Annotated in this window: 50 protein-coding genes, 1 tRNA gene and 1 pseudogene (2 of these 52 cut by a window edge); 20 read left to right on the forward strand and 32 right to left on the reverse strand. The window is 42.5% G+C overall.

All coding sequences use genetic code 11. The features are described 5' to 3' along the window. The 5 genes from SNR28_RS05225 to SNR28_RS05245 form a co-directional block, all read right to left on the reverse strand. Positions 1-26, reverse strand: partial view of an inovirus Gp2 family protein gene (locus tag SNR28_RS05225; RefSeq protein ID WP_375748158.1) — the 5' end (the start) only. Its footprint begins 679 nt before the window's first position; the window shows 26 of its 705 coding nt (coding positions 1-26); the start codon lies at positions 24-26; its stop codon lies off the left edge, out of view. A 298-nt stretch (positions 27-324) separates the two neighbouring features. Then, positions 325-1791: a YfjI family protein gene (locus SNR28_RS05230; RefSeq protein ID WP_375748159.1), complete on the reverse strand. Its 1467-nt coding sequence runs from the start codon at positions 1789-1791 to the stop codon at positions 325-327. Positions 1792-1838: 47 nt separating this feature from the next. Further along, positions 1839-2078, reverse strand: a complete 240-nt coding sequence (locus SNR28_RS05235; protein ID WP_375748160.1) for an AlpA family phage regulatory protein — start codon at positions 2076-2078, stop codon at positions 1839-1841. A 127-nt stretch (positions 2079-2205) separates the two neighbouring features. Beyond that, the gene (locus SNR28_RS05240) at positions 2206-3384 is read right to left on the reverse strand and encodes a hypothetical protein (RefSeq protein ID WP_375748161.1); all 1179 of its coding nucleotides are present in this window, start codon (positions 3382-3384) and stop codon (positions 2206-2208) included. Between the two features lie 810 nt (positions 3385-4194). Continuing rightward, the gene (locus tag SNR28_RS05245; RefSeq protein ID WP_375748162.1) at positions 4195-5058 is read right to left on the reverse strand and encodes a GyrI-like domain-containing protein; all 864 of its coding nucleotides are present in this window, start codon (positions 5056-5058) and stop codon (positions 4195-4197) included. A 268-nt stretch (positions 5059-5326) separates the two neighbouring features. Here SNR28_RS05245 and SNR28_RS05250 point away from each other — a divergent pair, with 268 nt between their 5' ends. The 3 genes from SNR28_RS05250 to SNR28_RS05260 all read left to right on the forward strand — a co-directional run bounded on the left by SNR28_RS05250 (position 5327) and on the right by SNR28_RS05260 (position 7044). Further along, on the forward strand, positions 5327-5983 hold the full coding sequence (locus tag SNR28_RS05250; protein WP_375748163.1) for a TetR/AcrR family transcriptional regulator: 657 nt from the start codon (positions 5327-5329) through the stop codon (positions 5981-5983). 42 nt (positions 5984-6025) lie between these two features. Continuing rightward, a complete protein-coding gene (locus tag SNR28_RS05255) occupies positions 6026-6646 on the forward strand; it encodes an NAD(P)-dependent oxidoreductase (RefSeq protein WP_375748164.1) in 621 nt (206 codons plus the stop codon). Positions 6647-6846: 200 nt separating this feature from the next. Then, the gene (locus SNR28_RS05260; protein ID WP_375749902.1) at positions 6847-7044 is read left to right on the forward strand and encodes a serine hydrolase; all 198 of its coding nucleotides are present in this window, start codon (positions 6847-6849) and stop codon (positions 7042-7044) included. A gap of 766 nt (positions 7045-7810) precedes the next feature. Here SNR28_RS05260 and SNR28_RS05265 read toward each other — a convergent pair. Beyond that, a complete protein-coding gene (locus SNR28_RS05265) occupies positions 7811-8281 on the reverse strand; it encodes a hypothetical protein (protein WP_375748165.1) in 471 nt (156 codons plus the stop codon). Between the two features lie 61 nt (positions 8282-8342). Further along, positions 8343-8780, reverse strand: coding sequence for a DUF2214 family protein (locus SNR28_RS05270; RefSeq protein ID WP_375748166.1), 438 nt, complete (start codon positions 8778-8780; stop codon positions 8343-8345). Between the two features lie 118 nt (positions 8781-8898). On the opposite strand from SNR28_RS05270, the gene SNR28_RS05275 reads away from it, so the two are divergent. After that, the gene (locus SNR28_RS05275; RefSeq protein WP_375748167.1) at positions 8899-9531 is read left to right on the forward strand and encodes a TetR/AcrR family transcriptional regulator; all 633 of its coding nucleotides are present in this window, start codon (positions 8899-8901) and stop codon (positions 9529-9531) included. Between the two features lie 152 nt (positions 9532-9683). On the opposite strand, the gene ileS is transcribed toward SNR28_RS05275, so the two are convergent. Next, positions 9684-12821, reverse strand: a complete 3138-nt coding sequence (gene ileS, locus SNR28_RS05280) for an isoleucine--tRNA ligase (RefSeq protein ID WP_375748168.1) — start codon at positions 12819-12821, stop codon at positions 9684-9686. A gap of 646 nt (positions 12822-13467) precedes the next feature. Beyond that, a pseudogene (locus tag SNR28_RS05285) lies at positions 13468-13637 on the reverse strand (AlpA family phage regulatory protein); the annotation flags it as partial. A gap of 205 nt (positions 13638-13842) precedes the next feature. Here SNR28_RS05285 and ylqF point away from each other — a divergent pair. Beyond that, a complete protein-coding gene (gene ylqF, locus SNR28_RS05290) occupies positions 13843-14787 on the forward strand; it encodes a ribosome biogenesis GTPase YlqF (protein ID WP_375748169.1) in 945 nt (314 codons plus the stop codon). 71 nt (positions 14788-14858) lie between these two features. Here ylqF and SNR28_RS05295 read toward each other — a convergent pair whose 3' ends face one another. After that, complete coding sequence (locus tag SNR28_RS05295) at positions 14859-15839, reverse strand: CobW family GTP-binding protein (protein ID WP_375748170.1); 981 nt, start codon at positions 15837-15839, stop codon at positions 14859-14861. 405 nt (positions 15840-16244) lie between these two features. Here SNR28_RS05295 and clcA point away from each other — a divergent pair, with 405 nt between their 5' ends. Next, on the forward strand, positions 16245-17588 hold the full coding sequence (gene clcA, locus SNR28_RS05300) for a H(+)/Cl(-) exchange transporter ClcA (RefSeq protein ID WP_375748171.1): 1344 nt from the start codon (positions 16245-16247) through the stop codon (positions 17586-17588). 15 nt (positions 17589-17603) lie between these two features. Here the strand turns inward: clcA and SNR28_RS05305 are convergent, their stop codons facing one another. From SNR28_RS05305 to SNR28_RS05320, 4 genes are all read right to left on the reverse strand, one after another. After that, entirely contained in the window at positions 17604-18125 is a 522-nt protein-coding gene (locus SNR28_RS05305; RefSeq protein ID WP_375748172.1) for a methylated-DNA--[protein]-cysteine S-methyltransferase, read from the reverse strand. Between the two features lie 138 nt (positions 18126-18263). Further along, entirely contained in the window at positions 18264-20201 is a 1938-nt protein-coding gene (locus SNR28_RS05310; protein ID WP_375748173.1) for an alpha-amylase family protein, read from the reverse strand. 299 nt (positions 20202-20500) lie between these two features. After that, a complete protein-coding gene (locus SNR28_RS05315; protein WP_375748174.1) occupies positions 20501-21688 on the reverse strand; it encodes an acetate/propionate family kinase in 1188 nt (395 codons plus the stop codon). A 304-nt stretch (positions 21689-21992) separates the two neighbouring features. Then, a complete protein-coding gene (locus SNR28_RS05320) occupies positions 21993-23870 on the reverse strand; it encodes a DEAD/DEAH box helicase (protein WP_375748175.1) in 1878 nt (625 codons plus the stop codon). Between the two features lie 381 nt (positions 23871-24251). Here SNR28_RS05320 and rnb point away from each other — a divergent pair, with 381 nt between their 5' ends. Both rnb and SNR28_RS05330 read left to right on the forward strand, forming a co-directional pair. Then, the gene (gene rnb, locus SNR28_RS05325) at positions 24252-26252 is read left to right on the forward strand and encodes an exoribonuclease II (protein WP_375748176.1); all 2001 of its coding nucleotides are present in this window, start codon (positions 24252-24254) and stop codon (positions 26250-26252) included. Between the two features lie 63 nt (positions 26253-26315). Then, the gene (locus SNR28_RS05330; RefSeq protein WP_375748177.1) at positions 26316-27116 is read left to right on the forward strand and encodes a helix-turn-helix transcriptional regulator; all 801 of its coding nucleotides are present in this window, start codon (positions 26316-26318) and stop codon (positions 27114-27116) included. A 20-nt stretch (positions 27117-27136) separates the two neighbouring features. Here SNR28_RS05330 and SNR28_RS05335 read toward each other — a convergent pair whose 3' ends face one another. Next, the gene (locus tag SNR28_RS05335) at positions 27137-27496 is read right to left on the reverse strand and encodes a DUF3024 domain-containing protein (protein ID WP_375748178.1); all 360 of its coding nucleotides are present in this window, start codon (positions 27494-27496) and stop codon (positions 27137-27139) included. A 180-nt stretch (positions 27497-27676) separates the two neighbouring features. On the opposite strand from SNR28_RS05335, the gene SNR28_RS05340 reads away from it, so the two are divergent. Continuing rightward, positions 27677-28495 carry a phosphate ABC transporter substrate-binding protein gene (locus SNR28_RS05340; RefSeq protein ID WP_375748179.1) on the forward strand — a complete coding sequence of 273 codons (819 nt, stop codon included), beginning with the start codon at positions 27677-27679 and terminating at the stop codon, positions 28493-28495. 88 nt (positions 28496-28583) lie between these two features. Here SNR28_RS05340 and SNR28_RS05345 read toward each other — a convergent pair whose 3' ends face one another. Beyond that, the gene (locus tag SNR28_RS05345) at positions 28584-29267 is read right to left on the reverse strand and encodes a MaoC family dehydratase (protein ID WP_375748180.1); all 684 of its coding nucleotides are present in this window, start codon (positions 29265-29267) and stop codon (positions 28584-28586) included. Positions 29268-29621: 354 nt separating this feature from the next. Between SNR28_RS05345 and SNR28_RS05350 the strand changes: the two genes are divergently transcribed. Beyond that, positions 29622-31226: a methyl-accepting chemotaxis protein gene (locus tag SNR28_RS05350; RefSeq protein ID WP_375748181.1), complete on the forward strand. Its 1605-nt coding sequence runs from the start codon at positions 29622-29624 to the stop codon at positions 31224-31226. Positions 31227-31237: 11 nt separating this feature from the next. Here SNR28_RS05350 and SNR28_RS05355 read toward each other — a convergent pair. The 3 genes from SNR28_RS05355 to SNR28_RS05365 all read right to left on the reverse strand — a co-directional run bounded on the left by SNR28_RS05355 (position 31238) and on the right by SNR28_RS05365 (position 34606). Next, positions 31238-31311: transfer RNA gene (locus tag SNR28_RS05355), tRNA-Cys, on the reverse strand. 175 nt (positions 31312-31486) lie between these two features. Further along, the gene (gene viaA / locus SNR28_RS05360; protein ID WP_375748182.1) at positions 31487-32932 is read right to left on the reverse strand and encodes an ATPase RavA stimulator ViaA; all 1446 of its coding nucleotides are present in this window, start codon (positions 32930-32932) and stop codon (positions 31487-31489) included. Between the two features lie 12 nt (positions 32933-32944). Next, positions 32945-34606, reverse strand: a complete 1662-nt coding sequence (locus tag SNR28_RS05365; protein WP_375748183.1) for an ATPase RavA domain-containing protein — start codon at positions 34604-34606, stop codon at positions 32945-32947. A gap of 193 nt (positions 34607-34799) precedes the next feature. Between SNR28_RS05365 and SNR28_RS05370 the strand changes: the two genes are divergently transcribed. Next, positions 34800-35315 carry an NUDIX hydrolase gene (locus SNR28_RS05370; protein ID WP_375748184.1) on the forward strand — a complete coding sequence of 172 codons (516 nt, stop codon included), beginning with the start codon at positions 34800-34802 and terminating at the stop codon, positions 35313-35315. Positions 35316-35498: 183 nt separating this feature from the next. On the opposite strand, the gene SNR28_RS05375 is transcribed toward SNR28_RS05370, so the two are convergent. Genes SNR28_RS05375 through SNR28_RS05385 form a run of 3 tightly spaced genes read right to left on the reverse strand, consistent with a single transcriptional unit; the run spans position 35499 to position 40710 of the window. Further along, positions 35499-38525 (reverse strand): efflux RND transporter permease subunit, encoded by a 3027-nt coding sequence (locus SNR28_RS05375; protein ID WP_375749903.1) that lies wholly within the window; start codon positions 38523-38525, stop codon positions 35499-35501. Positions 38526-38572: 47 nt separating this feature from the next. Continuing rightward, positions 38573-39640, reverse strand: coding sequence for an efflux RND transporter periplasmic adaptor subunit (locus SNR28_RS05380; protein ID WP_375748185.1), 1068 nt, complete (start codon positions 39638-39640; stop codon positions 38573-38575). After that, on the reverse strand, positions 39640-40710 hold the full coding sequence (locus tag SNR28_RS05385; protein WP_375748186.1) for an efflux RND transporter periplasmic adaptor subunit: 1071 nt from the start codon (positions 40708-40710) through the stop codon (positions 39640-39642). The genes SNR28_RS05380 and SNR28_RS05385 overlap by 1 nt, the downstream gene beginning before the upstream one ends. Positions 40711-40880: 170 nt before the next feature. Between SNR28_RS05385 and SNR28_RS05390 the strand changes: the two genes are divergently transcribed. Next, on the forward strand, positions 40881-41630 hold the full coding sequence (locus SNR28_RS05390; RefSeq protein ID WP_375748187.1) for a TetR/AcrR family transcriptional regulator: 750 nt from the start codon (positions 40881-40883) through the stop codon (positions 41628-41630). On the opposite strand, the gene SNR28_RS05395 is transcribed toward SNR28_RS05390, so the two are convergent. Both SNR28_RS05395 and SNR28_RS05400 read right to left on the reverse strand, forming a co-directional pair. Then, a complete protein-coding gene (locus tag SNR28_RS05395; RefSeq protein ID WP_375748188.1) occupies positions 41627-42913 on the reverse strand; it encodes a DEAD/DEAH box helicase in 1287 nt (428 codons plus the stop codon). The genes SNR28_RS05390 and SNR28_RS05395 overlap by 4 nt on opposite strands. Positions 42914-42993: 80 nt before the next feature. Then, entirely contained in the window at positions 42994-43578 is a 585-nt protein-coding gene (locus tag SNR28_RS05400; RefSeq protein WP_375748189.1) for an ACP phosphodiesterase, read from the reverse strand. Positions 43579-44127: 549 nt separating this feature from the next. Between SNR28_RS05400 and SNR28_RS05405 the strand changes: the two genes are divergently transcribed. From SNR28_RS05405 to SNR28_RS05420, 4 genes are all read left to right on the forward strand, one after another. After that, positions 44128-45573 carry a methyl-accepting chemotaxis protein gene (locus SNR28_RS05405; protein ID WP_375748190.1) on the forward strand — a complete coding sequence of 482 codons (1446 nt, stop codon included), beginning with the start codon at positions 44128-44130 and terminating at the stop codon, positions 45571-45573. Positions 45574-45690: 117 nt separating this feature from the next. Beyond that, on the forward strand, positions 45691-48045 hold the full coding sequence (locus SNR28_RS05410; protein ID WP_375748191.1) for a fatty acid cis/trans isomerase: 2355 nt from the start codon (positions 45691-45693) through the stop codon (positions 48043-48045). A 68-nt stretch (positions 48046-48113) separates the two neighbouring features. Next, positions 48114-48290, forward strand: coding sequence for a hypothetical protein (locus tag SNR28_RS05415; protein WP_375748192.1), 177 nt, complete (start codon positions 48114-48116; stop codon positions 48288-48290). Between the two features lie 270 nt (positions 48291-48560). Continuing rightward, on the forward strand, positions 48561-48818 hold the full coding sequence (locus tag SNR28_RS05420; protein WP_375748193.1) for a YgjV family protein: 258 nt from the start codon (positions 48561-48563) through the stop codon (positions 48816-48818). Between the two features lie 75 nt (positions 48819-48893). Here the strand turns inward: SNR28_RS05420 and SNR28_RS05425 are convergent, their stop codons facing one another. Further along, positions 48894-49361: a TetR/AcrR family transcriptional regulator gene (locus SNR28_RS05425; protein WP_375748194.1), complete on the reverse strand. Its 468-nt coding sequence runs from the start codon at positions 49359-49361 to the stop codon at positions 48894-48896. A gap of 419 nt (positions 49362-49780) precedes the next feature. Between SNR28_RS05425 and SNR28_RS05430 the strand changes: the two genes are divergently transcribed. The 4 genes from SNR28_RS05430 to SNR28_RS05445 all read left to right on the forward strand — a co-directional run bounded on the left by SNR28_RS05430 (position 49781) and on the right by SNR28_RS05445 (position 51653). Beyond that, complete coding sequence (locus tag SNR28_RS05430) at positions 49781-50095, forward strand: DUF406 family protein (protein WP_375748195.1); 315 nt, start codon at positions 49781-49783, stop codon at positions 50093-50095. A 124-nt stretch (positions 50096-50219) separates the two neighbouring features. After that, positions 50220-50819, forward strand: coding sequence for a hypothetical protein (locus SNR28_RS05435; RefSeq protein ID WP_375748196.1), 600 nt, complete (start codon positions 50220-50222; stop codon positions 50817-50819). Between the two features lie 162 nt (positions 50820-50981). After that, positions 50982-51242 carry a hypothetical protein gene (locus SNR28_RS05440; RefSeq protein ID WP_375748197.1) on the forward strand — a complete coding sequence of 87 codons (261 nt, stop codon included), beginning with the start codon at positions 50982-50984 and terminating at the stop codon, positions 51240-51242. Between the two features lie 135 nt (positions 51243-51377). Further along, on the forward strand, positions 51378-51653 hold the full coding sequence (locus tag SNR28_RS05445) for a hypothetical protein (protein ID WP_375748198.1): 276 nt from the start codon (positions 51378-51380) through the stop codon (positions 51651-51653). 71 nt (positions 51654-51724) lie between these two features. On the opposite strand, the gene SNR28_RS05450 is transcribed toward SNR28_RS05445, so the two are convergent. The 7 genes from SNR28_RS05450 to SNR28_RS05480 form a co-directional block, all read right to left on the reverse strand. Beyond that, the gene (locus SNR28_RS05450; protein WP_375748199.1) at positions 51725-52507 is read right to left on the reverse strand and encodes a DUF5718 family protein; all 783 of its coding nucleotides are present in this window, start codon (positions 52505-52507) and stop codon (positions 51725-51727) included. A 106-nt stretch (positions 52508-52613) separates the two neighbouring features. Continuing rightward, positions 52614-53552 (reverse strand): triphosphoribosyl-dephospho-CoA synthase CitG, encoded by a 939-nt coding sequence (gene citG, locus SNR28_RS05455; protein WP_375748200.1) that lies wholly within the window; start codon positions 53550-53552, stop codon positions 52614-52616. Then, positions 53539-54060: a citrate lyase holo-[acyl-carrier protein] synthase gene (gene citX, locus SNR28_RS05460; RefSeq protein WP_375748201.1), complete on the reverse strand. Its 522-nt coding sequence runs from the start codon at positions 54058-54060 to the stop codon at positions 53539-53541. Before citX ends, citG begins: the two co-directional genes overlap by 14 nt. A gap of 3 nt (positions 54061-54063) precedes the next feature. Next, a complete protein-coding gene (citF, locus tag SNR28_RS05465) occupies positions 54064-55533 on the reverse strand; it encodes a citrate lyase subunit alpha (protein WP_375749904.1) in 1470 nt (489 codons plus the stop codon). A 72-nt stretch (positions 55534-55605) separates the two neighbouring features. After that, positions 55606-56481 (reverse strand): citrate (pro-3S)-lyase subunit beta, encoded by an 876-nt coding sequence (gene citE, locus SNR28_RS05470; RefSeq protein WP_375748202.1) that lies wholly within the window; start codon positions 56479-56481, stop codon positions 55606-55608. Then, on the reverse strand, positions 56481-56774 hold the full coding sequence (gene citD / locus SNR28_RS05475; protein WP_375748203.1) for a citrate lyase acyl carrier protein: 294 nt from the start codon (positions 56772-56774) through the stop codon (positions 56481-56483). The genes citE and citD overlap by 1 nt, the downstream gene beginning before the upstream one ends. A gap of 331 nt (positions 56775-57105) precedes the next feature. Then, a protein-coding gene (locus SNR28_RS05480) for a response regulator (protein WP_375748204.1) crosses the window boundary here: on the reverse strand, positions 57106-57671 show its 3' portion. 127 nt of this gene lie beyond the right edge of the window; only the last 566 of its 693 coding nucleotides appear in the window; its start codon lies off the right edge, out of view — the gene reads right to left on this strand; it ends in the stop codon at positions 57106-57108.

Here is a 57671-nt window from a genome sequence, read left to right on the forward strand (position 1 = left end):
AAATATTGTTTGTTGATATTGTCCATACGATACAACCAATAAATATCACTAATACAGTCACTCTATTCATCTAATATATATTACTAATACTATACTCTCTTTTAGTTAATACATCTCTATTACTATACATTAACTATGTATTATATTAATATATATTAATTACACATAAATAAATAACTATTACTTCATATATTACCAAACCGAAATTAATAAAATTCAAAAAGCAATAAAATAACGTACATTCTTGACAACAAAGAAATAAAATCATTAATTCAACGTCAAAAACCACTCACATAAAAACTTTATAGAACAACGAGAATCAACCTATAAAACAACCTCACATAACAAATCTTTTCTCAATCTATCTGTGTCCATATCCTGATCTGGGTATAAATCAATAATCCTGGTTCGATTTATAACAATTTCTTTGACATTGACCCCTGTTTTTAAATACTCAAATGCCAGATCAAGATCTGCTTTTTTTCTTGTACCAGATGGGCCAAATTGCAAGATGTTGTTTCTTTTGATATACCTAACCCCCGAGTCAGCGTAAGTGGCGAACCACCGGAATAGATTCTCTGCGTCTGTTTTATATTTGGGTGGACAGGCGAACACCTTCATAAATTCATCAGAAAAGTAAGCCACCAGCTCGGTTGCTTCAACCAGCGTATCTAAGGAAATCTTTTCTTGAGATGACTCATCAAAGTAATGAATTAAAGCAGCCAGCCTTACAATATTTTCACCAAGCTTGGATGCATGATCTCTGGCATATTCGTAAATCCCCCCGGGTTTCATTTTATCTTCGATGTCATTTGCTATGGCATACCAATACTTTTTTGCCTCGTCACTCAAACTTACCGTTATTTTATCCTTATAGTCTGATAGTTCAGCGGCCTGAGATAAGAGCTCATAAATCCTATCGTTAAAGAGCTCCAGATTATCCTCACTGTAGTTTATGCCATGGTTATACCTAAAACCGCAGTTTGAATCTGGCGCACAGACCAAGTAACGAGATAGGTGGCCATTTCCCCGAACATTTCCATTTGTTTTCTTAATATAGTCTTCGACGACATTTGGCTGCACCATGACATTCATCGTGAGTCTAGGCTCGATTATAGTGAACGACTCCGACGATTTTCTGTTGACGGTGACATCATCTCCACTCCAAATAGAATTGAGGGCCGGTGTACGAGACATGACTCTACCATTTAGCAGCACACCGCCTTCACTCGACCCCAGATACCCATTGGGAGTATGTTCATTCATGGCGCTAACTAGGGCTTCAGAAGTGCTGTCTTCGAATGTAAGTAAAGGGAGTTTTGGCGTTTTTGGTGCTCGCTCTTCATGCTGAAGTATTCTCACCAACATTTCGTCAACTTGATCTTCATCATCCTGGTTGATCGATTTCTTTAGTTGAGCTGTTTTCCTTTCATGAAGCTCAGACCTGATTTCATACTCCTTTCGTTGCTTTTGATACCTTTTTTGACTGTCCCTATAAAATGATTTGATTCCCTTCGTAAGTTTGTTTTCGACAGATGATTTTCTTTCTCCAGAGCCTGCGATAGACAGTGCCATAATTGAAGTTGGGACGACTTTTCCCGTGGGCATCTCTGCGTTGAGGATACCTTGTACCGCTACTGCAACAGCGCTTAGGGTAGTGAGATAAACCATTGGCTCAGGGGCTTGTGTCGCCATTACAACTTCATTGTATGCGGCAGTTATTTTTTTGGATTGTGATATGGTTGGCGAAACATTACAGTCAACCGGAAATTGATGATTGATACTACTCATAGACAAATCCTATGCTTATCTTTTGACAATATAATTGAGCTTTCTTATCACTCACCTCCCTTGATAGGCTGTGCTCTCATTGCATCCACCCATGCGATGATTTCATCGCCCATCCAGCCAACAGCCCTAGCTCCTAGATGAATTTTCTTGGGAAAGCTTGGGTCATAACGCGGTGAATCGGTGTTTTGTTTATCGTAAATCGTAGAGCGAGAAAGACCGGTAACAGACATGACATCTCTGAGTCGAAAAACCCGAGGTGTAAAAAGTTGGGATTGGGCATGTGGCATAAACTTCTCCTTTGCTTGGTTTCAAGGAGAAGTAAAGCGCACAACACGATTGGACTGTAGAGGAGCTCTACGAAAATTTTGATGTGGTAAAAGGCTAAAACCCCCTAAAAATAAGGGGCTCTGGCTCCTAAGAACTTTTTTTAATTTTCTTGTATTGATCGGGCCTGATGATGAATTCGGCGGCTTCTGCATAATAGTTGCTCATCCCAAGTCGCAGTAAGTCGTTGATCACGTCTTCCCTTTTTTGCTTAAGATCACTACCTTTTGGAAGCTCAAGTGGCAACCAATGCTGATTAAACACTTCTTTTAAATACGGGAAGAAACAACCTTCGACTTTTTTTTGCCCAGAATTTTTTATCTGCGGTTTTGGATTTATTAAAAATCCTCCAGCCTCTTGTAGCTTTTTAGTTTTAAAGCTCAATGGATAATTTCTTGCTAAATATCCAGACACACCACCCGACACGCTGGATAAATATTTATCATACAGGTAATAGCCAGATTTAGAGAGCTCTAAAAATGAACTCGACACATGGAATTTTGGTTCAAGATAGTATCTACTGCTCTTATAAGCAGAATCTCCTAACATGAGAACAGGAATACTACTTTCTTGAATGTGTAGATCTGACAAAGAAAAAGAGCTGTATTCTATGTAGCCAATAGGAAAGTTAAATTCACCTTTTGCTATTACAGCAGGAGAACATAAAACCGTTTGAGTATCTTCAACCGGGAAAAGTCGAATTGTACTTTTATTTCCATAAAAGTTATCAAACTCATGTATATAACCATAAGCCGCTATATACCCATCCTTTAAATCTTTTATATTCCCTCCAATTTTAATATTTCTACATATAAAACCATTAAACCTGTTAGTTGTACACTCACCATTATCTAGAACGACTTCCATATCACTTCTATATATTTTAAGATACTCGACATTATCTATTAACGTCGACGAAATCATTGTAGTTGTTCGTATCTTAGGCTCACCATGCAAAAATTCTAACGTGCCATAAAAGTGTCTATGCATCCTACTTCGATTAATGTAATCACCCTGTGATAAAATTACATCTTTAACTGTAAGCTGATCAAGTTTTGGATCAATCACCCATACACGAACACCACTTGGCACTCTTATAAAAACTGAGATATCATTAATCAAACAAGTTTTAAGTTTTTCAACTATTGAATGTGCTGGCTCAATGTCGCTCAACCGGTAACACTTACTGTTAAATTCAGTCATTTTGCCCTTCAACCTTTCCCAATAAGCTTCTATTTCTGCTATTAATAGCAAGAATAGCATGCGCATTGTGTTACTTGGTTCATAAACTAGTCATTTTTATGACTATAAGCCCCTTCGGTAACGGAGCTCAATTCTTTATACACATTAAGATCTCCGACAAATCTGCTCACTGAGGAGAACGCATATTAAAAGGCCATAATCATAAAGCGCACCATCAAACTTCGTGGCAAAAATATAGATATACCGATTCGTCCATATCGATAACTTTTGTCACTCAGATCATTTTTAGCACCCCAAAGCAAGATTAGACATTGCCGTTGAATAACGGCATAGGTTTACGAAAATGGGCATTTTCCCATTTCCTAACCGCGATGACAGGTTCCTTTTATTCAAGGTTGGGAGATAGCATAAAAAATACTGCCAACTTCTGATTCGCTTTTATTTTAAAACAACCCAATTCAACTAGAGATCGATAAATTATGTTAAAATTCCCCCTAGATTTATAAAGCCAGAAATCGGCTGTACACGGAATTCCGACAGAAGCATTCGTCTACTTACTCCAAGTCCTATATATTTTTCCTTCACATATTTATTGGAATAGATCTATTGAAAAGTACTCATGGCAGCTTATCTTACTCTCACTTTTTATTATTTCTGATTAAATCATAGCTATTTATGAAAAATGGCTGGCAGAATCATAGTATTCTGAAAGTTGCCTAGCTGTTAAGGCGTTGTTGATCAATTAAAGAGTTTGTATCCGAAAAGCCAAACTGGTTTGAAATCGGTGACCAAGCAAAACAGTTCACCAATCACCCACATGATTAATGTATATGCGATGGTCAGCATTAGCTGGCTGACCACATCAATCAATACTTACTAAATTATAGGCAAATAGACCTCGGTTGCTAAATCACACTCATCTACGTCATGAACAAAATTTAAGTAACGAAAAAAACAAGGAAAGTCTCGTACGTTCTCCCCACTCTCTGGCAACCATACTTTATACAAATATTGCACGCTATCGCCAATTGTGTCATGACTTCCTTTGTGGGTAACCAAAGCACACCTACCACTTGGTATTATTCCAGATTTGATTCCATAATCGTTGGTTGGAACATCACCTTTGTGCGAACCACATATATCGAACTCAAACTCATCTTCGGGTGAATCACTAGGATCACTATGAGGTATTCCAAATGTCTCACTGGTTTTAATCGGGGATAAACCTGTGGATTTTCTCCAACTTATAAACTTTGCTACCGTCTCGTACACGAGCTGGGGACTGCCGATATGTGTTATCATCGCAACCTCCTTTTTCTCGAAATCAACGATTTGAACATTCATTATATTTTCTCCTGTTATCGGTGCTTGAAAACTGTACTTAGAGTGCCAGAATCGCCACTCAGGTTGATTTCTAAACTGGGTCGGGGATTGACCAAATGTCCTAGAGAAAGCGCGGGAGAAAGCTTCCAGACTTTCAAAATGCGCTTCAAAAGCGATATCTGTGATGCTGTACTTTTGTTCAAATGCCAGTCTGAAAGATGCTCTTTTCATTCTAGCCAACAAGATATATTGCATCGTACTGACCCCCATAAACGACTTAAAAATACGATGAAAGTGGTATTTTGAAGTAGCGGCAATATTACTCAACTGTGTAAGACACAACTCTTCATCTAAGTTTCGATCGATAAAGTTACATACTTTTACTACCTGCCGTTCATGACGTAGCTTAACGCTCATTCTCATTCTCCCTCAACTTAGAAATCGTACGAATCATACTTGGAAAAAAAAGGTTTGACCTGATTGAGATTGCGAATTAATGAGCGATTCATTATTGAACAATCCAAGAAGGTATTTTCGACCGGTAGTAATACGTGTTCAACTAAACATTCGCTCAATAGAACTTTATTTCATTTGCAATATCTGACATGCCTAATTATGATTTGGTACAATGTACCAAAAATAGTACATTGTACCATGCATAGTACATCAGTAAGAGAACGCCATCTTGAAGAAAACAAGCAAAAAAAAACCACTGTCTAGAAAGCGTATCCTTCGAGTTGCAGTGAAATATGCCGATGAGAATGGAATTGAAAGCTTAAATATGCGTCGGCTAGCCACTCTTTTAGATACTGGCCCAATGTCACTCTATCACTACTTTTCTAACAAAGAAGATTTACTCGATGCAATGGTGGATTGGGTTGCGTCAAAAATTGAACAACCGACATCAGATATTCACTGGAGAGAGGCGATAACACACACCTCAATATCCGCTCATCAAATATTGATGAAACACCAATGGGTAAACACTATTTGGTCAACACAAGAGCTAGGCCCTAATAAGCTTGTTTGGTTTGAAGCAATACTGAGAACGCTTAGAGAAGCCGGCTTCTCAATTCCATTAGCTTGCGACGCATATCATGCCATTGTTGTTCATATAGAAGGTTTCACACTGCATGCCATTGGATTTCCGGTAAAACCGGATGAAGCCCAGTCTTTTGCGGCCGAATTTCTTAATTGGGTTAAGGATACCAAGTCAATTCCCTATTTTGTCGAACATGTGCAATATCATGTTGATAAAAAAGATTGTAGCGATCAATTTGAAGTGACACTGAACATGATACTCGATGGTTTTGAAGCTCGACTAAAAAAAAACCAGGATTAATGTCTTATCTGTAACGTTATTTAACTAAATTAGGTGATTTCGATGAAAATACTCTTATTAGGAGCGAACGGTAAAACAGGCCGGGAGATAATTGCTCGCGCTTTAAGTGCAGGGGATTCAATCACTGCATTAGTGCGTACTGAGGATCGATTAGCTGACATCACGCACTCTAAGCTAAACGTATATGTTGGTGATGTTTGTAATGCGAATACATTGAAAGAAATTGTAGATGGTCATGATGTCGTCATATCTACATTAGGTCCTCGTACCCCTACTCAGGTAGCTTGTAAAATCTATTCTGAAGGGACTAGAGCCATCGTTGATGCAATGAGGGGCTCTGAGGTGGCTAGACTTATTGTGACTTCAACAGCATTGCTATTTCCAAGAAATACATTAGTAGATAAAGCATTGGGAACAATAGCCAGGAATAATGTTCGCCATGCAGCAGAAATGGAACACATTGTTCAATCCTCTGCTCTTGATTGGACGGTTGTTCGCCTAGGTTTCTTAAACAATAAAGTGAGTGAAGAGGCAAAGGTATACGAAAATATCATGCCAAAAGGAGGGCGTTCTATATCTCGTGGAGCCGTCGCTCAATTCATATTGGATGAAGCCAAACAGCCTGCTCATCACCAAAAAGTGATCGGACTGGCCACCAAATAATATGAAGACCTTGAGACTAGTACGACCAACAGTTTTATTGGTCTTATTATCGACAACTAAAGTTTCAGCAGAGTACTTGGGAGAATCAGAGCGACTTGTTGAAGTTCAATTGGTATCGTCATTCTCAATACGCAGGCAGGAGAACACTGGAGCTATAACTCCTCTATGTTAGGCACTTTTTAAACTTTAGCCTATGCTAAATACTAAGGAGTACTGAGCTTAAAAAGATAGCTCTGAAAGGCACGACGACAATAACCGATGAAGCACTGCTTCCTTGGTCTCCTATAACTGCAAAATATGTAGGTAAGGAATTATCTTTAATGAAGATGCGAGAAGCAATAATGGCCAAAAGTGATAATACAGCCGTTAACAGCGTATTGGAGGGCCTACCGATTTAACTCTCTATCTTCGCTGAGATGAAGTAACACACCTTTACCGTATAAAACCTGAACTGAAGAGGTATATCAACATTGTCTGATATGGAAAGAGAGATTCCAAGAGCAGAATTACAAGCTCGACTTCAGCTAAGAAAGTTGAAACTATCTCTAAGAATCACACAATTAAAGAATCGACTTTTCCTATAACAAAATTAGATTAAGTAGTTAAAAACATTACTAAAGTCATAGCTATATTTAGGGAGAAATCATTTCAACACTGATTCGATATCTTCAGCAAGGATGGCTTAGTTGAAATTATCTATAATTCTTTTTACTGGACGCAGTGTTTTCTTATGATGTGTTACATCTCAATTATCTCGCACTGTCGCACGCATTTGTAGTTACCTATTGTGGAAGCCCATGTAATCAATACAATTTTTAACTACCTATGTATTAGCCTACATTGATTCAATCGCTATCTTCAAGAGACATATCATTGTTGTTGTTTGGTGCATCCAGATTAGATGTCCAAGAATACAAAGGAACTGAGAATGCACAATCGTTACAAATTACGTGCAACTCTTCTTCATCTGCTCCCCATACTGGTATACGAAAAATGGTTGATAAATGGAAACTGTTGCAAACAGGACACCTTGCTTTATTACTAGGGGGCATGGACTAAACCTTATCATCTCATGAATTACATTTTACACCTGAGTGCAGACGCAATTTTTATGGTTATTACTCGAATTGTTGCGATGATTTTGCTCTTCACAACATGTAAAGATTAAATCGACTTGTTTTGACCTTTCATGCATAGAAAGTATGCCCATGCAATTAGTATAACTTGCAGTGGGCCGCGTATTAACAAGTAAACAGGCCCCCATTGATGTCCACCAAGACCAATGCTATTGATAGCTGCGTAAATGTTTGCTGGAAAGAAGACAACAAAAGCTATAATTGCAGCCTTTGCAGCTAGGGGCTGATACCTCGGTATAAAAAGAGCGATACCGATAAAAAACTCAATCACCCCTGTCAGGTAGACCAACCCCAACCGGAAAGGAATCCAGGTTGGTAACATTTCAACCATACCCTCTGTTTGAACAAAATGCCCTACACTAAAGAATATGAAGGCTATTCCTAGCCCCCAGCAGGCATATATTCTAACATTCAAGGGCATGTTCCTAAACTTCGAATAAACAAAGGCGATACCCAACGGAGTGGATAGCAGTAAAAGAATAATTAATGGCGTTACCATATCTCCCTCCTGAATTAATACAGTGTTTAATATCGATTATTACGATCTCTAGTGTCAGTTTTTATGTGTACCCCACTCCTCTAGCCATCAATGCAGCGAGAAGAGGAATTGGCAACAATAAAAAGAGTTCTAGTCGCTTGAAAAGTATAACTTTGTTCGGAACTGCTTTTTCGTATTCAGTAAACTTCCGATTTTTAAAAAAGAAAACTGTAGGCATTACTGACACGAGAGCAACAAGCAAAAACAAACCAAGCTTAAAATGAAAAACGATATTGTTGATGTAAAAATAACTTGGCTTTCCTACAAAGAAACAAAGGGATAGTCCGCTGACTAAAACAGCTAAGGCACTCACACCGTATAGCGCATCAATCACAGCTAACTTTCTAAGCTGGCGACCTTTAAGTTTCTTTGATAACGATAAGTTCTGATATACCAAAAAGAAACTTAGAGAAAGTATGCTCAAAAAGTGAATATACCTGACTGTGATTTCTACTATCATACCACCCTCAACACCATCAATCTGTTCAATGTACAGATTAAATTGTAACGGCAAACTGTACACTGTCAAGTTTGTGTGATGAAATACTGTTTATTAGTTGTTTCTAGAGTTGAATGATATGGCGACAAGAAAAAAAAACTACCATCATGGAAACCTTAGAGAGGCTGTATTAGAAGCAGCACATAAGTTATTGGAACTTGAGGGTATTAATTCTATTACGTTTCGTAGAATAGCTAGAGAAGTCGGCGTAAGCCAGAATGCTCCCTACTCACATTTCAAAGATAAGACGGCGTTGCTAGAGGCGTTAGCGGCGGATGGTTTTCACGGGCTATTAAACAGCATGAGAAAAAGCAGTGCCTCCTATTCAACTCCCTCAGACCATCTCCAGGCAATTGGTAAGGGCTATGTGACGTACGCTCTATCTAACCCAGCGCTGTTTAAACTAATGTTCGATATGCAGCAATCAGCCACGTCTGAATCTATTGCTCTACAAACCGTTTCTTCACAGTCTTTCCAGGTTCTTCGTGATGCTGTTGCAAACGTTCAAGCGAGTAAAAATCAGGAAGGAGCAGACGGGTTAATCGCATCAATATCAGCATGGGCATTAGTTCAAGGGCTAAGCGTATTACTCATAGAGAATAAATTGTCGGCAAATCCTGAAGTTCAGTCGCTAAATAGTTCAGATATAATTGAGCAGTCAACGAAAATTTTTACCCAGGGACTGATCAATTTTGGGAGCAATGAACTTTAATAAACCTTGTTTTTTAGACTCTTAGTACCACATAGAGATACAGACTGAAAAACATCTACCTAAACTTGCCCACTAACGTTACTGACAAGCGCAATAAAAGGCGGCGCATTTCTAAGACGCCGCACTTTTCCTGTTGTAGATTCTAATCAACTTTAATATTTTGCGACTGAAATACTTAGCTCCCCCATTTCCAGCACATGGTGCTCACCCATATTTTCAGGTAACTCAAAGTCAACATGGGTTGCTAAAGTCTCTGTTTGAAGATATTCCAGATGCTTTTCTATCCATCGCTTAACTGAACCTGAAGTATTCACAGAGACAGAGATTTTGTCCGTCACACCAAAACCAGAGGACTTTCTCAGTTTCTGTATACGACTTACCACCTCTCGAATCATCCCTTCTGCAACCAACTCTTCTGTGAGGTTAGGCTCAAACTCCATAGAGATATAACGGTTAGAAACCGCGTTTACCCCCTCCTTCGCCTTTCTGTAGATAATAATGTCTTGTTCGGAAAAGCGTTGTCCATCAATGTCTACAAACCCCACTTGCTGAAGTTGGTCAATATCAGCTGGTGCAAGGTTAGCAATCAAGCTCGCATAGTGTTTCATTTGCTTACCCAGGCGCTTCCCCAGTGCTGGAAAGTTTGCCTTCGCGTAAAGGTCGATAAATTTGCCTTCCTCTGCACTAAAACTTAAGGACTTAAAGTTAAGCTCTGCCTTTATGTAATCAGACAAACGTTGAATGTCATCCAACACTGTTTTATCTCGGTGCAATATCGTTGCCTGACTTAAGGGTGTTTTGAGCTTAACTTTAATATCGTTTCTCATCTGACGCCCCATGATGATCAAATGTTGAAAACTCTGAACACTTGTCTCGAGCTCAGGCAACTTGAGTTCTCCGATTGTTTGAGGATAACGGCACAAATGCACCGATAATGGTCTTTCTGCATTCTTGTCATACTCTTTGAGCTGTTGATAAATGAATTCGGATAAAAAAGGGGCAAACGGCGCCACTAACGTCGTAAACGTGTTTAAACAATAGTAGAGTGTGGCGTAAGCGCTCTCCTTGTCCTCACTCATATCTGGCTGCCAGTAACGAGAACGGTTCAGACGGATATACCAGTTGGTTAAATCTTCCAAAAACTCAAACAATGGTGGTACCACTTCATACAAGTGGTAATCCTGCATTTCAGCGTTCACTTTTTCTTTCAGACTTTCCAAACGAGAAACAATCCACTGATCAAGTACGTTGCTTCTCGGGGTTGAGTCATCAACTTTCCATCCGTCGATATCAGCATAGGTTTTAAAGAACTTAAATCCGTTATACCAAGGCAGCAGCACCTGCCTGACCATTTCCTGAACGCCTTTATCAGAAAACTTCTGTTCCTCGGCTTTTACCAGACCAGAATTGATCAGATACAATCGCAGCGCATCGGCACCGTACTGTTCCATCAGAATATCGGGAGCCGTGTAATTTTTTAGCCGCTTAGACATTTTCTTACCATCTTCTGCCATCACAATGCCGTTAACAATGACATTAGTGAAAGCAGGTTTACCGAACAGGCACTCGCTCAACACTTGCAAGGTATAGAACCATCCTCGAGTCTGATCCACCCCTTCGGCGATAAACGATGCAGGAAAGTTTGCTTCAAACTCTTGCTTGTTCTCGAATGGATAATGAACCTGCGCATAGGGCATTGAGCCTGACTCAAACCAGCAATCAAAGACTTCCGGTATCCTGCGATACACACCATCCTCTCCGGCTAAAGTAAAAGTCAAATGGTCGATATGATCCCTATGCAAGTCTTCAACTTGAGCCCCGGTTAAAGACGTCAGCTCTTCGATAGATCCGACACAGTATGGTTTATCTGTCACATCGTTTATCCAGATAGGCAGTGGCGTTCCCCAGTATCGGTTTCTTGAAACCGCCCAATCAATCGCATTTTCCAGCCATTTGCCCATTCGACCCTGCTGGATATGTTCTGGCACCCATTTGATCTGGTGGTTGTTTTCAACAAGTTTGTCTCTCAGTTGGGTTACACCGATATACCATGAAGGTACCGTTCGATAGATGATTGGCGTATCAGAACGGGGGCAAAAAGGATAACTGTGCATTAAGGTGTCATGCCGATACAATAATCCTCGGTCCTTAATGGCCTGGATTATCGATTTATCTGCATCTTTCACATAAACGCCGGCAAAATCACTCACTTCGCCAGTAAAGCGACCTCGGCTATCCAGTGGACACACACTCGCCTCGACACCGTTTTCACGGCAGACTCGTTGATCTTCCTCACCAAAAGCAGGGGCCATATGGACAATGCCCGTACCACTCTCCTGCGATACAAAAGTATCCGCGAGGACTTTAAACGCACCTTTAGCTTTGTGCTGTTCAAAGTAAGGAAAGATAGGCGTATAGGATTTACCCGCGAGCTCTGAACCCTTGATGGCAGAAAGCACTTCGACCGAATGTCCCTTTGAGAAGTTCTCCAATAACTCTTTTGCAATCCAAAACGTTTTGTCTACAGAATGGTCGTGCACCTTAACGTAATCAAAGTCAGGATTTACGCAGAGCGCAAGATTTGAAGGTAGAGTCCAAGGTGTCGTTGTCCAAGCTGCCAAATAACAATCTTCGTCTTCTAGTTTAAACAATACCGAGATAGCGGGGTCTTGAACATCTTTGTAGTTCGATGTTGCCTCAAAGTTTGATAAAACGGTCTCGAGCTCCGTGGAATAGGCGACAACCTTTTCCCCCTGATATACCAGGCCTTTATCCCACAACTGCTTAAACACCCACCACACGGATTCCATATACCAAGGTTCCAGAGTTCGATAGTCGTTATCGAAATCTACCCAACGGCCTAGGCGGGTTATTGTTTTCTCCCACTCTTGTGTATACCGCTGTACGATGCCACGGCATTCGTCGTTATATTTGGCGATACCAAATTTCTCTACCGCTTCCTTAGCAGACATCCCCAATGATTTGTCTATCTCATGCTCGATAGGAAGACCATGACAATCCCAGCCAAATCGCCTTTCAACGTAATGTCCAAGCATGGTTTGATAACGTGGGATGATGTCTTTGATAGTGGAGGCCACTAAATGGCCGTGATGAGGTAACCCTGTTGCAAAGGGCGGACCATCGTAAAATACGAACTTAGGTTTATCTTTTGACTGCTCCAGAGATGTCTGGAATACACTGTACGTTTCCCAGAATTGCAGTATGTCGTGTTCAGCACCCACAAAAGAAAAACTCGTGGGTGGAGATGTCTGTTTTTGTTTCGAACTCATACTTACCTCTTAACTTAAAATCCTAAGAGGTAAGTACAAAAAAACCCGCCTCTTAGGCGGGTCTCAAATTTAGTTGCACTAACTATCCCACCATTTCTTAAGAAATGATGATAATAATTCGTTGGAAGTTAGGTGTCATATTCATAGACACAGGGTTACACTTACCGTTTTGCTTGTCAATCAGTTTGTTATAATTTGGGTTTGGATTTTTTTCACTTCAGTAATGGCAGCACTTAATCCATATAGGTAATTTATTAAAAAGAAATTACCCATCTTCATCAATTACCATAGGTGAAAGTGGTTTTCCTGTGTTCATGTTGAGCTAGCTTATGCCGCGGTATTCCCGAGGTTGGGATTGAGGCCACTTTTATGCTCCGTTCTTGAAGTTAGCAAGTTACCTTTCGAACAGCACTAAGCTCTTTTCTATATAACATAGATCTTAACTTCAGTTCACTTGGATGCGTTCGCACAACTTGAATTAGTCTAATCCATATTATAGAACGGCATCAGCTATTTATTATTCCGCGTACAACCGCATTGAATATTTGGTGTAGTACCTCTACGTAAATTGATTGTCTCATTGTTTATCTCTCATTGAAAAAGGGCACATGAACTTGATTAGCCAGCGTCCATGATGTTTGTGTTGCTGAAAAGATTCCGTGTTATCTCGCATGCTCAGACGTGATTCCATCCATTCCTCAATTTCAATTTCTACCCAAGCAACTGCTCGTCTATCCATTGGAACCTTTTAGGACACTCTGTGTAATCTGCCATGAACTTGTGGATAGTTGAACGGCCCAACCCTGTTAATGACATCACTTCTTTTAGTCATAGAAATCTCTAGGGAAATGTGTCCTTTTGTCTACATCCATGATTTAAGCCGCCAAATGAGTTAAATGGATACCGCGACAAATCTAAAGTACAATAACCGTTAATCAATTAGCCACGACAATCAAAATTTTTATGTACCCCATTTTGTACCCCAAAAAATCAAAGCAAATTAGTAAGGCAAATATTTCAAATGGTTAACAACTCTATTCAATGGTTTCCTGGGCACATGCATAAAGCTCGTAAAGAGATAGAGGAAGCTGTTCCACAAATTGACGTTATTATTGAAGTTTTGGATGCCCGTATACCGTTTAGCAGCGAAAACCCAATGATTTCTGAAATCCGTGGTGAAAAGCCCGTCGTAAAAGTTCTAAACAAACGCGATCTAGCCGATCCGGAACTGACAGAGCTTTGGATTGAACATTTGGAGAAAGAGCAAGGTGTTAAAGCCATCGCTATTACGACATCCAATGTTCAAGAGGTTCAGAAAATCACTGAGTTGTGTCGCAAGCTTGCACCGCATCGCGAAAACATGGGTAAAAACATTCGCACTATGATTATGGGAATTCCTAACGTTGGTAAATCCACGATCATTAACACGCTTGCCGGCAGAACTATTGCTCAAACAGGTAACCAGCCAGCGGTTACCCGTCGCCAGCAACGCATCAATCTGCAAAATGGTATTGTGCTTTCCGATACACCGGGAATCCTATGGCCTAAAGTTCAGAACCCACACAGTGGTTTCAGACTGGCTGCGACTGGAGCGGTAAAAGACACAGCTATGGAATACGACGAAGTGGCTTTCTATACTGTTGAATACCTAGCTAAGCAGTACCCTAACCTACTTCAAGAACGCTACCAACTTGAAGATATTCCTGAGACAGAAATCGAGCTAATGGAAGCAATCGGTGTTAAGCGCGGCTGCCTGCGAGCTGGTGGCAATATCGATCTTCATAAAGCGTCAGAAATTCTGCTCCATGAACTTCGCAGCGGCACTATCGGTCTTGTGACTCTTGAACTGCCGGAAATGATCACTCAGGAGCTTATTGAAGTCGAGATAGAAGAAACCAGAAAAGCGGAACAAAAAGCTAAGAAGAAAGAAGAAAGGCGCAAACGCTATCTGAAAAATAAACGCTAGTGTTTGCTCAATTAGAAAAATGCCACACATATGTGTGGCATTTTTGTTTTCATTTATCTTATATATCAGTATTAGCGATTTATCGAACTATTAAGCTGAGCTTCAATATCATCCCAGTCTAAAACCTGATCGTTAATAATCTCAATACGGGATTCAAAACCTTCTAGTGTTAGCTCGTTTACTGACACAACACCGTTCGATACATTAAAGGCATAACAGCCCTTTTCCGTGTTCACCACCGCTTTTACCCTTTCTGCTGGTATCGACATAAACAAAGCAAACAGACCATCAAAACTGAAAGGTAGCTCGGCTCCATATAACCACCCGCAGCTCTTGTAACCCTTACCTTTACTCTCTTTTCTAATAAAAGATTCACCAGGAGGAAGCTCGAACTGTGGCTCCATTGCTGCATGTTCGTGGTGGTGCGATTCAATCTCGACACTATTGTTAGTTGCACCACTTTCCATATCTAGAACAGAGAGATCGATACAACCCTGCTCAACTTCTAACGCAAGCTGTTTGGCTGGGTCCTGAGCCTGTAACCAGTGAGTAAACGCAATGCTGTCTTTATCTGTATAAAGATCCGCTTTATTGGCCACAATCACATCAGCACTTTCAAGCTGATCGTTAAAGTTCTGGTTCGTTGTATACTTTTCATCGGATAGATTTCGAGCATCAACCAGCGCAACGGTAGCTCTTAAATCAACGTAAGGTTCATACTGTTCAGAAGTCAGCGTGGCAATGACCTGTTTTGGATGTCCTAACCCAGTTGGCTCTATAATAAGTCTGTCCGGTTTTTGCCTTAGTAGCGCGTTAATGCCAACGGACATAGGAACGCCAGCTGTACAACACATACATCCACCCGGAACCTCTTTTATCATAGCCCCCTGGCCCGTCATCATTGCACCATCAATACCTATCTCCCCAAACTCGTTCACCAGAACAGCCCAAGATTCATTCTCGGGTTTGTTTTTAAGAATGTTGAGAATTGTCGTTGTTTTTCCGACCCCAAGAAAACCAGTAATTACATTGGTTGGGACTTTTTTTGTCATAGATATACTCCTTTGAGAGGGGAGTATAAAAAAGGATGGCTCAAGACGCAAAAAGGCGTACCCCTTACAGTACGCCTTGAATACCTCGATACTCAATCGTGAGTTATGCGGTATGGGATATCTAAGCTTGTATCCCAGAAAATTACGAGGTTTAGAGTTGATTACATGTACTCAACCGAATTGTAGGTAAGGCCTCATTTTCCTCCATGTCTATGGGTAACCTTTGCCTTACAAATTAAGTTTGGACCCTATCCGCCAAAACGCAAGAAAGAAAATTAGCGAAAACTTATTTTGTGATATTCATGCATTTTTTAAGTACAGAAAAACAACTTTTGTTGACAGCGATTGTGCTAGAATACTTGCCCTCACTCCAATGCAAATCAACTGAATTTATATTACTTAACAATGGCTAAACTTTCCCGCCCAGCACTCATTCCTCAATTTTTCACAACTCAGAAAGAGTACTTTACGGTCGTGCTGCTTTCAGGGATTGCCGGTACCATTGCCGGAGGCGTTGTCTCTTATTTCAATATCATTATAAACTGGTTGCTCGATGCGCGAATTCAGTACATTGATTATAACTCCGCTGACAATTTTTTACCTCAGGCAGTGACTATTGTTATTGCGGGTGGTGTTTTAGCTGGCTTTGGCTTCTGGCTTACCTACCGTTTTGCTCCAGAAACCGAAGGCAGTGGTATCCCACACATCGAAGGTGCATTAGTGGGTGAACATGATATTCGTTGGTATCGTGTTTTGCCCGTTAAGTTTGTTTCCTCAATTATGTCCATCAGTTCCGGAATGATTCTTGGGCGAGGTGGTCCTTCGATTCAGCTCGGAGGCGCCGTTGGCAGAATGGTTGCCAGCAAAGCGAAAAAATATGATCAAGCCCAACATATCCTAATAGCTGCAGGTTCTGCTGCAGGTATGGCTGCGGCATTTAATACGCCACTAGCGGCCATCATGTTTGTTAACGAAGAGATGCGTCGTCACTTTATCAATAACTTTACTTCGATTAAGTGTGTGACTCTGGGGGTAATCGCTGGCACGGTTGTCATGGAATACCTGAACGGGCAAAACGCCATTCTTCAGATACCGGAATTTTCCACACCACCCCTCTCGTCTCTGCCCTCTTTTGCTGCGCTAGGTATGATCTTCGGTCTGGTTGGTGTCTATTTTAACCGAATGATACTGGTTGCAACGGTGAAGATGAAACAGTTCCACGGTAATAGCATGACGAAACTTGTCATCACCGGAACAATGTTTGGCGCAGTATTTTCAGTGATCCACGTTTCGTTACCCATCCTTTCTGGTGGTAGCTTACCTGTAATTGCAGATCTGTTTACTAACCCCGCTCCCCTGTCGATCATGGCATTCTTCTTTGTGCTTCGACTGATCGGTACTATCGCATGTTTCTCATCAGGTGCACCAGGAGGCATCTTTGCGCCCATTTTAACGCTAGGAACTTTTCTGGGTATGACTTATGGCGTGCTTATATCGGGCATCGCACCCGATATGTCTTCAGAAGCTGGAATGTACGCAGTGGCCGGAATGGGAGCACTTATTGCGGCAAGCTTAAGGACACCATTAACTGGTGTCGTATTGGTGGTCGAGATTTCGAACAACTACCAACTTATTCTACCAATACTGGTAACTTGTCTTGGTGCGACTTTCATCGCGCAGGCAATTGGAGGTCAACCGCTATACGCTTCATTGCTAGAACTAAAACATAAGAACTGGAAGTTAGATTAGGATCAGAAAGATAAATCAAGCTTGAGGCGCAAACATATCCTGCTCTAGCATAAGAAGTTTGCGCTTTGCTTCAAGGCCACCAGCATATCCAACGAGCTTGCCATCACTGCCAATAATTCGATGGCATGGAACAATGATAGAAATCGCGTTTGCGCCGTTCGCATTCGCTACTGCTCTTACCGCATCTTTGTTGCCAATACCGACAGCAAGCTCCATATACGTTGCAGTATCACCAAATTCCACTTCGACCAGTTGTTTCCACACTTGCTTTTGAAACTCAGTTCCTACCAGCAACAAAGGGAGGTTGAAGTTGCGTCTTTTGGAGTGGAAATACTCTTCAAGCTGAGTGATAGTTTGATGGCCCACATCTGTTTCGCTTTCAACATACTCCGCTTTCAACCTGTCACAGATGCGTTTATCAATAGCATGACGCATTTTTCTATAACGCCAGTCACAAAGACATAGCTTGTCTTCGTGGACACCAACTAAGAGTTCTCCTACTGGAGATTTATAGTATTGAACGTGAATTTGGTTCATTAAAACATTCGTACCTTGTAAATCGAAGCGCCATTTTAAAGCTTGAGTGAACGGTTGATAAGCGTTTTATCGTTTCAGAAATGAAAACCCCGACATTTTACTGTCGGGGCTCTACGTTGATTAGAATCTTGCTAATGGTTAACTAACTTTAAACCACACAACATCGTAACCATTTAACAGTATTTCTTCTCCATCTATCTCAAAGTGCTTTAGTGGCTCACCCGATAGGATATCAACAACCTCACCGGAACCAAGCGCATCACATATAGACTTAGGAATCGTCTGCGTCTTCTCAGCAAAGTTACATATCGCCAGCAACTTATCGCCACTCTCATGTCTTCTTATGTAAGAGAAAAGATGTGGCTGATAAGTTTCCAGAATTTCGGTACTTGCTTCACCAAACACCTGGTTTTCCTGACGAAGCTTTATCATTTGAGTTAGGTCCTGGTGAATCCGCCATTGTGGTGTACCTTGCGTTTGTGACAAGGTAACAGCTTCTTTAGTGATTGCTGGACGATTTACCCACCTCGAATCTTCTTTCTTATGAGGTACGTCTTCATAACTATAATCATTCAACATACCCAACTCATCCCCCTGATAGATTAGAGGAATACCTCCGATACTCAGGTTTATGCTATTCATTAATCGAACACGCTTAGCACTGTATTCGATCCGCAATGGATCATTGGTTTGAATCGCCTTCTCTAAACCAGCAAGAGAAGCGAGCGAACCACAAACTCGACAATCACCCGTCGTTGGATTCTCCTGGAATGGAACCCCCATAGAGAACGAGCCATTAAATCTACCTGTGTAAAAACGATTCAGAAATTGCCTGTGGTCGAAGCCATTGATTCCCAGTTGCTGAGCCACTACATCATCAAATGTCCAACCGATATCATCATGGCAACGTATATAGTTCACCCAACTACAATCGTCTGAAATTTCAAAGCTCTTCTTAAGTGACGCCGTCAGTAGTTTCGTTTCTCTTGTTGCAAGGCTTTCCCACATTAACGCCATCATAAGAGGGTTATAAGATAACTGGCATTCCTCTTTGCCGATATACTTAGCGACTTCATCAGGGTGGACTATCGCCTCAGACTTAAATTGTACGGAAGGTGCAACAATCTGAAGACACAAGTTAAATGATTGAATAAGAGTATGAGCTTTAGGTAAGCTCTCACACTGCGTCCATTTCTCTTTCCAGATAAACGCCAGCGCATCCAGTCTCAAGCCTTCACAGCCGATGTTGGCCAGAAATAACATTTCACCAGCGATGGCGTTAAACACTTCTGGATTAGAGAAGTTTAAATCCCACTGGAAGCTGTTAAATGTTGTCCAAACCCACTTTTGTTTCTCTTCCAGATAAGTGAAACTCCCGCGTCTCACCGTTGGGAAAATCTCACGGCAAGTTTGGTTGTACTCTTCAACCTCTTTTTCGTCTTCAAAGAAGTAATAGTAGTCTTCGTATTGCTCGTCACCGGCTAACGCTTTTTGTGCCCATTCGTGTTCATTAGAGGTATGGTTAAACACAAAATCCAAGACAAGGCTAATTCCAGCATCGTTAAAGGCATCTGCAACCTTAACCAGATCCTTTTTGTTGCCTAGTTTCTTGTCCACATCTCGGTAATCCGATACAGCATATCCGCCATCGCTGTCTCCTTCTGGAGATTTATACAACGGCATCAGATGCACATAGTTAACACCCAGTTCTTTTAGGTATGGAATCTTTGTAATCAGATTGGACAGATCGCCTGCGAACAGATCAACGTACAACGCCATACCAAGCATCTTCTCACTACGGTACCAACGTGGATGACTCAGTCGCTCAATATCCTGGTTCTTTAGTTTTCTCTTTCTATTCGCAAATGCATCCGCCAGACCGACAACTAACTGTTGAAGATGATAAAAGAAATCGTAATTTTCTCCGTACAGTTGGTACAGCTTTTCAAAGAGAGAAGGAAAGTTCTGGCGTAACCTTTCATGAAATACCTTCTCATCTTTTTTAGTCAGCTTAGGCAGTTCAATAGTAGATAGAACTTTATTCAACGCTTTAGCAGCGATATCTGAACTTTGCATCTCAGCTCCTGTAAGTCTTAAATATCAATTATCTTTATCGTTTAAGTATTTTGAGGCCCTGAACTAAAAAACCAACGAAATATACGTGCAAAAGGGGCCGTAAGCGCTAAAAAGATTAGTAGATCTTATTAAGCCAATAAATAGATAAGGCGATATTAAGATTACATTAAGATAATTAAGACGCAATTAAGTTTGTTAGTGTGATCCTGATACGACCACCTAAATACAACAAAATATGCCTTCAGGTATAAAAAAAGCGAGCCATCATAGCTCGCTTCTTCCGAAAACTGTGTTCCGAATTAGATAAGTGAAATCGCATCCTGAGCGATAACCAGCTCTTCATTGGTCGGGATTACCATTGCGATACGGCTTTCATCTGTTGTGATAATACCACTTTCACCAAAACGTGCCGCTTCGTTACCTTCTTTCGACTCTGTGTAGCCTAGCAGATTTAGGTAGCTTAGAATTTCACTACGGATAGGCATTGAGTTTTCACCAATACCACCTGTAAAGATAATTGCATCAAGGCTATCCAGAGGAATCATGTAAGAGCCGATGTACTTAGCAACACGATATGTGAATACTTCAAACGCAAGCTTAGCACCCTCGTGGCCCTGCTCCATCGCTTCAAGAATACCGCGAGCATCACTAGTAAGGCCAGAAACACCCAGGAAGCCAGACTTCTTGTTAAGAGTTTCGAAGATCTGCTCTTGAGTCCATCCCTTCTTCATAAGGAACTCGATAACACCTGGATCAAGGTCACCACTACGCGTACCCATCATAAGACCAGCTAACGGAGTGAAACCCATAGAAGTATCGACACTCTCGCCATCCTTAATCGCACAAACTGAAGCACCGTTGCCCAGGTGAACAGAGATAAAGCTCGACTCTTCAACAGGCTTATCCAGCATTTTCGCTGCTTCGCGACTCACGTAGTAATGGCTTGTACCATGGAAGCCATAACGACGGATACCATATTGCTCGTATAGCTCGTGTGAAATACCACCGGTAAACGCTTTCGGTGGCATTGTCTGGTGGAATGCAGTATCAAAAACAGCAACTTGTGGAAGTGATGGGAAAGCTTCTAATGCGGCGCGAATGCCCAAAATATTAGCTGGGTTGTGCAGTGGGGCAAGATCTTGTACAGCTTCGATATCTTTAATAACTTGCTCGTCAATGCGCACTGACTTAGTGAATGTCTCACCACCATGTACAACTCGATGGCCAACGGCTACCACGTCCTGCGTTAGCCCTAGCTCCTGAACTAAATCAACTAATCGAGAAATAGCGGCCTGGTGATGGTTGCCCTCTTCAGTAATAGCAACTTCCGTTTTCTCACCCTGGTATTTCCAACTCATTCTTGATTCAGGTAATCCAAAACACTCGCCCAGACCACTTAAGACTGCGTCACCTGTGTTTGAATCAATTACTGCAAATTTCAGTGAAGAACTACCTGAGTTAATCACGAGTACGAAGCTGTTTGCCATTGGACTTATTTCCTATATTGCCTATCGAGTTTGCATCTTAGATGCGTTGTAGCTGTGGAGTTGCCTTTATTATTCAATAAAATTTGAATAATTCAACTTTTATTGATTGCAGCTTCGAAAAGGAAGTGTTTTTTATTGACCAAGATCAAACATGTATTTAGTTAGATGCTAGAATTTAATGACAAATCACATACAAATTTACAAAAACACACTCTATGATAAGTTTTTAGGGACTAGAAAATAAAAAATCCGGGATTCCAAAAGGAAACCCGGATTCAAAATTAGTTTAGAAGCTAACGATTAATTACGCTTCGTCGCGTCGGCCACGACCGCCAGAACGTTCACCACGGTAGCTACCTCTGTTGTCACCACCACGGTTTCTGTCGAAACGACGCTCACCACCACGGTGGTTACGGTTTCCGTCTCGGTTACCATCGCGGTTTCCACGATATCCACCTTCACGACGACCACCATCTCTGCGACCTCCGTCACGACGACCGCCTCTTTCACGGAAGTCATCATAATCTACAACTACTGCACCCGCTTCTTTCTGGCGAATACGTAACTTGCGAAGTTTACCCGCAGTTTCAGAGTTCATAGCTTTTGGTAGCTGCACAAACGTATGACCTTGTGCCAGTTTGATTGCACCGATAGAGCCTTTGGTCAAACCAAGCTCATTTGCAAGTGCACCAACAATATCTTTAACCTGAACACCTTGCTCACGACCAACTTGTAGTTGGTAAGTATCCCAATCCTGGTTACCACCAAATGAACGGCCTTCGCCACGGCGTCCGTCACGTCCACCTTCACGACGCTCTTTACGACGTTGCTTATCGCGCTCGATAGCTGCAACCATCGGGTCTGGACCTTTGTAGAACAAAGGACGCTTGCCTTGAGTACGTTTTAGCAGCATTGCCGCTAAAGTTGTTGTATCGATCTCCAGAGACTCCTGAAGCTTTTCTACTAGCTCAGCAAAGTTCTCTAGTGAAGTGTGTTCTTTCTCTAGCTCAAGTTCAGTACCAAGCTTCTCAAGACGAGCCTGTGCTACTTTGTCGCGTAGAGGAAGTTGGATCTCTTCCATGCTTGATTTAGTAACACGCTCAATTGTGCGAAGCATGCGGATCTGGTTAGTGCGAACAAGAAGGATCGCTTTACCTTTACGTCCAGCACGACCAGTACGTCCAATACGGTGAATGTATGATTCAACATCAAAAGGAATATCGTAGTTAAATACGTGAGTAATACGCGGCACATCAAGACCACGTGCAACCACGTCAGTCGCAACCAGAATATCGATAACACCTTTTTTGATGTGATCAACGGTTCTTTCACGCAGAGACTGTGGAATATCACCGTGAAGTGCAGCCGCTTTAAAACCGCGAGCTGAAAGCCAGTCTGCCAGACGCTCAGTATCCTGACGTGTTCTTACGAATACGATAGAAGCATCAGTCTCTTCAGTTTCCAAAAGACGTGACATCGCCTCGTCTTTTTCTACACCTTTCACTACCCAGAACTGCTGTTCTACTTTTTCTACCGTGTGGTTGCTGCCCGCAACATCGATACGTGCTGGTTCACGTAGGAAGCGATCAACGATAGTTTTAAGCATTGGAGGCATAGTTGCAGAAAACAGAACGCGTTGTGCTGACTCAGGAGCGTGCTCCATAATCCAAGTTACGTCGTCAACAAAGCCCATGTTCAGCATTTCGTCAGCTTCATCCAGTACGAAGGTTTTTACTTCATCAAGATGCAGACGATCACGCTTAATAAGGTCTTCTACACGGCCTGGAGTACCAACAATAATGTGCGCACCAGATTTAAGAGCACGCATCTGATCTACGATAGATGCACCACCATAGATTTCTAAAACTTTTAGTCCCTTGATGTTACGACCAAGGTTTTTGATTTCCGCTGCAACCTGAATCGCAAGCTCACGAGTTGGCGCAAGGATAATCGCCTGTGGCTTGTATTGTTTGATATCAAGAGCGTTAAGTATCGGAAGAGAGAATGCCGCTGTTTTACCTGTACCTGTTTGAGCTTTACCCAGAGCGTCTTTACCTTCCAGAAGGAAAGGAATCGCTGCAGCCTGAATAGGTGTAGGGGAAACAAAACCCATTTCGTTAAGTGCAGACAAAAGGGCGTCATTCAGCGCTAATTGGCTGAATTGAATTTCGGAATCTTGCATTGGGATCCTATTGTATATGATTAATATCTGGTCCCATTTGCTCTTCCAATTCGAATACTGCTACGTTCGCTACACGCGGAGTCCATTCAAATCTAACGACATATCAAAAGATACGCACAGGCAGTATAAAAAAGCTTCAAGCTTACAGGGACATCGTTAAGGGTGCGAGATTCTGCCTTATCTCTTTATAAAAAGCCAGAAAAAATTGAATTTCATCACACTTTTGTTCCTAATTATCGCTCTTTTGACATCAAAACATCATATTGCAACATTTTGCCTTACTAATAAGAGGTATAGACACAAAAATTCCCTTTGCTCATGGTAGTAAAATGCCCCGTCGATGCTATAGTGTGCGGAATTACTCAGCAAAATATAATCGAGATGTTTCAAGACAATCCTTTACTCGCCCAGCTCAAGCAGCAAATCAAAGAAAATATCCCTAAAAAAGAAGGCACCATCAAAGCTACCGACAAAGGCTTCGGCTTTTTAGAAGTAGATAGCAAAACCAGCTTTTTTATCCCGCCACCGTATATGAAGAAGTGCCTGCATGGTGACAAGGTTGTCGCACTTATTCGTACAGAAAAAGACAAAGAAGTCGCAGAGCCGGATGAGCTCATTGAACAGAGCCTTAATCGCTTTATCGGGCGTATTAAGATGTTCAAAGGAAAGCTGAATGTGGTTCCTGATATTCCTCAATTAAAGAGACTGTCTTTAAAAGCGAAAGCAAAGAAGGGACTTAACCCTGAAACCCTTAATGAAGGGGACTGGGTTGTCGGACACTTAATCCGACATCCTCTAAAGGGTGACAATGTTTTTTTTGTGGAAGTCAGTGAGAAAATAACCGACTTCGATGACAAAATCGCACCATGGTGGGTAACACTTGCTGAAAATGATTTACCAAATAGTGAGCCTGAAGGTGTTGAAAACTGGACGCTGAACGACGACGAGGAGCTAAACCGAGTCGATTTGACAAGTACACCGTTTGTGACCATCGATGGCGAGTCCACAAAAGATATGGATGACGCGCTTTTTGCTCGCCAGCTAGACAGTGGTAACTTTGAAGTAACGATTGCTATCGCGGATCCAACCGCTTATATCTCTCCAGACGATCAGATGGATAAAGTAGCCCGTGAGCGTGGTTTTACCATTTATCTACCAGGTCGAAACATCCCTATGCTTCCTCGCGATCTTGCTGATGACCTGTGTTCTCTTATTCAGGATGAAGTACGCCCAGCACTTTGCTGTACTGTAGAAGTCGACACACAAGGTAATATACTGGATGACATCAAGTTTTTTGCTGCGACTGTTAAGTCTCATGCTCGTTTAAGCTATGACAATGTTTCAGATTGGTTGGAACAAAATAGTGAAAATCACTGGGCTCCAGAAAAAGAAATCGCAGACGTACTTACCGTACTCAGCAAATTTGCTCAGGCGCGCTCAGACTGGCGTGAGGAAAATGCCGTCGTTTTCCCTGACCGTCCCGACTATAGATTCGAACTTAGCGACGACAACGATGTTGTTGCTATTCATGCCGATGAGAGAAGAACTGCGAATCGTCTGGTTGAAGAAGCAATGATTACGGCGAACATTTGCGCAGGACGAGTATTGGCGAAATCATTTGAAAAAGGCGTGTTCAATACCCATTCAGGATTTAAGCCTGAGAAGATTAAAGATATCGTCGCACTGGTGAATCCTGACGAGTCGCTTCCTTTTACTGAGGAAAGCTTAACAACACTTGAAGGATTCAGTGCGCTCAGACGTTGGCTAAATGCTCAGGACACCTCTTATTTAGATAACCGTATTCGCAAGTTCCAGGCCTACAGTGAGGTTAGCAATACGCCTTCTGACCATTTTGCGATGGGTTTGGATGTATACGCTACCTGGACTTCTCCTATACGTAAGTATGGCGATATGATTAACCACCGTTTACTTAAGGCACACATTCTACAAAAAGATCCTGTTCAACAACCGGACAACGCTATTGGTGAAGAACTGGCCGTTCATAAGAAACATCACCGAATCGCCGAAAGGAATGTCGCTGATTGGTTATACGCTCGAACGTTAATTAATGAGCCAAAAAATGAAACCAAGTACTCTGCTGAAATTTTCGATATTAACCGCGCCGGAATGCGTGTAAGAATTTTAGAAAATGGGGCGACAGCATTTATTCCAGTATCACTAATTTTGGATAACAAGACACGGATCGTATGTAACAGCGAAGATGGTACGGTATCCATAGACAAGGATCACGTTTACAAATTGGGAGATGTGTTAGAAATAGTGCTTACGGAAGTTAATTTAGAAAATCGAAGTATAGTCGCTAAGCCTACAGAAGTATTCTCAGATTCTCCAAAGGATGAACCAGAGAGTAAAACTGAATAATTAGCTTTTTGGTGGTACAGGCGTTCGGTAGAGAGCGCCTTTTATTGAATAAGAAAAAAGAATATGGCAAGAATTACCATCTACAACCACAGTAGCTTTACCACACGTAAAAAAGATCGCTACCCCGTTACCCAGTGTGGCATCATTTTAGTTGAGCAAGGGCAAGTTAAGTATCAAACCCACGAGCAAGAAAAACGTGAGCTTGCCGCTGGTCAATTCACCATATATCACTCCGAAGAGTTCAAAAATCTCGAATCAATCCCGGTGGATGATAAATTTGCCGCAAAGATCATCACCTTCGAACCGAGCTTACTGCAGCAATTTTACCTGCAACTACCACAAAAAACGTACACAGATGAATCTTCGTTTGCCCCTATTGACGAACATAAGGCGATTGCTTCCAGTATTTTGTTGCTCTTGATAGAAGCGGCTCAGAACAACAGCTCAGATCCTACGCTTGAAGCCTTATCGGTCGCCTTAATTATGGAAGTTATCGCAAGCTCTCCAGGCCATATTCCGATTTTACAGAGGGCATGTAATCAGAGTGCTGCTCAAAAAGTGATTCGATTTATCGAACTCAATATCGAAAATGAAGTGTCTCTTGAAAATACAGCGCGTTTCCTTGGTATGTCGACTGCAACCCTGAAACGTCGACTCGCTGCGGAAGGGTTAAGCTTCTCTCAGATACTCAAGGTGAAACGAGTAAACTATGCAGCGACGAAGTTACGCCTTACCAACAAATCGATAGCAGAGATTGCCTTTGAATCAGGCTTCAAGAGTGCGGCACACTTTAGTACCGCTTTTAAGGGCGTGCAGGGAATTACGCCGAAAGAGTTTAGGCAACGCATCGTTCACGGTGGCTAACTAAGCCACTCACCCTACCCTTACCATAAGATATTGTGTGGATCATGGAGCAACTCTTCCAGTTGCTCCTCATAATCTTTAGTTTCATTAAGATGAGGGTAATCGTACCATTCAAGCTGATCCATCTCGCCTGATTTGGATTCTGCGACTTTGAGCCTCCATCTCGACATTTTTGCGTTATAAACCAGTTTCGCTACCGGGATAATCGCATTGATATGTGAAGAATCAAGTAAAAAACATTGTTTAGAGAAGTACACACCATCAGAAACAACTTCGTATTGAGCCTTACCCATTTCAGCCGGCACGTTCCGATTTCGATTCTGGCAAAACTTTAGCAACGCTCTCTCGAGCCGAAATAGCTCTAACTCAGATAGTTTCATGCTCTACTCTTCTGTTACACCCTTTCCTTCATAATAATACGCTTGTCATAAATATTCTCACTGTCTAATGCATGCAGCTAATCAAAGATGTCGCTAACGTCACACTAACGTCATATTTTGGAAATAAAATCCTTAGCTAACTTATTAATCTAACTGAATCAATCTGTTCAGGAGTCATCTATGTTCCGTTTCGCGGTAAGCGCGCTACTTGCTGTTTTCGTTACTTCTTTATCTGTTCAAGCTGAAGAAATAAATGTATCTGGTTCAACATCCGTTGCCAGAATCATGGATGTATTAGCCGAGGAGTACAACACCACTCACCCCGAATCGTACATCGCAGTACAAGGTGTTGGATCCACTGCGGGCGTTACACTAGTCAAAAAGGGTGTTGCGGAAATAGGTATGAGCTCTAGATATATAACTGAGGGCGAACTTTCAGAAGATGATTTGATTGTGCACCCTTTTGCTTACGATGGTCTCGCGGTTGTTGTAAATCATGCGAATTCTCTGACTGACATTTCTCGAGAGCAACTATTTGATATTTACAAAGGAAAGCTAACTAACTGGAGTCAAATTGGTGGCACCGATACACCTATAGCTGTAGTGACCAGGGAGGCTTCTTCAGGATCAAGGTACAGTTTTGAAACGCTTACTGGATTGACTCGTGTTATCAAAGGAAAGCAAGTGTCAGCCATCAATCCAAATAATCTGGTCGTTAATAGCAACAGCATGGTTAAGAGCCTTGTTTCAAACAATCCACATGCAATTGGTTTTATCTCAGATGGTTCAGTTGACCGTTCAATTAAAGAATTAAAATTTGAAGGGGTGGAAGCAACTCCAAAGACCATCGCTTCTGGTGAATACAAGCTAGCGAGACCCTTTATCATTCTCTATAAAAAACAGGGTGTAAGTGACGGTGCTATTCGTTTTATCGAGTTTGTTAAATCCGAACAGGCCAAATCACTCATAAGCCAATACGGCTACACACCGACTAAGTAACAAAAAGCCGAACATTTTTCATTCGATGCAAAAAGGGAGCTGAATTCAGCTCCCTTAATGAATAAACTTGTTTTAAAGAACGAGTCTCTTAGAAGTATAGTCGGATAACAGAAACGACAACACAACCCGGACGTCTTACTCCGTCTATCTCAACCTTTAATTCTCGCTCTATCTCAAGGCCTTTGCGGATAGGTGTTACCTTCTTTAGCGTACTACGAGTGCGAATACGATTCCCCGCTTTTACCGGATATGGGAAACGAACTTCGTTCAATCCAACATTCACAACCATTTTTGCGGTTGGAAACATAGGGTTTTCCGGGTCAACACTATCAGTCATCTTAGAAAGCATTGAAAGCGTCAGAAAGCCATGGGCAATCGTGGTTTTGAACGGAGATTCCGTGGCAGCGCGCTCGGGGTCGGTGTGAATCCACTGAGTATCCTCTGTTACTTCACCAAAAGAGTTGATACGCTCTTGATCGATGGATACCCAGTCGCCTACATGGATTTCTTCTCCAAGTTGCTGTGTAAGTTCTACGTAGAGTTCCGCAGCAGCTTCAGAAAGCTCGAATGTCTCTTCCTGAGTTGGTTTTACTTCTTCATTAACTGCGGGCAATGCATGCTCTTTAACCCAACCTACCAAATGGTTAGAGCTGGTTTTAGTTACAAGACCGTTCCAATATTCTTTTAAAACCGGAGACATCAATCCTCTCAATTCAAGGTGATGTTTGGTTAATGATTCACGCTTGTGGAATAGAATATCAACAACTTTCATATAAGCCCTCAGTTAATAAAAAGTTCATCTCTGAACCGCGTGGCCGTAATTTTGAATGAGATCACAATATGTTGCAAATGGTTTCGAGCGTACAGGTGTAGGCCGACAAGGTGTTTTTATCTATTATTCAATAAGATACACAATAAAACACTATTTTATTAGATTGTGACACTCATCCGATCTCTTATACAATTAGAGCTCGAACTCCACCTAATGTTTATTTGTAATAGTCTGTACATTCAAATACCACTCGCAAACTTATCTTTAGGTATTGCATGCTGCGTAGTATTCGCTTTGATTACCGTTCTAGTTTGTTAAATTTCAGCTTCAGTTTGCTACTACCTAGAGACCGAAATGACAATCAAACATAAACTCTATTTACTTGGCTTTACATCGCTTCTAAGCATCGTTATTTCATTATTTAGCTTTTCCTATTTCGAAGGCAAAATAAGCAAGTTAATGATTGCGGATCATAATCTTTCCCAACTCGAACTTACCCTGATGCAACTACGTCGAAATGAAAAAGACTTTCTGCTACGTAAAGACGACAAGTACTACGATCAATTCTCCCAAAACATACAGAAATTCTTGCAAGATGGAGGCCAATTACTGGACTTATTATCTGAACAAGGCGTCGTCGTTAACGCGAATCTTGAACAGGACTTAAAACTCTACTCAAAAAGCTTTTCTAATCTTGTCGATGCGTACTCTAAATTAGGTAGTACTGATTCGGCCTACTTGAAAGAGCAACTCAATCAACAAATAGGTTTAACTTACAAGCAGGGTTTACAAGGTGAGACAAGGACGGCGTCACACGTTGTTGAACGGCAATTTGATTCCGTTCGTAGGGTAATCACCGATAGTATTTCAAACAAAACAAATGAACTTGTAAAAGCAAAGTACACATTTGTCATCATCGTATTTTTACTTTTCTTATCGATGCTGTACTGGACGTCCCTTGGAATTAACAAGAAGGTGAATGAGCTACTTACACTCATCAAACATATAAAAGAGTCGAATGACCTGACTTATAGAGCCAGCAACAAAGGAAACGATGAATTTTCTATAATTGGCAAGCACCTCAACTCATTACTCGCAGAGTTAGAGCAATATATACAAAAATCCAAATCAGAGTCTGACGAGTTAAGCGCCAATGCCCACGACATAAACCAACAGATTATCTCAGTCTCAAATGGATTCAGTAGTCAGTCAGAGCAAACTAACTTAATGGCCTCATCAACTGAAGAGATCTCGGTGAATATTAAGGATATTGCCCACAACACCGAGGACACAGTGAATGAAATCCTTATCGCGTCCGAATATGCCACTCAGGGACAAAAAACGCTTGAGTCTACAACCAGGAATATTCGTGAACTGTCAGACACTCTCAGTAATAGCCAAGCCACCGTTTCCACACTAAGTCAGAACGTTAATCAAATCGTGAACACCATGACGTTGATACAGGAAATTGCAGAGCAAACCAACCTGTTGTCACTCAACGCGGCCATTGAAGCAGCACGAGCGGGAGAGCAAGGGAGAGGATTTGCTGTAGTGGCTGATGAAGTTAGGGCCTTGGCGAAAAGAACAAGCCATTCTACAGAGGAGATCTATCAGATAGTCAGTACCATCGAAGCGCAAATGAAAACCGTGGTTAAGGAAATTGCCGACTGTAATGAACAAAGCGATAAAACCGCTGTTGACGCGTTGGAACTTGATAAAAGCTTATCCATGATTCAGCAAAATATGACAACAGTAAAAGATCAGTCTCAGATGATTTCCAACAGCCTGAACGAACAAGATGATGTTCTGATTCAGCTAAACAACTCTATCGCGCAGCTTACAGAAATCTCTGACAGCAATGGTGACTTATTGGATATGTGTAGCATTAAAATTGCAGACGTAAACAATCAGGCCAAGAGAATGAATCAATCGGTGAAATTATTTAAGATTGGAAACTAAGAGAGAAGAAATGGAGGCGCGTCCCGGAGTCGAACCGAGGTCCACGGATTTGCAATCCGCTGCATAGCCACTCTGCCAACGCGCCTCATTTGAATCAGTTCCTGCTTGGAACCTAACCGCTTAAATTCACAATATTACAATGAGTTGCTTCATCTTTGCGGTGATGCGTACTCTACGCTTTTATTTTTTGGAGTCAAATATATATTTAAGTTTTTTGTTTGTTCGAACAATAAAAAAGCAATCTGATCAACTAATCACCGTTACCAGCGCTTCATAATGCGTCCCAACATACTTGGGTGATAAGACCAACAGTGATCAAACATCTGCATCAATTGCGGATTACCATATTTAGACAAGCAAATCGCGTGGAATCGATTCATCTGTGACTGCAGATCTTTTACGAGTGACAATATCTCGTCTGGTTGTTTTGGAGCGATGAAATCTGATAAAACAACCATATCTGCATTTCGATACTTGCTCGTTTGCATCAGTTCGACTGTTTTTATCAGAACGGGTTCAAAATCTGTACCGCCATGAAACTGATAAGATAAAAAATCACTTGCCTCTTTTAACCCATCCTGACGAGTAAGTTCATAAGTGATCTGTTCGGTAGAGAACAAGATAACGTAACAGTCTCTATCTTCAGCCAGGGCAATTTGCATCAGCGCGTACGCCATTGCCTTAGCACATTGCTCCGGGAAACCGCTCATCGAACCTGATGCATCCACACAAATGACGAATGGCCCCTTTTCGATATCGGCCACTTTGGCTTCCGGTTTTTGCGCCTTAACTTTGCGTAGCTTTCGAGCCTTTCCTTTGACCTTGTAGTTCATCAATCGTTTATCAACAAGATGCTTATAGAACACGACTTCCAGCTCAGGATAGGCCAAAAACATGGTTTCATTAGGAAGCATGCGGTTGATATCATCACTCTCATACACACCGACGATGTCATCCGTTGCTTCGTCACTTTTCTCTTCAACCAGCTTTAACTCTTCAGTAGGCGTCTTATGCAGGCTAGGATCATCGACATTGCTCGCCATTCTGCCAAGCTGTTCTGCGATAGCCTGGAGGTCTCCATTTTTCTTTAAGAAATCCGCATATCGCTTCATGGTCGACACGTCTTTTTGGGACAGCCTCGCAGCAGCCATATCCCAGAGTCGCCCAATTTGCTTAAGGTCCCCTGCTTCTTCCAGCTTTTCCATGTTTTGCAAAGTTTCAATACGCTGGTAAAGATCTGCGAGAAACTTCTCTTTGTCTGACTCTAACTGAGCGATTTCTGCCTGCTTAATTGCTTTGGAGAGGCTCTTGTACCACTGCTCACAAAAATAATGCGGGAACACCGGGTTGTTGACCCCCTTGTTCCTTTTAACCAGCTTTTTCGCTTTCTTATGAAAAGAGGAGTGCCAATCGAGTCGTTCCAAAATAGAGGGAAGCTTTTGGTAGAACTCTTCTTCCGTTAGATGAATCGTTTCCTGATAAAGGTCGAGTTCCTTTTGAAAATGCTCGGTTTCACAAACTTTGGTGATCCTTTTCTTAGCGCTGCCTCGCCATTTAACGATCTGTCGTTTCAGAGATACTTTAATAGCTCTGTTTTCAGGAATCATTAATACCTGAGAGCGGCCAATAAGATCGTTTACCGCACTATCTATTATTCCTGATTCGGCAACCATCATTGCCAGATTTAGACCGTCAGCACCAAGCACCTGAAATGTTCCTTATTCAAAAAACTGGTTGAAGTTCTTAATTCTTTGAGCCGCTTTCTCACTCTGCTCTTTGATCTCTTCCAGCTCCTCAAGAACGCCTTGAAGGCTACTTTCCATCTCACGCGGCAGTGAAGGGTCAACAAAGCTATGAGGTAGCGCACCATGAAAATCTGAACGTACTTTTCTAAGGTGATGCTCGGCATGAGTGATCTGTGCTAAAGCCTGATCCGCTTTATTACACCATTCTTCGTATAAATCATTCGAAAGCCCTCCCCTGCTCACCATTCCTACAGGAACGGAGCGGTTAGCAATGTCTTTTATAACAAGGTTATTCGCAGGCCCAAGATCAAACCTCAAACGACACATGTTGGTGTTCTGGTTCACGTAACCATAAGCATCACCGCCACCTTCCCTGATGACTTTTTCAAGCTCATCACGGGAGACATATACCCAGCGGCTGTCCCCTTTTTCTGATTCGTTCACCGACATATTGCTAAGCAGCATCACTAACTTTATAAGTCCACGGCTTGAACCTACATTGTAAGTTCGTGCATCTGATATATCGTACTGGAACCCTTCCGACTTGCGCAGCAACTTGTTCTGGGTTTCCATAGACAACATCATTGAGAACTGACTTTCTATCTCTTCTTTAATCGCTGCCAACTCATCTCGACAGACTCTAATCTGGTGATGGATAACATCCTGATCAAATGCGTGATACAGGGCGAACTCTTTGATGACTTTCATTACCAGATTTCGCGACTCAGGGCTATGCCACAAGCAGTCTCGGAGCAGAAGCAAGTCCAGTGGATTAACCGTATCCCTACCATTAAAGTAGGCACTGGCTTTCAAAAGTTTGACCGATTTTTTCCATCTACGGTCGGAAACGTAGAGATCTTTGTCCGCCAGTTCCGAGTTCAAATCCTGAATCTGGTTTTCAAGCATGGTTTTTAGTTCATAAAGCTTTTCAAAACCCGTATCGGTTAACTCTACTTCTAGCAACTCCTCCTGCCAGCTATGATACTCCTCGTCGGTGATCACCAACTCTTCAGGTATTGTCGCTTCATCAGGTGTGCCAACCGTCAACATAGATTTGAAGTTTTGCTTACTCTGGATACGATTCAGATACACACGTACCAACATACGGTCGTACAGCGCTTCCAGGCCACTATCTTCGTCAGGCAACTCGTTGGATGCCGTCACCAGCAACCTCATCGGCACTTTTTCGATTTCATTGCCGTTTTTGAATGTCTTCTCGTTCACAACCGTAAGCAAGGTGTTCAAAATCGCAGGGCCTGCTTTCCAGATTTCATCCAGGAATACAATTTCGGCTTTCGGCAAATACCCGTCAGTAAGACGAACATACTTGCCGTTGTCTTTAAGTTCCTGAATACTCAGCGGGCCAAACACCTCTTCTGGTGTTGAAAAACGCGTCATGAGATATTCAAAATAACTGCTGTTTCCGAATGCATGAATTAGACGTTTGGCAATTAAGCTCTTTGCAATACCCGGAGGACCTAGAAGAAACACACTCTCCCCGGCTAGTGTCGCCAACAGGCATAACTTCACGGTATCTTCCCTCTCGTAAACGCCATCTGAGAGGGCTTTAGCCAGTTTATTGATTCTTTCTGAAAGTAGTGCTTTATTTGCGTGGCTTCTGCTCGGGGCTCGCATTCGGTTTTTCACTTATTTGTTTTTGATATATAAGATTTTGACATTGTTATTCAATTGTTACTAATTGTAATGTTGTGATAATTGATCTGTGTAACGCATGAATTTTCAGATCTGAGCTTACGATAACATCGCATCTAGCCCGTCAAACGTGTAACCTTACCCCAACGATCAGTATCTCGTAGGTTTGAAAACAATGATTACAAAAATACACAGTTGGAAGAATATTGAGCTCATTGAGGAAAATATCACTCTGCCAAATGAATTAGAGGTGCTCCATACCTCAATCACCCATCCGGGTGCTGCAGTTATTCTTCCTGTGACAGAAAGTGGGGAAATCGTCCTCACCCGCCAGTATCGACCATCCATTAAAAAGTGGATGCTTGAAATACCGGCTGGAACCATGGAACCTGGCGAGGATCCAATGAGATGCGCTGAACGTGAATTAGAAGAGGAGACTGGTTATAGCACGCGTGATCTACTTCCTTTAGGAGAGCTGACACCTCTGGCGGGCTTTTGTGATGAGACACAGTTTCTTTTTGTGGCAAAACAGCTGACGAAAACCAATCGACTTAGTTGCGACGACGACGAAGTTATTGAGGTAAAACAATACTCTGTAAACGAGTTAGAAGCGAAAGTCGTGTCAGGAGAAATTACCGACTCCAAAACCATTGCCGCGTTGTTCAGAGCAAAACTAGCCGGAGTTTTATAAACTAAATAGCATTACATGAAAAACGCCAGTCTACCTTCGAAGGTAAACTGGCGTAAAAATAAGAGAAGAGCCCTACCAAAGGCAGTGGAAAACCACATTCACTTAGCAATTATTGTCAATGTGGAAGGCAGGGCTTTAGGCACTATCCTGGACCTAATAAGACTCTTTCCATAGATCTTTAAATCAGTTCGCCTCTTTGGATTTCGGTGGCTTAACACCGTGCAACAAAGCAAACATCACTGGTACAACTACCAGAGTCAATACTGTTGCGAAGCCGAGACCAGCCATAATGGTAATGGCCATCGAACCAAAGAACGCATCAAATACCAGCGGGATCATACCCAGAATCGTAGTAATCGCTGCCATACTTACTGGTCGTACACGACTAATCGCACTATCGAATACTGCCTGATATTTTTCTTTACCAGACTCAAGCTCAATGTTGATTTGATCCATCAGTACGATACCGTTTTTCAGAACCATACCACTCAGGCTCAGCAAACCAAGAAGAGCGGTAAAGCTGAACGGCATATTAGTACCCAGCAGACCGATTGATACACCAATGATCGACAGCGGCACGGTAAACCAGATAACCAGCGGCTTCTTGATCGAGTTGAACAGGAACACGGTTACGATAAACATAAATAGGTAGCCCATTGGTAATGAGCTAAACAGCATTTGTTGTGCATCGGACGAAGACTCGTACTCACCACCCCATGTAATTTCATATCCTTCAGGCAGTTCAATGGCTTCTACGGCCGGACGGACTCTTGAGAACAACACGGCTGGTGTTTCGTCACCCAGAATATCGTGATCAGCCAGTACCGTCAGAGTTCGCTTACGGTCACGACGTAGAACAAGAGGCTCGACCCATTCCATGGTGATTCCGTCAATAACCTGCTCAATAGGAACGTAGGTTTGCAGCGTTGGACTCCAGATACCCAGGTTCTGAACCGTATCAAAGTTCACTCGCTCGTCTTCCGGTAAGCGCACTACGATTGGCAGAATCTCAGTGCCATCGCGGAACATACCGATGGTTGAGCCACCAAAAGCGGTCTGAAGTGTGTTCGATAGATCTTCTTTGGTTACACCAAGACGACGTGCCTTAGACTCATTAAACTGAGGAACCAGCTCTTTAGATCTTTCACGCCAGTCATGACGAACGTTGCGGGCACCCGGGTCGGCCGAGATGACATCTTCGACCTGTTTAGCCAGTTCTCGCAGTACTTGTGGCTCTGGTCCAGAGATACGTGCTTCAATTTTCGAAGCAGGAGAAGGACCAAACTCAAGTACACGGAATCGGAAATCTGGCTTGGTATAAATAGATGGCAGTTCCTTTTCAAGCTTCTCAATCATTGGATTGATCAACTCTCTGTCTTTCACACGGATCTGAACCTGCGAATACGCCTCGTAAGACTGCTCCGGAGCATATGTCAGCATGAATCGTTGCATGCCCTGCCCTGCGGATGTCGTCACATAGTCGATTCCTTCTTGAGCACGGATGTACTCTTCAACTTTCTCTGTTTGCTCGATGGTTTCGCGAATATCCGTTCCTTCCGGTAACCAAAGATCGACATAGAACATAGGTGTATTTGATGCCGGGAAGAACGACTGTTTTACGCTTCCGAACGCGACAATCGCACCGAAAAGTAAACCAACCATGCCAATTACAGTCAGCCAGCGAAAACGCATACAGAACTTAAGCAGCGCACCGAATACGACGAACAGTACCCCTTTGTACGGGTCTACTACTTCACCGTCTTCAGAAGGTTTGTTTTCCTTGAGCAGAAGATCCGCCAGGAATGGCGTCAATGTCAGAGCAGTCACCCAGCTAAAGAATAGCGAGAAACACAATACCCAGAACAATGAGCCCATGAACTCACCGGTTGCATCTGAAGACAATCCGATAGGCGCAAAAGCGGTTATCGCAATAACAGTAGCGCCAAGCAATGGCCATTGAGTCTGCTTAACGATATCGACGGATGCCTGAAGTTTGGTTTTACCCTTCTGCAACCCAACAAGAATACCTTCTACAACAACGATAGCGTTGTCCACCAACATACCCAGTGCGATAATTAAGGCACCCAGAGAAATTCGGTGCAGCTCTACATCGGTCGCTTTCATTAACATGAAGGTACCGAACACGGTTAACAGCAGCACAAGCCCGATGATGATGCCGCTGCGCATACCCATGGCGAATAGAAGTACAACGATTACGATACCAACCGCTTCTGCAAGACTAATAACGAAGTCCTGTACCGAACTGTCAACTTCTTGAGCCTGGTTGTAAAAATAGTTCAACTCTAGCCCTGCTGGCTTAATGCTTTCGAGCTCACCAATGCGTTTAGCTATTCGTTCACCAACTTCAACAACGTTCACGCCGTCAGCAAAAGAGATACCAAGGTTGATTGCCGGTTTACCATTGTAGGTCAGAACGTTGGTAGGTTTATCCGCGATACCTCGGGTAATGGTCGCCACATCTTTTAAGCGAATAAGGTTACCCGTATCACGTCCATTGATTATCAGATTCTCTAGATGTTCAACTGAGTTTAGAGATCCGTTTGGTCGAATCACCATACTCTGTCCATTGATCATCAGGTCTCCGGCAGACACGACGCTATTTTGCGTTGTTAGCAGGTTTGCAACGTTATTAAAATCGAGATCCAGAGACGCCAGTCTGTCGATGGAAATTTCAACAAACAGTTGCTCGTCCTGTGCACCGCCTTGCGACACTTTACCGACACCGGGAACAAGGTCTAACTCACGGGTAAGTGTATCGGCATAGCGCTCAAGCTCTACGTAGGAGTATCCTTCACCAGTGAGCATCAGCATTACGCCATATACGTCCCCGAAGTCATCGATAATCTGAACAGAGTTGACTCCAGATGGCAGCGTTGGCTGCAGGTCATTAATCTTACGACGCATCTCATCCCAGATCTGGGCAAGTTCTTCTGCACCGTAAATCGACTTCATTTCAACACGAATCTGAGACATCCCGCGAGATGATATAGAACGTATGTTTTTTACGTAAGGCAGCTGACGAATTTGCTTTTCAAGAGGGTATGTCAGCTCTTCTTCTACTTCTTCTGTTGTTGCTCCAGGGTAAGTTGAAATAACCATCGCTTCTTTGATGGTAAACTTCGGATCTTCAAGACGCCCTAAGCCCAGAAAAGATTGCACACCACCGATGATCAGGATGACAAGAAACATCCATGCGATAACCCGGTGTTTAATTGAGTATTCTGCTATATTCACGATTATTGTTCCTCGCCAACCACAACCACTGAGGCTTCATTACGTAACTTATTTAGGCTTGAGCTCACTAACTGATCTCCCTGTTTCACGCCCTGTGAAATAACAGCACCACTACTGTGTACTTTGATAACATCGACGTTCTGCTTATGAACGACGCCATCGACATATTTCCAGATAAAGAATTCGCCCGGTTTTTCGCCGGCATCTATAGCCGTCATCGGTACTTCGTATCCCTGTACAACGGCCAAGCCCGCTTCTAGCATGTCTACATCCAGATTCGCCGTTGAACCCGGCAAAATAGGTGGGGATACCTGAGGCATTTCAAGCCAGAATTCAAAGGCGTTTGAGCCCTCGCTTGGTTCGCTCGAATGCTCGTAATACTTAAGAATAAAATCTCGCTCGTCACCGCTGTATCGTGTTGGAATTTGATACTCACGCGTTTCGTCATCAGGGTTAATGGCAGCAAGAACAACATCGGAAATTGAAATTCTAACCCTTACAACATCACCACGATAAACATTAAGAACCGTTTCACCCGGGGTGACACTCTCGAACGACTCTTTTGGCACTTCTGAAACGAAACCATCAAATGGCGCTGTTAGTCTCGTGTATTCAAGGTTATTGCTGGCAACCTTAAAGTTAACTTCTGCAATTCGACGATTTGCTGTCAGCTCGTCAAGTTCAGACTGGGAGATCATCTTTCTCTTGATAAGATCTTTACCCCTGCTGTGCTGTTTTACTGCCAGCTCATACTGAGCCTGAGAATCAGCTAATTGCTGCTTCAGCTTACTGTCATCCAGTTTTGCCAGAAGCTCGCCTTTTTTAACCTTCTGTCCGGTTTTTACCAGAATAGACTCAAGCTCTCCTTCGATACGAAATGAGATTGGCGTTAAGTCTGCTGGCATTACCGTTCCTTTGAAGTTACGGTATTGATTTTCTAGTGGCTTTTGAACTTCAAACGTCGAAACAGTTAATGGCGCTCTCTCCCTCTCTATCACTTCCTCTCCACAGCCGATAAGCGTTGCTACAGCCAGAGGTAACAGGGCAAATTTCAGATTACGCTTGCGCATTAAATACCACCTTCTCTTGTCCAGGCTCTTACTACCTGACCTTCATTTAAATCTTTCGCTCCTGCGATAATGACAAAATCTCCCGCATTCAATCCATCGGTAACAAAACCAGAATCATCCAGTAATAGTTCCACTGCTTTAACCGTATTGCTTTGAGATTCAAACAACCAAACTGTTCCTTTGCCTTCTTCTCTGGAAATCCAGGCACCAGCAGGAAGTTGAATTGGTTTCGCTTCTCGAGTGTTTGCCAGAAGTACCTGACCCGTCATTCCCGTTAATATATTCATCGCATCTGGACGAATAATTGAAACTGTTGCGTTGTAACTGTTGGTATCGCTATTTGGTTGAGTAGACATCTCTTTAAATGCTGCTGGTATCATCACCTCGGAGTGAACATCAAACACCACTGCATAGTTACCTTCACGCAATGCCGCTATCCCGACACGATCAACGTAAGGGACAGGTATAGAGATATTAATATCGAGCTGTTCATTATTGATGATGTTTAGAATGGGTTGCTTAGCGCCAACAAACTGGTGGGTCTTTACAAAGCTAAGAGAAACGATACCGTCAAAAGGGGCTTTAATATTTGTGTAGCTCAGATCAGTTTTAGCTTCTTCAAGATTCGCTATTGCTGCTTTATATGATGTCTCTGACTGATCATAAGCATCAGCACTAATTAGCTTCTTATCAAAAAGTTGTTTATCTCTTTCATATCGAGTTTCGGCGAGTTCAAACTGAGCCTGTGACGCGTCTAGCGCTAATTGATAATCATTAGGATCCAACGAGGCCAAAATCTCATCTTTTTTTACTTTTTGCCCTTCATGAACTTTTAGGTTTTCTATAACACCAGGAACCTGAAAAGAGAGCTGTGAACGCTCACCTGCATCTACTTCAGCAAGAAATGCATCGTATCCGTCCCCTGTAAATGCGGGTATCTGATAAAGCTTTACAGGTTTTATAATCTCCTGCTGTGGCTCTGAGTTAGCCGGGTTGCATCCTGATAGAAAAGCAGCGAAGCCACCAACAACAGCAACCTTTAATAATGTGACGAAGGTTTTGTTATGCACCTTGTTGTCTCCCAATTACTAGATCGATAGTAAATATTTATTACACAGACGTGCAGTATATTAAGAAATGATATAATATCAATCATTATTTTCCATCTGGATAATAAAAATATCATGACGATTGGAACGAAATTTGGTAGAACTACGTCGTCTTTTTGAGAAGTAAGATTATGAGTGTAAGAAAACAAGGCAGAAGAAGTGCCGAAACAGCTGAAGCAACCAAGTATCAGATCTTGTGTGTTGCAGCAAAAATGTTTTGCACATTAGGTTATGAGCGTGTTTCACTGAGAAATATCAGTGAGTCTGCAGGTGTCTCCCACAGCTTAATCAGACACCACTTTGGTAGTAAAGAGCAAATCTGGTATGCCATCAGTGATAAGCTCCACGAGTATATGCAAGACTATATTTTCGGTCTCCTGGAGAAAATGGATTCCGATTTAAAAGCCAACGAAAGGCTTTATCAATTCTGTGTTCATTTGCATGCCCACATGCTGCTCATACCAGAACCGATACAGTTCACTGCTGAAACCGTACGTCAAGAAGGCGAGTTCTTTGATTATTTTGTTGATTGTCACGGTGAGATCGAACATGTTTTTGACGAACTGATAGATGAATACAACAAAGATAATCCTGAGAACCCTGTCGACATGTGGGAGCAGAAATGGATTCTCATTGGTAGCGCTCACGCTGCTACGAGTTTAAAACCTTTGTTGAAAACCGTTTGGCCTGATCAAAAAGGTGACGAGCAGAAGCTATTGAAGAAGCACTGGGACCTCTATAACAAACAAGTCGCAAGCAGCTTCCATGTCGAAGAGGACAAAATGATATTCCCTGAGGACCTCTCTTCGCTGCTTTTGCCTGTAGCAGAAGCATGGAAAGAAGCCCTTTCCTGTACAGAGAAGTGTAGAGAAGAGAACTAGCCTCTTCTCTTTCCACGGCCCTGATGGATTTTAAGTTTCGCTTTTAGCTTACGTTTTTCAGAAGAGCGGCTTTTTTTCCGTGGTCGTGATTGTTCTTCGATCTCTTCAATCAGGCTTGGTTCGAATCCCTGCAGCCACTCCTGAGGTACACGCTTGTCGATAAGCCTTTCGACAGCTTCCAGCAAGTACTCTTCGTCGCGAGACATGAGAGATACGGCAAGCCCAGTTTGGCCAGCCCTACCGGTGCGACCAATTCGATGAATATAGTCTTCAGCCTTATAAGGCATATCAAAGTTCACCACACACTCCAGCTCTTTGATATCGATCCCTCTTGCCGCCACGTCTGTCGCAATCAAAGCCCGTATTTTTCCTGACTTAAAATCATCAAGTGCTTTCTGACGAGCCCCCTGACTCTTATCCCCATTGATCGATGCTGCTTTTATTCCATCGAGTTTCAATTCTTTGACCAGTGCATCAGAGCCTTGCTTTGTCTTAGTAAACACTAAAACCTGTTGCCAGTTTTTAGAACCAATTAAATAGGCCAAAAGCTCTCTTTTACGCTTTTTATCAACGGGATAGAGAATCTGTTCAACGGATTCTGCCGTGCTGTTTTCCGAGGCAACCTGTACTTCTTTCGGATTATTTAGGATCTTATAGGCTAACGTTTTTATCCTTTTATCAAACGTTGCTGAAAACAACATCGTCTGACGCTTTTCTGGCACTTTTCTCAAAATTCGCTGAATATCCGGTAGAAAACCCATGTCCAACATTCGATCTGCTTCATCCAGAACCAATACTTCAACTTTACGAAGTGACACTGCCTTAGTGTAAGCGTGATCAAGTAAACGACCTGGAGTGGCTACCAGGATGTCAGCACCTCCATTTAACTTCTGTTGCTGAACTTTGATACTCGTACCACCATAAGCGACAACCACTTTAAGCTCCGTTTCCTGACTATAGCTGACAATACTATCGTACACCTGCTGTGCTAACTCTCTGGTAGGCGTAACAATCAAAGCACGTATTATGTTTTCCTGATCTGACGAGCCTTTTGGTGTGTTTAAAAGATTCTGAATAATAGGTAAAGAAAAAGCGGCTGTTTTACCGGTACCTGTTTGCGCTCCAGCGAGTAAATCTTCCCCTTTCAGAACATGGGGTATCGCCTGCGCTTGTATAGGTGTCGTTTCAGTAAAACCAAGTGCTCTAGTAGCATCAATTAATTGAGGGATAAGTTCTAGTGACGCGAAGTCTACTGATTCTTGTGCTGCTTGATTTTCTGACATGGTATGAACCGCTTTTGAACAAAGGTGCGAATTCTAGCAAAGATCTTTTGTCCGCGCAGCGTATCTATCGAATAAACGACTTACATCTGTTGACTATGAGCTTTTGCAGCTTCCAACACGTCATTATACAGAGAGGGAAACAGTGCATTTAACTTGTCGTAATGCTGAGCCAGCGAGTCAAAGCATCCCGCTAATGTGCCCATTCTTTCACTTCGGAGAGACATTCTGTATAGAGCATGCTCAAGATTTGAAAAGCGCTCGTAGGACTCAAGCCACTTTCCTTGCCAAACTTTGGAGTTGATTTGTAGAAACTTATCAGGAACGGTGTAACTCAAATGGCTGGTTTCTGACTCGGCATAGAGACAAAACTGAGCAAGAGTCTGGTGATGATACTCCGACCAATGTTTGGCTAAGCAATGATCCCAAAATAGATCTAAGGCAATAGGCGCAAATCGCCTGAGCTCATCAGGAAAGTAACTTTTCCCACATTTCATTGCATTATGATTGTCCGTATAAACATCAACAAACCTATGCAACTTAATTCCTTTTGCAACGTCTTCCGGATAACTTTTATACGGATCGCCTTTAACAAAATCACCAAGCAGGTTACCGGCTAAATCACTCTGACAATGTTGTGCAATATGCAGATGTGCTAGAAAGTTCATAATAAAAAAACCAGCGCACGGCTGGTTTCTCCTGAATAACTCAACAGATTTAATAGAGTATCAATTTTCTTCTGACGTATCTGCATCAATGTCAAAATCAGACAGGTCAAAGCCTATCTCAAGCGCGTCCATCCACTCCAAGCTTTCGTTTTCGTTGTACTGTTCACTCATAACGTCTACTCCTTCGATTCTTATGAGTATTGATACCATTCTTATATGACACTTTTTCTACAGTTGACAGAGAAACATTGCTCTTTATGACAAAAAATATGCACCACTTCATAGGAAAACGTTTGCTATGGAGTTATTTCTTAATTGTAAATATTTTGTGTTCACACACTGTAACAATATCTATAGAATCATTAATTAAAAGCACACTCCTGTTGGTGAACTATCATATAAGTGATACGTTACTTAAACTGCGGCTTAAGTGATAAACATCACACTAACGAGCTGCAAACATAATAATAATTACACTAAGAATGAGATATTGGGCAAGAATAGAGTGCGCATTTTAACGCACGCGAGAAGGTATAAATCGGAGCCATCATGAAAGAAATTCCTTTTAGACTGATAGATAGACTATTTATAAAAATGTCTATCATGGACAAATTCTGGGTAATTTTTATCCTGTTTATTCTGGCACTCACCACTTCTGCTGTTGGTCGATACAACGACACAATGGAAGCGGCACAACTTCAGTCAGAATCATCTGTACAAGCAGAACTTCAAGGGATGGTCTTAATCGCTGACAAAACGCAGAACTTTGATGCTTTGTCATCAGCAGGTGTAAAACTGTCAGGTTCGGGGTCAGCTAAAACCACCCGCTCAGGTGACAATGTCACTGCCACATTACGAGTTGGTGATGGTCGCTACGCATCCTTGACAAGAAACGTAGCCTCTGCCGAAGCAAAAGTGACAGACGGAGCGATGACAACTTTGGCACTCACCTACTTATGGGTTATTCCATTCGCTATTTTTTGCTACTGGGTAACAAGCTTCCTTGGTGGCGCGCTGTGGGTTCTCTGGCAGACCACAAAGAAAATTGCTGAAGGTGATCTGACTTCACGTCTTGGATTCCATCCTGGCCGTGATGAGTTCGGTACTATTGGTTGTGCGCTGGATAACGCGATGGACACATTAACTGATCTTGTAAAAGTCGTTAAAACCAGTTCATCGACTCTTGAAGGTACGTCTCAAAGCTTCGAAGTAGAAACGAGAGAAAGTGAAGCACAAATCAACAATCAGCACGCCTCACTAGATTCAGTTGCAACAGCAATGGAAGAAATGACCGCATCAGCACAAGAAGTATCTAACCTTGCACAATCTACCGCTGATCGCTCTGAACAAGATTCTGCATTTGTTGTTGAAAGCCAGAACCTGGTTGAAAACGCGATTTCTGAAATTGGCCAGCTATCTAGTTATATTTCTCAAACCTCTGCTTCTGTGTCGACACTGAGCGAAAACACGACTCAAATTAACGAGGTTATCACTACGATCAACGGTATTTCTGAACAAACGAACCTTCTGGCACTGAACGCAGCTATCGAAGCAGCGCGAGCTGGAGAACAAGGTCGTGGCTTTGCTGTTGTTGCGGATGAAGTTCGAACACTTGCAAGCCGCACGCAAGAAGCAACGGTAGAAATTCAAAGCATGATTGAGAAAGTTCAAAATGAGACCAGCAACATTGCGAACAAAACTGAAGAAACCGTGAATCAGGCTCAGGTGAGTAGCGAACTAATCACACAACTTGGTAACGACATTAATAACGTTGCCGAATCATCGAAAGCGGTTATGGATATGAGTATTCAAATCTCAGCCTCTGCGGAACAGCAGAGCGCGGTTGCGAACGATATCGCACGCGAGCTTAGTGAGATCCGCACTCAGTCAGAGACCATTCGCGGCGTTGCTGAGCAGCAAGCTTCCGGTGTGTGTGAGTTAAGTAATGCATCCAAGAACTTAAATAACGTTCTGGCTGGTTACCAAACCAACTAATCCCGCATTACGTAAATTTTTAGTTGAAGCCTGCTTTCTCTGAGAGCAGGCTTTTCTTTTGTCATATCCTCTATTTCTGCTAAGCTTCTGTTTAAATGAATAAATTTCAGGCTAGGCATGAAAAATCAAAAGCTACTCGTTCTTCTTAGCATAATCATCTTTACCGGGTGTGCTACCTATACCGGAATTAATTACAACGAACTGTTTGGTGAGTCCTCCGTACGTGAACGAAGTGCTCCTTACGGTTCTGAAGCTGCGGAACACTATTTAACGGAAGTAAAACCGGTTATCGATAACCGTTGCGTTGTTTGTCACGCCTGCTATGACGCCCCTTGCCAATATAAGATGTCCTCAGCACAAGGGATTGATCGTGGCGGTAGTAAAGACAAAGTTTATGAAGGAAGCCGTCTGACAGCCTCAACACCAACAAGGTTGTTTGAAGATGCTGAAACTACACAGCAATGGCGAGATTTCCATTTCCACCCCGTTCTTAATGAAAGGGCTCAAACCGGTGATGCCAATCTTCAGGCTGGATTAATGGCAAAAATGCTGGTTCAAAAAGAGAACAACCCACTCCCCCAACAGGACCAGCTTGAAGGCTTCGACTTTAGCATTTATCGAGCAGAGCAGTGCCCAACATTAGAGGAACATGCTCAGTATGAGCAGGATTATCCAAATTGGGGGATGCCATACGGAATGCCTAACCTGGACCGAAATGAATATGCCACACTGATCAACTGGATTGAAACTGGTGCAATCATGTCAGCGGACAAACCGGTGTCACATGAAGAACAAAGGCTTATTGCGAAGTGGGAAATGGTTCTTAATGGTAATAGTCTGAACTCACAACTTTCTGCCAGATACTTATATGAGCATCTTTATCTTTTCCACCTCTATTTTTCTGACTTAGGTGAAGAGCCTCGTTTCTTTACTTTGGTGCGCTCTTCTACACCACCCGGCCAACCCGTTCGAAGAATCACGACCCGAAGACCATACGATGCACCGGGCGTAGACCGAGTCTACTACCGATTGATCCCTGAACTCGCCAGTATCGTCGATAAAACTCATATGCCTTACGCATTGAACGAAGAGAGACTGAGCAACTGGGATGACTGGTTTTTTAATGGCAGCTACAAAGTAAACCAACTTCCTGGTTATAAGCCTGAGATTGCTGCGAATCCGATGACAGCATTTACAGATCTACCGGTCAGAAGCCGTTTTAAGTTTTTAGTGGACAACTCACAAACAACCATCATGGCATTCATTAAAGGGCCTGTTTGTCGTGGTCAACTCGCATTAAACGTCATCAACGACCGATTTTGGGTGTTCTTCTTAGACCCGGATAAAGCAGATATTCCAGAAGTAAACGAGTTTTACGCTTCTCAGGTAGACAACCTGAAATTACCGGGTGAGCAAGAAAGTAATACTACTCCCGTACTTAACTGGATTTCATACTCAAAACAACAAGCCCGGTACCTGGAAGCAAAATCTGAGTTCGTTAATAAATGGTTCGAGAACGGCCAACACCTGACTACAGACGTCATCTGGGATGGTAATGGAACGAACCAGAATGCCGCTTTGACCGTATTCCGCCACTTTGATAGCGCCTCTGTTGTACAAGGCTTGGTAGGTGAAAAACCAAAAACTGCCTGGATTCTGGATTATGCGCTTCTGGAAAGAATTCACTATTTGTTAGTCGCAGGATTCGATGTCTATGGCAACTTTGGTCATCAGCTCATCACTCGAATGTATATGGACTTCTTACGACTTGAAGGTGAAAGTAACTTCGTCGCCCTTCTTCCCGCAGACGTTCGTCATGAAGAGCTAAACTCCTGGTATATCGATCAGGGAATGCACCTTTCCGAGTTTCTTCAGCGTAATGTCGCCCCTTTTAGCCAGCCTACCAAGGTGATCTATGAGACCGATGATACCAAAAACGAACTGTATGGCTTGTTGAAAGAAAAACTGCGTCCTGTCTTGAATGATAGATACGCAATAGTGAACACAGGGATGTCTGAAGAAAGCGAACAACTGCTGCGTCAGATAGATAAACTTAAGGGTTTCGGTCAGGAGACATTACCGCAAATCAGCATGATGATGATTGAAAGCCAAAATGGACAAAAGAAGCTGTTTACGCTTTTACGAAATAATGCCCATAAGAACATATCCAGTCTCTTCGATGAGGAAAGCAATCGCATTCCTCAAGACGATGACTTAACGCTGGTGAAAGGCGTGATCGGAAGCTATCCCGCCGTCTTTTTCTCACTGAAAGAGCAGGAGATTCCTGAGCTTATTACTATGCTCAAAGCAACGGTAACTGCAGAGGATTACACACGTTTGCTGGACAGATTTGCCATCCGTCGTTCATCTCCGGCCTTCTGGCAGTTTAGTGATAGCGTACATAATTGGTATAAGCAAGATCAGCCAATTGAAGCGGGTTTATTGGATTACAACCGATTTGAAAATCGATAAGCTAGCGGAATAAAAAAATCACGACTACGCTTTAATTGTCTTCTTGATATCCTTAGCAGGAGGCCAATATGGACATCAGAGAGAAAATTGAGGAGCTTGAACACGAGATTTATATCGCTTGCTCTGAAGGAGACGTAGAGCAGATGAACCTTCTGGAGAATCAGCTCGAACAGCTTAGGGGTAGGATGCAGCACGTATTAGACGATGATCCTTATGCTTTAGACGATTATATGTACGACGATTAATTACTTCACCCCGGTTCTATACCGGGGTTCTTTTCTTCTCTTTCATCAACATCAAAAGCTTCTTTTTGACCCTATTTTGACGTTAAACGTTTGCGTAATCGCTAACCTTCAATTTCTATCATTTTGTGACTTTCATCATGTTCTGTGCCCTGATATAGTGCGTTCCGTTCAATTAACACAGACGGTTCGAGGCACGGAGCTACCTCACTTATCTCAAGAAGAGAAGAATTGGTACCGAATGAATATCGGCATTCAAAAGAGGGTCATTTAATGGATACTATCGAAATTATGGGTTACGCAGCTTCAATCATGGTTGCTATCTCTCTAACAATGAAAGACATCGTAAAATTACGCGTATTAAACTTTGTAGGCTGCACATTTTTCGTAATCTACGGTCTTATGATTGGTGCACTTCCAGTAGTTGCAACCAATGCGTTCATTGCTGTCGTTAACGTCTACTTCCTTGCAAAAATGGTACAAGAGAAGAAAAAAGACAAGTTAACAGAAACAAAGCTAAACGCAGCTTAAGAAAACTTGATTTTAGAAAGGCTCTGCATTTGCAGAGCCTTTTTTGTTTAAAGTGAAAGATTAAAATGGAAGTTGTTATTTAGTCAGCCCCATATTGCTCAGTGTTTTTCCCAACAACCATTCAAGTTCTCGGTTTCCTGACTCACCATAGTGGCTTTCAAGCAGATGGTAGAGGCGTTCAACACCTTTCTTTGCAAAACCAACCTCATGTTCGTTATTAACGATATGGTGGAAGAGAATTCTTAATATCGCAACAAACTCACTATTCTCAAGTGCACTTATCCAACTTCTGGAGAAAGAGTCTAAATCACTTTCTGTGTTTAAATGGCTGATAAATTGGCTATATATCCTGTCATCAAGTGAAACAATAAAATCTGTTTTTTTCGGGAAGTGATGACTAATACCCGTTCGGGAAATTCCTGTTTGCTGACTTAATGTTGTGTAAGACATTTTGTCATAACCCAGTCTGATCAACTGATCAACGACTGCATCCATGATAGTTTGAATAGTAACTTCTGTCTCTTCTTTACTACGTTTTGGCATGTTGTAGGCTCTTACTGTTATATATGTATTTTGATGCTACTCAGTTTTATTTATCTGGTAGATCTGCCTTTCTACTTCCTTATATTCGCTCCTTTCAATCATCTCGGGATTGAAGATGATGCTGCCCATTTCAATTTATTAAGCATTCTTCTTGCTTATTAAATGAGCTGATACATATTTTACATAAATAAATAAGTCTAAAAATTGCCTGGAAATGCCTTGTTACACTCTCAAGCTAAAATGTAACACTATGGCGTCATGTAATACTTAAATTGTCATATTGCTCAATATTTGTGCACATCATCGTAGAAAGTACTTTTTTATACATGCTAAGTAGAATATTGCTCCCAATAACATTTAGCGCTATCTTTCTCTGATCCTGCTGGTTACTATTAGCAGTCTTATAAGAGGATGTTGTTATGTCAGAAGAAAAAAAACTATTTGAAGAACAAGAAAACGAGTTGTGCGAGGCTTGTGGTGTGTCTGCTGAGATGGGCTTTATTATTCACGAAGGCGACAACGTAGCGGAAGTCTCTCTTTTCGGAGAATCTAAAGTCGCTCTGGAAGCGGAGTTTAAGAACTACGAAGTACTTGCAAAAGAAGTTTCTGCATCAGCGGAAATTGAAGTAGCACCAATGAACGAAGACGCAAAAGAACTTCATGCTCGCATTAAGTTTGAAGTGAGCGCAGAAAAACTCATTTATGAATTAAAGACACGCTCATTAGCTCGATAAGCGTGTTTCTCCTTGATGCATTGGAATTGTTTGGCGGACATCATGTCCGCTTCTATCTAGCTACAGTTCCTGCAACAAATGCCGATATACTAGATACATTGAACCCAAACTCAATCAACACGATATGAAGACGTATCTATTTTTATCTTTAGCTTTCCTGCTAAGTACACCAGCTACAGGTGTTCCGCTTGATACGTATAAAATCCTCAATCATATCGATAATTATGGAAATCTTTATCTTCGCAACAAGCCGTATACTTCATTACCAGCCGACCTGACAGTTAAAGGTAACTTAAATGTTTCCAAAACTCAGATAGCCAGCTTACCACAAGGTCTTGTTGTCGATGGTAGCCTTGACGCCTCCAATAGTGCCTTAAAAACGATAAGACGTGGAACCAAGATTAAAGGATACGCGAACTTACTGGGCTCGCAGATTGAAAATTGGCCTACTGGTGTTCAGGTGGGCGGCTATATTAACCTGACAGATACTCCCCTCAAGTCTCTCCCCCCCAGACTTCACGTGAAGGGCGATTTGAGCGTTATACGAACCCCTATCGAAGAGCTGCCTAACCAAATCATCATCGATGGGAATCTTTATATTGGTGGTTCAGCTATTACTAAGTTTCCAGAAACCATGACAGTGAATGGAAACATATATCTGGGTGGAAACATCATTTCTAAATGGCCAGACAACCTAACCTTAGGTGGAGCCGTTGCTCGTTAATCTGCAACTTTTAACCCCTGCAAAACCATAATCCATAAACCTCAGTAATCTTAATCCCTAACATTATCCTGACGATAAATTGTTGCTATAAAAACATACAAATAAATTAGAAATTTAAAATTCTCTTATTCAGTCAACTATTCATAGTTATAGGGCCACTTAATGAGAGTAAACTCCCAGGTACGCTTAAATCACAACCAAATTCCAGTGTTAAGTTTGTCTCAGGCTTCTCAATTAATTCGTGAAGTGGCCGAAACGGCGACATTTAATCGCTCCTACTCCGATGATAAGAGTGATGGTTATGCTTGTCGTTCAGAGACCCGTCAAAACAATCGTACCCCCTCTGCACTATATACCGACAAAGGCCATGCTATCTCAAGTCAATCCGTCCACAGGGGCAGGCACCTCAGCACATACGCTTAAGAGCGTTATTTACTTTTTTAACCATTAAAGTCACTTTAAAGCTTTAGTGCCACGACTTGATGCGCCTTCACTCAAAGAATTTGTAGCCCTCACTCCATAAAATTAATCTCGTTCCACAGCATAGAGATTAATAAGATGATTGTTACCAACATTTCAGACGATACCGTTACAGAAAAAGCACGCCAGAACTGGCTAAATTACTGGAAACACTTTGCTAAGAGACAGTATTGCTACTGCTCTGAAGTGAACTGTACTGAAAAGCACGATCATGGTGTGTTGGTAAAAAACCGAGAGCACTCGGGTGACAAGTTTTTTGTCGTTCCTTTATGTAAAGAGCATAGTTACGGGTTCCAGCATCAGCTAGAAATTGATGAAAGCGTTGACGTTATACCAGCGGAATTGTGTTTGTAGGGATTTTGGGAACAGAGCAATGAAGTATTTTCATTGCTCTTTTTTTTATTTGTTGAGCTCAACTAAGCGAATCAGACCACTTCCTGAGACAAAGTTAAAATCTCATCGTTATTGATGATTTCTTTGCTGACAAATAACTTTTTCACTTGCTCCTGACTCCAGGAACTCGCCTGAAAAGCGGCAATATGCACTGTATCCCCCTTCTCTACAAAGTTATCCTCTCCCCATTGAGAGTAATTTGGTGCACCCGTAAATAAGATCAGTTCTTCCGGAAAGCTCATTTCATTCACAGAAGGTAAGATTTCCTCATACATACCTTCACTCTTTTGGTTGTTAACTCTATCTATGACCCACTTTATTAGCTCATCACAAAATACTTTTGTGTCGGTACAATTTACCAATAGCGTAGCACAGTAAAGCTCGCCTTCACGTTCAATGTAAGACACCAGGTTCAGGTTCCTACCGTAATTTTCAGGTGTAAAATCGAGCATGTCCCACCATAGACGATTTATGCCTTTTGACTTTTCACCCCATGCTTTGCGCTCAGAAATCTTAGAGGAACCGTCCAACTTACGGATAGTAAAATCATTTCCAATGGTCATTTGCAAAGGCTTCAGTGAAGCGAGCTGATTTTTCTCATACTTCGCTTTAAAACGAATCACAAACTCAGGCTCAATATCAACATTGGTTCCTGTTTTTGGATATCGGGCCTCGCTTCCGGTGGTCAATGTTTCCGGGTGTTCTCGGTTAATAACAAATATGCCGTTCGGCATTGGATGTTCTTCTACATTTTCAGCCCCACTTAAGTGACCGAAATAGTTGCCTATGATTCCTATACAAATAGAGTTTGTCATTCTTTACCTTTCTGTTGAGCTTCCCAGTATAAAAAAATCCCCGCTTTCACGGGGCAAAACTTACGAGAGTTGAAATGGAGATAGTTTTTATGTTGTTCTTTTTTGCTCAGCTCGTTCGCGAGCAAAGATTTAACTGTGCTAAAAGCCAGGTTGCGGCCAATAGATCCGCGCTGCCTCCTGGGCTTAAATTCTTTTCAATCAATCTATTATCAAATTCCATGATGAGAGTTTCGTTATCTGAGCTATCACAGTCAAAAGAATCTAGCAGAGCCGATGACTGTTCCTGAACGAAGTTCAAACCCGCCACCCCTCCGCGGTTAATAAGGTTGGTATCACTATTATTAGCCATTATCGAAAGTAATGTCCTGGACATCGCCTGCTCTTCAGAGCAGTCTAATTTCATACAATGCTCGTATACTGGCAAACCATAATCAAATATTGTCGGGTATCCTTTAGCCGCCTCGCCACGGATACCGCTCAAGCCATGCTCTCTAAATATTTTTTCACCCGCAGTGGTGGCTCTTTTCTTCGAACCCTTAAGATCGTCTTCCACCAAGGTTGCACAACAGGCACGGATAACTTCTCTTACTCTGTTAGCGTTAAATCTGTTTTCTGTTGCGTATAACCACCCAACAGATCCGCAAATCAACCCCAGAGTAAAGATCATTCCTTTGTGGGTGTTTACATTTTGAGTCGCTAAAAACATCGCTTTTTCTGCCCTAATTCCAACTTGCCTTAGGGAAGGTAAGATTTCACTCGCACTGTGCTTATGTTGTTGCATACCAACCTGAACAAATTCCTTCATAAAAGGGCGAAGTGCATTCGAGCTTGCGATAAAGGTATTGATGTCCATATCGGTATGAGCACCGGATGATACACAATCAACAAGTCCGGCTTTTGGTGTCAAGTGTGCCTCAAGCATCATGGCATGATAGGCAAGATTGCCTGCCAACTCTGTAATGTTGAGTTTTAAAGAACCCTCAGCAGAAGGCTCATATATACAGCAATCGTCCAACAACCAACGAATAGAATTACTCGCAATCATGTATCATCTCGCTCATCTTGTTTTTTAACTCTGAGAGGTTGTGTGCTCGACTTCGGGCACAAACCTTTGCCTCATTGTCACAAACCAGGCATTTCCGCCTTGGAAGATTCAGGTTATCTCTGGAAACAGCGATCCCTTGCTCATCCAATACATCAATGTCGAATAAACGGCCTAAAGGATGTTCATCTTCGATGCTCACCATGGCATGTTTGACTTCTTCAGCACTGCTAATTCCCGCAGAGATAAGCAACTCACTCCCCGTGTCTGAACTGTATTTTTCAATGCTAACAATGGGAATGTCCTGAATTCGGCAAACATCCAGTATCGCCTGATAGCCCTGCTCAAACGCAACACTCGAAATCTTGTTACGCTTTACCTCTCCCATCATATTAATAGTGAAACTGATGAGCGGTAATGAGTAGGTCTCAATCCACTCCTTCTGACGGTTTGCACGACGCTCGCGACTCGCCAGAACTTGTTCAAGCGTTACTTTAGGCCCTGAGTACAATGTTTATTCCTTCACTTGTTTGATGACATCAATCACTGAACCATCACGGTAACGAACGTAACCGACGATGTTATCCAGATATTCGATTGGTTTTGGCTTACCCGTTAACAGCTCTGCGCGTTGTTGTAGTGCCTGGATATCAAATACCTCGATACCGGCCTGTTCGAGACGTTGCTTGATCTCTTCACGAGCAGGGTTAACCGCAACACCATGATCAGTGACCAGTACATCAATTTCAGTTCCCGGAGTAACCACATTCAATACTGAATTAACTACGGTTGGGATACGGCCTCGAACTAATGGAGCGACAACAATAGTCAGGTTCGCAGAAGCGGCTGTATCACTGTGGCCACCAGATGCGCCTCGAATTACACCATCCGAGCCGGTAATAACGTTAACGTTGAAGTCTGTATCAATTTCCAGTGCGCTAAGAATCACGACGTCGAGACGCTCAACCGCAGCCCCCTGAGAGGAAGGATTCGCATACTGATTAGCTGAAATCTCGATATGTTTCGGGTTTCTTGCCAACGAATCAGCCGCATCGGAATCAAATGACTGAACATCCAAAAGCGTCTTGATTAACCCTTTTTCATGCATAGCTACCATGGTTGAGGTGATACCGCCAAGGCCAAAACTTGCAGTTACGTTCTTTCGCACCATTTTATCTTCAAGGAAACGGGTAACCGCCAATGAAGCACCACCGGAACCAGTCTGCATTGTGAAACCGTCATAGAAGTAGCCTGACTGCTCAATCACATCCGCTGCTTTACGTGCAATCAGAAGTTCACGTGGATTCTTTGTCATTCGGGTTGCATCACCACCTATCTTTGACGGATCACCTACTTCATCAACTTTTACAATCGCATCCACAGCATCCTGAGCGATAGATGCTGGTGAGTTAGGATATGCCACCAACTCTTCCGTCAGAACGACAACCTTGTCTGCATACTCAGCGTCAACTTTCGCATAACCCAAAGAGCCACAACGTGAACGTCCGGTCGTTGCGTTTGCATTACCAAACTCATCACAAGTGGGTACCCCAATAAAGGTAACATCAATCTTCAGCTCACCTGTCTGAACAAGGTGAACTCGCCCACCGTGAGAGTGGATCTGTACAGGCTCATCCATCAGGCCTCGAGAAATTTCTTCCGCCAGCTCTCCACGAATACCTGAAGTGTATATTTTGCTTACGACGCCATTTTTAATATGACCTACAACTGGTGCGTGAACAGCTGAAAGCGAGCTTGAAGCCAGAGTCAGGTCCTTGAAACCCATTTCTGCAACCACTTCCATCACCATGTTGATGGTCTTATCGCCTCCGCGGAACGAGTGGTGGAAAGAGATGGTCATACCATCCTTTAAACCGACTGACCTGATTGCGTCTTCCAGAGACTCGTGTAGTTTGCGAGTCAGACGGTTTTCTTTTTCTAGCATGTGACCCGTTATTTCATGCGCATTGGTGAATGGTCGCATATTAGCGTGTCCATTTGCTGGAATCGCAATTTCTCGGTTTAGTGCGTTTTTAATGCTTGTCATGGTGATGCCCTACTCTTTAATTCCAGTTTCTGCGCGTTGTAATGTCCAGCGAGCCCTTTCGATAATTGGGCCATCGACCATTTTTCCGTTAAGAGATGCAACACCCGATCCCTGAGCCTCTGCTTCTTCAGCTGCCTCAATAACTGCTATGGCATGATCAACTTCTGCCTGAGACGGTGCGAACACGTTGTGAAGCATTTCGATCTGACGCGGATTAATCAGCGATTTGCCATCAAAACCAAGTGACTTAATATGTTCTGCTTCTTTCAGGAAGCCCTCTTCGTTGTTGGCATCAGAATAGACAGTATCAAAAGCCATAATTCCGGCCGCACGTGCAGCCTGAAGAATCGAGCAACGAGCAAATAGCAGCTCTGTTCCTTCCGGTGTTCTTTGAGTGCGTAGATCCCGAACATAATCTTCGGCCCCTAGCGCAATACCAATCAAACGATCGGAAGCTTTTGCTATTTCGACAGCGTTATTGATACCCATAGCCGACTCAATCGCAGCCAGCATACGGGTACTTCCCGGCTCACGGCCAAACTGCTCTTCCGCTTCCGAAATCAGGTTATCCATGTCGATAACATCTTGCGCTGAATCCGTTTTCGCCAGACGAACGGCTGTAACACCCGCTTTAACCACTGCACGTACGTCGTCACGGCCAAACGGAGTATCCAGACCATTTACACGAACAATTGTCTCAATATCCTGATAAAGCGGATGTTGAAGCGTGTTGTATACCAGCATACGAGCGGTATCTTTTTCTCGCAGCGAAACCGAGTCTTCCAGATCGAACATAATGGCATCTGGTGTATAGATGAAGGAGTTGCTTAACATTGCTGCGTTGGATCCTGGTACAAACAGCATACTTCTACGTAACTTGCTCATTATAGATTTCCCCAGACCATCTCTTCTGTCTTTGCAGCGCGCATAGCAGCAGCCTGCACTCTTGCTCTGATGACGCAATCCAACGCGCCTTTATCGTTGACCGAAACATTTGCTGCCTGAATACCCATTTCAGTCAGAGTGTCCGTCACTACCTTTAAAATCAGTTCGTCAAACTGCTTCTCTACAGAGCTGGTGATTTCAATGTCCAGGGAGTCGTCTTCTGAAGGCCATACCTCTACCAGCAGGTCGCTGGACTCTAGTGTTCCAGCGTATGATCGCTGAGTGATTATCATGTTCTTTCCTCTTGAATCTTGGGGTGAGTACGTCAATAAATCGATTCGAGGCGGATGGGAAAGCAAGGGCGTGGTGACCTAGTAACCAATTCGTCTGAAAGCCATTATCTGTCTGGCTTATATTTTCCGTATTGGGCAGCAGGAATTAGCGATAGCTATCAAGTTTCACTACAGGTTAAAAACCATTAATGAATTTTATGAATTTAAAGGAAAAGAGTGGGTTATAAAGAGACAATCCCCACTTTCGCAGGGATCAATTACTGGTTCTGTATCTGTTATCAAATACGTACTGGTTTTGCGTTGAGCTTATAAAATGGAAAATTAAAACGGGTTAGCTCGATTTTAAGTAGACACGTTCCGGTCGACCTACTCGTCCATGTTCGTTTTCTGCTTCAAGAAAGCCACTAGCAGCACAATATTCAAGATAACGACGCGCGGTTGTCTTGCTGATACCGACTCTGTCTCCCAAACTCTCAGCGGTAAACTTAGTACCGACGTTCTCGATAAACACCATTTTAATTTTATCGAGGGTCAGCTCACCGATTCCTTTTGGCAAAGTGTTCGATGTTTTCTCTCGCGCTTGGATATTAAACAGGTCGTCAACATGTCGCTGGCTAATATTGTCATAAGCGTTTAACGCACTATAGTATTTCAAGTATCGGTTTAATGTGTCTTTTAATCGGTCATAGGCTATCGGTTTTAGGATGTAATCGAAGCAACCACAATGCATCGCCTCTTTTACTGTGTCCATTTCGCTGGCTGCAGTTACCAGAATCACATCAGGCTTTTTATCGTTCTTTTCAGATACGATTTCACGCAGAAGGTCGATACCCTGCCCGTCGGGCAAGTAATTATCCAGGATAACCAGCTGTGGCTTGTGCACCTTAATCATGGTAC

It is taken from the genome of Vibrio iocasae, assembly GCF_042245395.1.
Taxonomy (GTDB): domain Bacteria; phylum Pseudomonadota; class Gammaproteobacteria; order Enterobacterales; family Vibrionaceae; genus Vibrio; species Vibrio iocasae.

Bases quoted from the DNA above. Each gene is read 5' to 3' on its own strand.
- SNR28_RS05375 (WP_375749903.1), bottom strand. From the start codon at position 38,525: ATGTTTCTTGTCATCCTGATCATCGGTGGTGTGCAATCTTTTCTGGGC.
- SNR28_RS05410 (WP_375748191.1), top strand. From the start codon at position 45,691: ATGAAAAATCAAAAGCTACTCGTTCTTCTTAGCATAATCATCTTTACC.
- SNR28_RS05345 (WP_375748180.1), bottom strand. From the start codon at position 29,267: ATGAAAGTTGTTGATATTCTATTCCACAAGCGTGAATCATTAACCAAA.
- SNR28_RS05320 (WP_375748175.1), bottom strand. From the start codon at position 23,870: ATGCAAGATTCCGAAATTCAATTCAGCCAATTAGCGCTGAATGACGCC.
- SNR28_RS05335 (WP_375748178.1), bottom strand. From the start codon at position 27,496: ATGAAACTATCTGAGTTAGAGCTATTTCGGCTCGAGAGAGCGTTGCTA.
- SNR28_RS05440 (WP_375748197.1), top strand. From the start codon at position 50,982: ATGAGAGTAAACTCCCAGGTACGCTTAAATCACAACCAAATTCCAGTG.
- citE (WP_375748202.1), bottom strand. From the start codon at position 56,481: ATGAGCAAGTTACGTAGAAGTATGCTGTTTGTACCAGGATCCAACGCA.
- SNR28_RS05265 (WP_375748165.1), bottom strand. From the start codon at position 8,281: ATGGTAACGCCATTAATTATTCTTTTACTGCTATCCACTCCGTTGGGT.
- SNR28_RS05340 (WP_375748179.1), top strand. From the start codon at position 27,677: ATGTTCCGTTTCGCGGTAAGCGCGCTACTTGCTGTTTTCGTTACTTCT.
- SNR28_RS05425 (WP_375748194.1), bottom strand. From the start codon at position 49,361: ATGCCAAAACGTAGTAAAGAAGAGACAGAAGTTACTATTCAAACTATC.
- citG (WP_375748200.1), bottom strand. From the start codon at position 53,552: ATGATTGCGAGTAATTCTATTCGTTGGTTGTTGGACGATTGCTGTATA.
- SNR28_RS05370 (WP_375748184.1), top strand. From the start codon at position 34,800: ATGATTACAAAAATACACAGTTGGAAGAATATTGAGCTCATTGAGGAA.
- SNR28_RS05235 (WP_375748160.1), bottom strand. From the start codon at position 2,078: ATGCCACATGCCCAATCCCAACTTTTTACACCTCGGGTTTTTCGACTC.
- SNR28_RS05275 (WP_375748167.1), top strand. From the start codon at position 8,899: ATGGCGACAAGAAAAAAAAACTACCATCATGGAAACCTTAGAGAGGCT.
- SNR28_RS05295 (WP_375748170.1), bottom strand. From the start codon at position 15,839: ATGACAAAAAAAGTCCCAACCAATGTAATTACTGGTTTTCTTGGGGTC.
- ileS (WP_375748168.1), bottom strand. From the start codon at position 12,821: ATGAGTTCGAAACAAAAACAGACATCTCCACCCACGAGTTTTTCTTTT.
- SNR28_RS05315 (WP_375748174.1), bottom strand. From the start codon at position 21,688: ATGGCAAACAGCTTCGTACTCGTGATTAACTCAGGTAGTTCTTCACTG.
- SNR28_RS05380 (WP_375748185.1), bottom strand. From the start codon at position 39,640: ATGCGCAAGCGTAATCTGAAATTTGCCCTGTTACCTCTGGCTGTAGCA.
- SNR28_RS05330 (WP_375748177.1), top strand. From the start codon at position 26,316: ATGGCAAGAATTACCATCTACAACCACAGTAGCTTTACCACACGTAAA.
- SNR28_RS05240 (WP_375748161.1), bottom strand. From the start codon at position 3,384: ATGCGCATGCTATTCTTGCTATTAATAGCAGAAATAGAAGCTTATTGG.
- SNR28_RS05245 (WP_375748162.1), bottom strand. From the start codon at position 5,058: ATGAGCGTTAAGCTACGTCATGAACGGCAGGTAGTAAAAGTATGTAAC.
- SNR28_RS05270 (WP_375748166.1), bottom strand. From the start codon at position 8,780: ATGATAGTAGAAATCACAGTCAGGTATATTCACTTTTTGAGCATACTT.
- SNR28_RS05445 (WP_375748198.1), top strand. From the start codon at position 51,378: ATGATTGTTACCAACATTTCAGACGATACCGTTACAGAAAAAGCACGC.
- SNR28_RS05395 (WP_375748188.1), bottom strand. From the start codon at position 42,913: ATGTCAGAAAATCAAGCAGCACAAGAATCAGTAGACTTCGCGTCACTA.
- rnb (WP_375748176.1), top strand. From the start codon at position 24,252: ATGTTTCAAGACAATCCTTTACTCGCCCAGCTCAAGCAGCAAATCAAA.
- ylqF (WP_375748169.1), top strand. From the start codon at position 13,843: ATGGTTAACAACTCTATTCAATGGTTTCCTGGGCACATGCATAAAGCT.
- SNR28_RS05255 (WP_375748164.1), top strand. From the start codon at position 6,026: ATGAAAATACTCTTATTAGGAGCGAACGGTAAAACAGGCCGGGAGATA.
- SNR28_RS05400 (WP_375748189.1), bottom strand. From the start codon at position 43,578: ATGAACTTTCTAGCACATCTGCATATTGCACAACATTGTCAGAGTGAT.
- SNR28_RS05420 (WP_375748193.1), top strand. From the start codon at position 48,561: ATGGATACTATCGAAATTATGGGTTACGCAGCTTCAATCATGGTTGCT.
- citD (WP_375748203.1), bottom strand. From the start codon at position 56,774: ATGATAATCACTCAGCGATCATACGCTGGAACACTAGAGTCCAGCGAC.
- SNR28_RS05230 (WP_375748159.1), bottom strand. From the start codon at position 1,791: ATGAGTAGTATCAATCATCAATTTCCGGTTGACTGTAATGTTTCGCCA.
- SNR28_RS05310 (WP_375748173.1), bottom strand. From the start codon at position 20,201: ATGCAAAGTTCAGATATCGCTGCTAAAGCGTTGAATAAAGTTCTATCT.
- citF (WP_375749904.1), bottom strand. From the start codon at position 55,533: ATGCGACCATTCACCAATGCGCATGAAATAACGGGTCACATGCTAGAA.
- SNR28_RS05350 (WP_375748181.1), top strand. From the start codon at position 29,622: ATGACAATCAAACATAAACTCTATTTACTTGGCTTTACATCGCTTCTA.
- SNR28_RS05405 (WP_375748190.1), top strand. From the start codon at position 44,128: ATGAAAGAAATTCCTTTTAGACTGATAGATAGACTATTTATAAAAATG.
- SNR28_RS05365 (WP_375748183.1), bottom strand. From the start codon at position 34,606: ATGCGAGCCCCGAGCAGAAGCCACGCAAATAAAGCACTACTTTCAGAA.
- SNR28_RS05435 (WP_375748196.1), top strand. From the start codon at position 50,220: ATGAAGACGTATCTATTTTTATCTTTAGCTTTCCTGCTAAGTACACCA.
- SNR28_RS05450 (WP_375748199.1), bottom strand. From the start codon at position 52,507: ATGACAAACTCTATTTGTATAGGAATCATAGGCAACTATTTCGGTCAC.
- SNR28_RS05415 (WP_375748192.1), top strand. From the start codon at position 48,114: ATGGACATCAGAGAGAAAATTGAGGAGCTTGAACACGAGATTTATATC.
- SNR28_RS05305 (WP_375748172.1), bottom strand. From the start codon at position 18,125: ATGAACCAAATTCACGTTCAATACTATAAATCTCCAGTAGGAGAACTC.
- SNR28_RS05430 (WP_375748195.1), top strand. From the start codon at position 49,781: ATGTCAGAAGAAAAAAAACTATTTGAAGAACAAGAAAACGAGTTGTGC.
- SNR28_RS05390 (WP_375748187.1), top strand. From the start codon at position 40,881: ATGAGTGTAAGAAAACAAGGCAGAAGAAGTGCCGAAACAGCTGAAGCA.
- clcA (WP_375748171.1), top strand. From the start codon at position 16,245: ATGGCTAAACTTTCCCGCCCAGCACTCATTCCTCAATTTTTCACAACT.